Annotated in this window: 37 protein-coding genes, 4 tRNA genes and 1 pseudogene; 23 read left to right on the forward strand and 19 right to left on the reverse strand. The window is 56.2% G+C overall.

Annotated elements, in window-relative coordinates; translation table 11 throughout:
• The first annotated feature begins 176 nt into the window (after positions 1-176).
• On the forward strand, positions 177-1,250 hold the full coding sequence (locus ACMWKA_RS22615; protein WP_038419991.1) for a porin: 1,074 nt from the start codon (positions 177-179) through the stop codon (positions 1,248-1,250).
• A gap of 56 nt (positions 1,251-1,306) precedes the next feature.
• Here ACMWKA_RS22615 and ACMWKA_RS22620 read toward each other — a convergent pair whose 3' ends face one another.
• A complete protein-coding gene (locus ACMWKA_RS22620) occupies positions 1,307-2,170 on the reverse strand; it encodes an N-acetylmuramic acid 6-phosphate etherase (protein ID WP_414760624.1) in 864 nt (287 codons plus the stop codon).
• Positions 2,171-2,334: 164 nt separating this feature from the next.
• Between ACMWKA_RS22620 and ACMWKA_RS22625 the strand changes: the two genes are divergently transcribed.
• Complete coding sequence (locus tag ACMWKA_RS22625) at positions 2,335-3,951, forward strand: sensor histidine kinase (protein ID WP_013097754.1); 1,617 nt, start codon at positions 2,335-2,337, stop codon at positions 3,949-3,951.
• The gene (dcuR, locus tag ACMWKA_RS22630) at positions 3,948-4,667 is read left to right on the forward strand and encodes a two-component system response regulator DcuR (RefSeq protein WP_414760625.1); all 720 of its coding nucleotides are present in this window, start codon (positions 3,948-3,950) and stop codon (positions 4,665-4,667) included. The genes ACMWKA_RS22625 and dcuR overlap by 4 nt, the downstream gene beginning before the upstream one ends.
• On the opposite strand, the gene ACMWKA_RS22635 is transcribed toward dcuR, so the two are convergent.
• A complete protein-coding gene (locus tag ACMWKA_RS22635; protein WP_038979668.1) occupies positions 4,648-5,610 on the reverse strand; it encodes an FAD:protein FMN transferase in 963 nt (320 codons plus the stop codon). The two genes, dcuR and ACMWKA_RS22635, sit on opposite strands and share 20 nt — an antisense overlap.
• Before the next feature lie 94 nt (positions 5,611-5,704).
• Positions 5,705-8,485, reverse strand: a complete 2,781-nt coding sequence (locus ACMWKA_RS22640) for a flavocytochrome c (protein ID WP_414760626.1) — start codon at positions 8,483-8,485, stop codon at positions 5,705-5,707.
• 608 nt (positions 8,486-9,093) lie between these two features.
• Here ACMWKA_RS22640 and ACMWKA_RS22645 point away from each other — a divergent pair.
• Positions 9,094-10,602 (forward strand): anion permease, encoded by a 1,509-nt coding sequence (locus ACMWKA_RS22645; protein WP_013097758.1) that lies wholly within the window; start codon positions 9,094-9,096, stop codon positions 10,600-10,602.
• Positions 10,603-10,654: 52 nt separating this feature from the next.
• Positions 10,655-12,304: a class I fumarate hydratase FumA gene (fumA, locus tag ACMWKA_RS22650; RefSeq protein ID WP_129327994.1), complete on the forward strand. Its 1,650-nt coding sequence runs from the start codon at positions 10,655-10,657 to the stop codon at positions 12,302-12,304.
• Here the strand turns inward: fumA and ACMWKA_RS22655 are convergent.
• Entirely contained in the window at positions 12,293-13,177 is an 885-nt protein-coding gene (locus ACMWKA_RS22655; RefSeq protein WP_308926198.1) for a LysR family transcriptional regulator, read from the reverse strand. The genes fumA and ACMWKA_RS22655 overlap by 12 nt on opposite strands.
• Before the next feature lie 112 nt (positions 13,178-13,289).
• Between ACMWKA_RS22655 and ACMWKA_RS22660 the strand changes: the two genes are divergently transcribed.
• From ACMWKA_RS22660 to ACMWKA_RS22670, 3 genes are all read left to right on the forward strand, one after another.
• Positions 13,290-14,588, forward strand: coding sequence for a serine hydrolase domain-containing protein (locus ACMWKA_RS22660; RefSeq protein ID WP_259387395.1), 1,299 nt, complete (start codon positions 13,290-13,292; stop codon positions 14,586-14,588).
• A gap of 340 nt (positions 14,589-14,928) precedes the next feature.
• Positions 14,929-16,227, forward strand: coding sequence for an MFS transporter (locus ACMWKA_RS22665; protein WP_129327996.1), 1,299 nt, complete (start codon positions 14,929-14,931; stop codon positions 16,225-16,227).
• Position 16,228: 1 nt separating this feature from the next.
• On the forward strand, positions 16,229-17,020 hold the full coding sequence (locus ACMWKA_RS22670; protein ID WP_414760627.1) for a substrate-binding domain-containing protein: 792 nt from the start codon (positions 16,229-16,231) through the stop codon (positions 17,018-17,020).
• On the opposite strand, the gene ACMWKA_RS22675 is transcribed toward ACMWKA_RS22670, so the two are convergent.
• Positions 16,992-17,894, reverse strand: a complete 903-nt coding sequence (locus tag ACMWKA_RS22675) for a LysR family transcriptional regulator (protein ID WP_129327998.1) — start codon at positions 17,892-17,894, stop codon at positions 16,992-16,994. The two genes, ACMWKA_RS22670 and ACMWKA_RS22675, sit on opposite strands and share 29 nt — an antisense overlap.
• 384 nt (positions 17,895-18,278) lie before the next feature.
• Between ACMWKA_RS22675 and mtfA the strand changes: the two genes are divergently transcribed.
• A complete protein-coding gene (mtfA, locus tag ACMWKA_RS22680; RefSeq protein WP_048971594.1) occupies positions 18,279-19,076 on the forward strand; it encodes a DgsA anti-repressor MtfA in 798 nt (265 codons plus the stop codon).
• Here the strand turns inward: mtfA and ACMWKA_RS22685 are convergent.
• A complete protein-coding gene (locus tag ACMWKA_RS22685; RefSeq protein WP_129327999.1) occupies positions 19,073-20,284 on the reverse strand; it encodes an MFS transporter in 1,212 nt (403 codons plus the stop codon). The two genes, mtfA and ACMWKA_RS22685, sit on opposite strands and share 4 nt — an antisense overlap.
• 138 nt (positions 20,285-20,422) lie before the next feature.
• Here ACMWKA_RS22685 and ACMWKA_RS22690 point away from each other — a divergent pair, with 138 nt between their 5' ends.
• From ACMWKA_RS22690 to ACMWKA_RS22715, 6 genes are all read left to right on the forward strand, one after another.
• Positions 20,423-22,165: an IucA/IucC family protein gene (locus tag ACMWKA_RS22690; RefSeq protein ID WP_040019893.1), complete on the forward strand. Its 1,743-nt coding sequence runs from the start codon at positions 20,423-20,425 to the stop codon at positions 22,163-22,165.
• Positions 22,165-23,112, forward strand: a complete 948-nt coding sequence (locus ACMWKA_RS22695; RefSeq protein WP_029881841.1) for a GNAT family N-acetyltransferase — start codon at positions 22,165-22,167, stop codon at positions 23,110-23,112. Before ACMWKA_RS22690 ends, ACMWKA_RS22695 begins: the two co-directional genes overlap by 1 nt.
• A complete protein-coding gene (iucC, locus tag ACMWKA_RS22700) occupies positions 23,109-24,851 on the forward strand; it encodes an aerobactin synthase IucC (RefSeq protein ID WP_310742473.1) in 1,743 nt (580 codons plus the stop codon). Before ACMWKA_RS22695 ends, iucC begins: the two co-directional genes overlap by 4 nt.
• Positions 24,848-26,173, forward strand: a complete 1,326-nt coding sequence (locus ACMWKA_RS22705) for a lysine N(6)-hydroxylase/L-ornithine N(5)-oxygenase family protein (protein ID WP_023620164.1) — start codon at positions 24,848-24,850, stop codon at positions 26,171-26,173. The genes iucC and ACMWKA_RS22705 overlap by 4 nt, the downstream gene beginning before the upstream one ends.
• A gap of 26 nt (positions 26,174-26,199) precedes the next feature.
• Positions 26,200-28,389, forward strand: a complete 2,190-nt coding sequence (locus ACMWKA_RS22710; protein ID WP_013097826.1) for a TonB-dependent siderophore receptor — start codon at positions 26,200-26,202, stop codon at positions 28,387-28,389.
• A gap of 168 nt (positions 28,390-28,557) precedes the next feature.
• Positions 28,558-28,633, forward strand: a tRNA-Asn gene (locus ACMWKA_RS22715).
• A gap of 165 nt (positions 28,634-28,798) precedes the next feature.
• On the opposite strand, the gene ACMWKA_RS22720 is transcribed toward ACMWKA_RS22715, so the two are convergent.
• Complete coding sequence (locus ACMWKA_RS22720) at positions 28,799-29,188, reverse strand: RidA family protein (protein ID WP_095439629.1); 390 nt, start codon at positions 29,186-29,188, stop codon at positions 28,799-28,801.
• A gap of 141 nt (positions 29,189-29,329) precedes the next feature.
• Here ACMWKA_RS22720 and ACMWKA_RS22725 point away from each other — a divergent pair, with 141 nt between their 5' ends.
• Positions 29,330-30,262, forward strand: a complete 933-nt coding sequence (locus ACMWKA_RS22725; RefSeq protein WP_057072399.1) for a LysR family transcriptional regulator — start codon at positions 29,330-29,332, stop codon at positions 30,260-30,262.
• A gap of 47 nt (positions 30,263-30,309) precedes the next feature.
• Here the strand turns inward: ACMWKA_RS22725 and cbl are convergent, their stop codons facing one another.
• Together cbl and nac are read right to left on the reverse strand one after the other, a co-directional pair.
• On the reverse strand, positions 30,310-31,260 hold the full coding sequence (gene cbl / locus ACMWKA_RS22730; protein ID WP_129328158.1) for an HTH-type transcriptional regulator Cbl: 951 nt from the start codon (positions 31,258-31,260) through the stop codon (positions 30,310-30,312).
• A gap of 96 nt (positions 31,261-31,356) precedes the next feature.
• Positions 31,357-32,274, reverse strand: coding sequence for a nitrogen assimilation transcriptional regulator NAC (nac, locus tag ACMWKA_RS22735; protein ID WP_010432103.1), 918 nt, complete (start codon positions 32,272-32,274; stop codon positions 31,357-31,359).
• Positions 32,275-32,594: 320 nt separating this feature from the next.
• Here nac and ACMWKA_RS22740 point away from each other — a divergent pair.
• A tRNA-Asn gene (locus ACMWKA_RS22740) sits at positions 32,595-32,670 on the forward strand.
• Between the two features lie 85 nt (positions 32,671-32,755).
• On the opposite strand, the gene ldtA is transcribed toward ACMWKA_RS22740, so the two are convergent.
• Positions 32,756-33,691, reverse strand: a complete 936-nt coding sequence (gene ldtA, locus ACMWKA_RS22745) for a L,D-transpeptidase (RefSeq protein ID WP_038420074.1) — start codon at positions 33,689-33,691, stop codon at positions 32,756-32,758.
• A gap of 192 nt (positions 33,692-33,883) precedes the next feature.
• Here ldtA and shiA point away from each other — a divergent pair, with 192 nt between their 5' ends.
• The 3 genes from shiA to ACMWKA_RS22760 all read left to right on the forward strand — a co-directional run bounded on the left by shiA (position 33,884) and on the right by ACMWKA_RS22760 (position 38,516).
• The gene (shiA, locus tag ACMWKA_RS22750; protein WP_038420076.1) at positions 33,884-35,197 is read left to right on the forward strand and encodes a shikimate transporter; all 1,314 of its coding nucleotides are present in this window, start codon (positions 33,884-33,886) and stop codon (positions 35,195-35,197) included.
• Positions 35,198-35,270: 73 nt separating this feature from the next.
• Positions 35,271-36,725 carry an AMP nucleosidase gene (locus tag ACMWKA_RS22755; RefSeq protein ID WP_013097832.1) on the forward strand — a complete coding sequence of 485 codons (1,455 nt, stop codon included), beginning with the start codon at positions 35,271-35,273 and terminating at the stop codon, positions 36,723-36,725.
• An 18-nt stretch (positions 36,726-36,743) separates the two neighbouring features.
• Positions 36,744-38,516, forward strand: a complete 1,773-nt coding sequence (locus ACMWKA_RS22760; RefSeq protein WP_343482604.1) for an aminopeptidase P family protein — start codon at positions 36,744-36,746, stop codon at positions 38,514-38,516.
• 136 nt (positions 38,517-38,652) lie between these two features.
• Here ACMWKA_RS22760 and ACMWKA_RS22765 read toward each other — a convergent pair.
• Positions 38,653-38,728, reverse strand: a tRNA-Asn gene (locus ACMWKA_RS22765).
• 103 nt (positions 38,729-38,831) lie between these two features.
• A complete protein-coding gene (gene emmdR, locus ACMWKA_RS22770; RefSeq protein ID WP_129328160.1) occupies positions 38,832-40,286 on the reverse strand; it encodes a multidrug efflux MATE transporter EmmdR in 1,455 nt (484 codons plus the stop codon).
• Positions 40,287-40,447: 161 nt separating this feature from the next.
• On the opposite strand from emmdR, the gene ACMWKA_RS22775 reads away from it, so the two are divergent.
• Both ACMWKA_RS22775 and ACMWKA_RS22780 read left to right on the forward strand, forming a co-directional pair.
• Positions 40,448-40,523: transfer RNA gene (locus ACMWKA_RS22775), tRNA-Asn, on the forward strand.
• A 54-nt stretch (positions 40,524-40,577) separates the two neighbouring features.
• A complete protein-coding gene (locus ACMWKA_RS22780) occupies positions 40,578-40,910 on the forward strand; it encodes a gamma-glutamylcyclotransferase family protein (RefSeq protein WP_029881834.1) in 333 nt (110 codons plus the stop codon).
• A gap of 49 nt (positions 40,911-40,959) precedes the next feature.
• Here the strand turns inward: ACMWKA_RS22780 and ACMWKA_RS22785 are convergent, their stop codons facing one another.
• From ACMWKA_RS22785 to dacD, 4 genes are all read right to left on the reverse strand, one after another.
• Positions 40,960-41,295, reverse strand: coding sequence for a DUF496 family protein (locus ACMWKA_RS22785; RefSeq protein ID WP_010432067.1), 336 nt, complete (start codon positions 41,293-41,295; stop codon positions 40,960-40,962).
• A 168-nt stretch (positions 41,296-41,463) separates the two neighbouring features.
• A complete protein-coding gene (locus tag ACMWKA_RS22790) occupies positions 41,464-42,522 on the reverse strand; it encodes an FUSC family protein (protein ID WP_013097836.1) in 1,059 nt (352 codons plus the stop codon).
• A gap of 92 nt (positions 42,523-42,614) precedes the next feature.
• Positions 42,615-43,088 (reverse strand): DNA gyrase inhibitor SbmC, encoded by a 474-nt coding sequence (gene sbmC, locus ACMWKA_RS22795; protein ID WP_129328161.1) that lies wholly within the window; start codon positions 43,086-43,088, stop codon positions 42,615-42,617.
• A gap of 118 nt (positions 43,089-43,206) precedes the next feature.
• Positions 43,207-44,379, reverse strand: coding sequence for a serine-type D-Ala-D-Ala carboxypeptidase DacD (gene dacD / locus ACMWKA_RS22800; RefSeq protein WP_151347972.1), 1,173 nt, complete (start codon positions 44,377-44,379; stop codon positions 43,207-43,209).
• Positions 44,380-44,571: 192 nt separating this feature from the next.
• On the opposite strand from dacD, the gene sbcB reads away from it, so the two are divergent.
• The gene (sbcB, locus tag ACMWKA_RS22805; protein ID WP_375143726.1) at positions 44,572-46,008 is read left to right on the forward strand and encodes an exodeoxyribonuclease I; all 1,437 of its coding nucleotides are present in this window, start codon (positions 44,572-44,574) and stop codon (positions 46,006-46,008) included.
• 121 nt (positions 46,009-46,129) lie between these two features.
• Here sbcB and ACMWKA_RS22810 read toward each other — a convergent pair whose 3' ends face one another.
• From ACMWKA_RS22810 to ACMWKA_RS22820, 3 genes and pseudogenes are all read right to left on the reverse strand, one after another.
• Entirely contained in the window at positions 46,130-47,488 is a 1,359-nt protein-coding gene (locus ACMWKA_RS22810; protein ID WP_013097840.1) for an APC family permease, read from the reverse strand.
• On the reverse strand, positions 47,478-47,540 hold the full coding sequence (yoeI, locus tag ACMWKA_RS22815) for a membrane protein YoeI (RefSeq protein ID WP_099458931.1): 63 nt from the start codon (positions 47,538-47,540) through the stop codon (positions 47,478-47,480). Before yoeI ends, ACMWKA_RS22810 begins: the two co-directional genes overlap by 11 nt.
• 217 nt (positions 47,541-47,757) lie before the next feature.
• Positions 47,758-48,378: pseudogene (locus tag ACMWKA_RS22820) on the reverse strand (LysR substrate-binding domain-containing protein); the annotation flags it as partial.
• Positions 48,379-48,469 lie beyond the last annotated feature (91 nt).

The following is a 48,469-nucleotide window of genomic DNA, read 5'->3' on the forward strand; positions in this document are numbered from 1 at the left end:
AAATTATAATACACGAGAAAAATAAAGCGACACTTAGAAATATTTAGTAATATTTTTACCCATTTAATTACATTTATTATTGAACTTAAACCCCCTCTCCTGGAATAGTATCGACGCTGTAGTTGCGGAGCGTGATTACATATATTCATATAAATTATCTCTAAAGGGAATATATAATGAAAAGAAAAGTATTGGCCATTCTTGTACCCGCGTTATTAATGGCTGGCGCAGCAAATGCCGCTGAGATTTATAACAAAGACGGTAATAAACTTGATTTCTATGGAAAGATGGTTGGTGAACGCATCTGGTCCAACACTGATGAAAGCAACAGTGAAAATGAAGATACGTCATATGCCCGTTTTGGCGTAAAAGGCGAAACGCAAATTAATAGTCAACTGACCGGTTACGGCCAGTTTGAATACAACATTGAAGCCAGCAAGCCTGAAGGTGAGCAGGACGAAAGTACACGTCTGGCCTTTGCGGGTCTGAAATTCGCAGACTACGGTTCATTCGATTATGGCCGCAATTACGGCGTGGCTTATGACGGCGCGGCGTATACCGATATGCTGGTTGAATGGGGTGGCGACTCATGGGCTGCCACAGATAACTTTATGACTCAGCGTACCAATGGCGTTGCGACCTACCGTAACACCGATTTCTTCGGTATGGTTGAAGGTCTTAACTTTGCTGTTCAGTACCAGGGTAAAAACGATAACCGCAATGAATTCAAAGCAAATGGTGATGGTTACAGCATGTCTGTGAATTATAACCTTGATGGCTTTGGTTTCGTTGGCGTCTACGGTAAATCCGATCGTACCGATGAGCAATCTGCTGACGGTTATGGCGATACGGCGGAAGTTTGGTCTCTGTCTGCTAAATATGATGCAAACAACGTTTATGCTGCGGTGATGTACGGTGAAACCCGTAATATGACTAAAGTTGGATATAACGCCTTCGCCAATAAGACCCAAAACGTTGAAGCCGTTGTTCAGTATCAATTCGACTTTGGTCTGCGTCCATCCCTGGGCTACGTATATTCACAGGGTAAAGATCTGTATGCCCGTAATGGCTATAAAGGCGTTGATGCTGACCGCGTAAATTATATTGAAGTGGGTACCTGGTACTACTTCAATAAAAACATGAACGTTTATACTGCCTATAAATTTAACCTGCTGGACGAAGAAGACGGTGCCATCACTGGCAACGCAACTGACGATCAGTTCGCGATGGGTATTGTTTACCAGTTCTAATCCCCCAAAACACCAAAGGCCGCAATCGCGGCCTTTTTTTATTCCTGCGCGCTCTATTACGGTGCTTCCTGCAACGCCACCCGAATGAACCCGTTGTTCTGCGCAAGCAACTCATGCGCTTTCCATGCATCCAGCCCGGTCAGCACCATCAGCACCGCCGTTTTGCAGTTATGGTTACAGCTCTCCAGCGCGGCTTTTGCTACCGCTCGGGTGCATCCCCCCGCTTCCATCACTATCGCGATTTGCCGTTCAGCCCACTGGATGCTGCTCGCCTCCAGATCCACGCGCAGGTTGCTGTAAACCCGCCCGGTGCGGACGGCCAGCCCGGTGGTCACCATAGAGAGGATCATTTTCTGCGCAATGGCCGCTTTGGTATTCAGATACCCGGCAACCACATCCGGGCCCAGCTCTGGCGCAATCACCATACTTGCCAGCTGCGCCGCTTCGCTTTGCGCATTATCGGTAATCACCGCCACCGGTGAACCGAGCGACCACGCATGCCGCATGGCGCCCCAGACCCACGGCGTTTTTCCGCTTACGGTGACCGCCAGCATCATATCGTGCTCGCCAAAGTTAATCGCCTGCAGGTCGGCAACGCCGCGCTCGTAGCTTGTCGCATCGTCGTCCGCCGTGATGGCCATCACCGGGGTTTTACCCGGGGCATACTCATCCGCCGCCTGTTTCGCCACACAGCCGGACGGCCCCGCGCCAACCATAACCAGACGCCCCCCGTGGCTCAGGGTCGCGGCGGCGTTATCCACCACACGGGCAATAATGGGTAAAAAAGGGGTGATTGCAGCGGAGATAAGTGCATCATTCTGGTGAATGACTTTCAGCATGTCCAGCGTGGACAATCTATCGATATTCATCGTGCTGGCGTGCCGTCTTTCCTTGACCGAACCGGTAAGCATAATGCTCATAAACAGCCTCCTTATTATGAGTACCCACACACTATAAAGTGTTTTATATGGATGACATGCGAGGAGGGTCACGAAAAGCGGAGCAAATGCATGCTTTTACACAGCTTTAAGAAAAGCGCGTCATCGGCGATAATTACCCCTTTCTTCTTCATCGCGGAGTGTTGATGAGCGATTTGCAGCCCTTTCCCCAGACGCGCAAGCGCCCCATGAAACTGAACACGCTGGTCACGTTGATGGTGTGCGCGATCATCGCCTCTGTGCTGCTGCTGGTCTTTGCGCTCTATTCAGTGCAGATCACCCGGGCAACCCGCGATGACGTCAAGGATACGGCGCTGGGCATTGCCCGAACGCTGGCGAACAGCCCGGAGATCCAGCGTGGCCTGATGCAACCGCCGCAGGCCGATATCATCCAGCCCATCGCCCAGGGCGTTACAAAACGCAACGACCTGCTGCTGACCGTGGTCACCGACATGCGCGGTATTCGCTATTCGCACCCGAACGAAGCGCTGATTGGCCTGCATTTTATCGGCGACGATCTGAACCCGGCGCTGGAAGGGAAAGAGAACGTCTCCGTTAACCGGGGCGCGCTCGCGGAAGCCCTTCGCGTATTTACGCCCGTGTATGACAGCCAGCACGAGCAGATCGGCGTGGTGGTGGTCGGCATCTCGCTTAAAAAAGTAGAAGACCAGATCGCCCGCGGGCGACTTAACGCCGTCTGGACTATTTTGTTCAGTATCTTTATGAGCTCCATGGCGATCTGGGGACTGGTTCGCGTTCTGAAACGCATCCTGTTCGGGCTGGAGCCGTATGAAATCTCCGCGCTGTTTGAACAACGTCAGGCGATGCTGCAGTCGCTGCGCGAAGGAGTGTTAGCGGTCGATATTCATGGCCGCGTGACGATGATAAACCACACCGCCAGAGAGATATTGCTCCTGCCCTCCGGCAAGCAGACCGAAAACGCCAGCGCGCCCCTGCTGGCCAGCCTGCGTGAGGTGTCAAAGACAGGCATCGCGCGTCAGGATCAGGAGATCAGCTGCAACGGACGGCTGCTGCTGTGCAACATGGTGCCGGTGAAAAGCCAGGAGCGGGTGATAGGCGCCATCACCACCTTCCGCGACAAAACCGAAATCAGCCAGCTGATGCAGCGCATCGACGGCATGGTGAATTACGTCGACGCCCTGCGCGCCCACACGCACGAGTTTATGAACAAACTGCACGTGATCCTGGGCCTGCTGCATATCAAGCGCTACGACAAACTGGAAGAGTACATCCTGCAGACAGCGCACAATTATCAGACTGACATTGGCACCATCCAGAGCAAGGTGAAATCCCCGGTGATTGCCGGGTTCCTGCTGGGTAAAATCAACCGGGCGAAAGAAGCGGGGATCACCCTCACCCTGGCGGATGAGTGCCAGATACCGGATACCGCCAACGAAGAGCAGGTCGCGGTGCTGGTCACCGTGCTCGGTAATTTGATTGAAAACGCACTGGACGCGATGGAGGGCCAGCCGGAAGGCGAAATCACCCTGCTGCTGCACTATCAGAATGGCTGGCTCAGCTGTGAAGTCAGCGATGACGGCCCGGGAATTGATCCCGCCCAGCTGGAGACTATTTTTACTAAAGGCTTCTCAACAAAAGGTGAAAACCGGGGCGTTGGGCTGTTCCTTGCCCGCCAGCAAATTCAGAACCTGGGCGGTGATATCACCGTCGAATCTGAACCTGGCGTATTTACCCAATTTTTTGTTCACATCCCCTGGGATAGCGAGAGGAATATCGCGTGATAAATGTATTAATTGTCGATGATGACGCCATGGTAGCCGACCTCAACCGTCTGTATGTTAACCGTGTTGAAGGTTTTAGCTGCTGCGGCGTCGCCTCCACGCTGAACCAGGCCGAGGCCGTTATTAACAACCCTGCCCAGCCGGTTGATCTGGTGCTGCTGGATGTCTACATGCAGCAGGATAACGGGCTGGATCTGCTGCCGGTGATCCGCGCCTCCGGTCGCCCAATCGATGTCATTATGATCTCTTCGGCTGCGGACGCCGCGACAATCCAGACCTCTATCCATTACGGCGTGGTGGATTATCTGATTAAACCGTTCCAGTTCCCGCGCTTTGAAGAGGCGCTGAACGGCTGGAAGGCAAAGCACAGCCTGATGGGCTCGCACCAGTATTATGAGCAGGCGGACGTCGACAGGCTGATCCACGGCGGGGCGCCGGAGCTGGCAGACAGCAAAAAGCTGCCAAAAGGGTTAACGCCGCAAACGCTGCGCACCATCTGCCAGTGGATTGACGCTCACCCGGAGACCGAGTTTTCCACCGATGACCTGGCCAGTGCAGTGAATATCTCGCGCGTCTCCTGCCGCAAATATCTGATCTGGCTGGCGCAAATCAATATTCTATTCACCAGCATTCACTACGGCGCTACCGGGCGCCCGGTATATCGTTACCGTCTCCAGCCCGAGCAGACAGGCCTGCTCAAACAGTACTGTCAGTAATGCGGTAACTATTATCCAGTAAAGTAAAGCGGAAGTGGTGCGCTGAAGAGAGCACCACTTCTTTTGTTTTGGTCACAAAGATCGCTTCAATATCAGGACGCGCACGCAGCACCGCGCAGCCCTTCTCCACGCCCATGCCGTACATCAGCGTGGTCCAGATATCCCCGTCGATGGAATCGTTTGAAATGATGGTCACGCTGTCCAGTTCGTTATCCAGAGGATACCCGGTACGCGGGTCCAGGATGTGGTGATAGCGCCTGCCGTTTTGTTCAAAGTAGCGTTCATAGGTTCCCGACGTCACCACGGAGCGATTCTCTACCGTCATCGCGCCGATCAGCTCATCACCCGCAAACGGTTTTTTAAGCCCCACGCTCCAGCCCCCCTCCGGCGAGCCCAGCGTCTGGATATTGCCCCCAAGGTTGATCAGCCCAAGTTCAGCGCCCTCTTTGCGCAGATAATCCCGCACCCTGTCGGCGATATAGCCTTTGGCGATGGCGCCCAGGTCGATCTCCATCCCTTTTTGGGTCAAAAAGACGCTACTGCTGGCCTCGTCCAGCACCACATCCTCAGGACGGGTAATCGCCAGCAAGGCGGCGATGTCTTCGGCGGGCGGCACGCTGTCGCCGCGAAAGCCGATTTTCCACCGTTTCACCAGCGGGCCAATCGCCAGGTTAAACGCGCTGTCCTTGAGCAGGCTCGCCGCTTTTGCGCAGCGGATCAGCTCGAACACCGGACGGCTGACGCTGACGGGCCGCTGCCCCGCCGCATGGTTGATTTCCATAACTTCAGAGTGCGCGCGGTTAACGGTAAGCAGATCTTCGTACTGTTTGATCAGGCGAAACACGCGGGAGGCGAGGGCTTCGTCATGGGAAAAGAGTTTGAGGAGAATGGGCGATCCCATCAGGACGGCGGAATAACTGTAAACGCGATGGTCATCAGGCATAGCATGAGTCCTCAGATGTAGCCCCGGCAAGCACCGCGCCGCCGGGGAAAATGCCGGATAACGCTGCGCGTATCCGGCATACAACACAGGGGTCTTACTGCTTTTTCGAACGCATAGCCGCCTGATGTCCTGCAAGCGTACCAAAAATAATGATATCTGCCACCGCGTTACCGCCGATACGGTTACCGCCGTGGATCCCGCCGACCACTTCACCGGCCGCAAACGCCCCTGGCAGCACGTTGTGGTTGCTGTCCAGCACGCAGGTTTCGGTGTTGATGGTCACGCCGCCCATGGTGTGGTGCACGCCCGGCGCAATCTGAATGGCATAGAACGGCCCTTCGTTGATGGGCGCACGCAGCGCGGTGGTACGGCCAAAATCATCGTCATGCTGTTTTTCAACAAAGCCGTTGTAGCGTTCCAGGGTCGCCAGGAAAGCGTGGTAATCCATTCCCAGCGCCTCGGCCAGGGCTTTTGGCGAGCTGGCGCTGGTCACAAAGCCTTTAGCGATGTACTCATCCGCCGCTTTGTTTTTGGCACGAACGTGCTCGTCAAAGACGATATACGCGTATTTCTCCGGCAGTGCGATGATTGACGCCGAGACTTTATCGCGAGTTTCCATCTCATTGAAGAAACGGTTCCCCTGCTGGTTCACCAGAATCGCTCCGCCGCCGCGAATGGATTCGGAAATCAGGTACGAGGTTTTCTGCTCAACGGTTGGGTGGATCTGAATTTCACCCATATCTACCGTACCGGCACCGATGCGTTCCAGCAGCGCGATACCGCCGCCGGTTGCCCCTTTGTGGTTGGTGGTGACAAAACCTTCCAGGTCAGGGCGGTATTTCACCACCATCTGGCTGTTGGCGCTGAAGCCACCGGTGGCGACAATGACGCTTTTAGTGGTCACGGTAAGGGTTTCGTTCTCTTCTGTGGTCAGACGCACGCCGGTGACTTCGCCGTTTTCGAACAGGATCTCGCTGACAGACGTATCAAGCATTACGTCGATGTTGCGCTTATTGACGTTACGCACCAGGCCGCTGATCAGATAGCCGCCTACCGCAGAGCCGTCTTTTGGACGGTGCGTACGGTCAATGCTCATCCCGCCGGTGGTGGTGATGTCATTCAGCATAATGCCGCGGGTTGCCAGCCATTCAATCGCCTGCGGCGCATTCTCCACGAAGCGGCGCAGCAGTTCCGGGTTGTTCTTGTTACCGCCCCCTTTCAGGCTCTCCTGGTAGAACAGCTCTTTGCTGTCCTGGATCCCTTTCACCCGCTGGAAGCGCGTCTCTGCGGCATTCATCCCGGCAGAAGCTTTGATGGTGTTCCCGCCGATGGTTGGCATCTTCTCAACAATCAGCACGCTCGCGCCTTCATCGTGGGCCTGAATGGCTGCGGCCAGACCGGCACCGCCGCTACCCACTACCACCACATCCACGCTGCGGGTCGCGTTCGGGTCAGCGCCCTCTTCTGCCGCCAGCGCTTTGCTGGATTTCAGCATCGCTTTAGAGACCGCTTTTTTCACCGCTTCACTCTGGCTGGTTGCACCCGTGACGGCATCCACGTGCGGGGTGTTGGCGTCCAGAATGCGGGTGCGGATCTCTTCAAAGCTGGTGACAAACTCAACGTCTTCGCTCGGGCCAGACGCCAGCGCAATATCGGCGATGCGATCGGTTTCCAGACTGACGTTGATTACCAGTTCGTTAACATCGTCCTGCACCTTCTCAGTGAACATGCCTGGCTTGAATTTTGATTCGCCCATGCTCATATCGCGGATCATCGCTTCCACCAGCGAGAAGCGCCACAGTGGTTCAGGAATGCTCAGCTCTTCGCGTTTGGTGCTGTCCATAAACAGCTCCAGACTTTCACCGGCCGCGATCCGGTCAGTCCAGTCCGGGTAAGCGATGGTAGCGCGCCCCACGGCAATCAGGTCGTAACCGCTATCCAGCGCCTCGTTAACGTCTGCGGCATTCACCACGCCGCCGACCCCCATCACCGGAACCTGAGCCAGGGTTTCAGAGCGCATGGCGCAATATTTTTTGATGAGCGGGGTTGGGTCCTGCGTGTCGACAATGGAAGGACGCAGGGTCGCCCCCACGGAGAAGTGCAGATAATCCACACCGCGTGCCGCCAGTTTTTCCAGCAGGTACATGGTGTCTTCAAAGCGGATGCCCGGGACTTCCAGCTCTTCAGGGGAGAAACGGTAGCCAATAATGAACGCATCGTCCGCGTACTGGCGCACCATTTTGTGCGTGATATCCAGCACCGCCAGCGGGAATTTAGCGCGGTTATCGCGGCTGCCGCCCCACTCGTCGTCGCGCTGGTTAGAGTTCGGGGAGTAGAACTGCTGAATCAGGTAGGTATTTGCGCCGTGAATTTCAACCCCGTCGAAACCGGCCTGGATGGCACGGCGAACGGCTTCACCAAACTTGCCGATCATGCCTTCCACTTCTTCACCGGTCAGGGCAACCGGCGTGGCAGCCCCATCACGCGGCGCGGCAACGGCGCTTGGGCCAACCGGCGTGCGGCCACCGATCAGTTTTGGATCGACCATACGGCCGCCGTGGTAGATCTGCAGCAGGGCTTTCGAGCCTTTGGATTTAATGGCGTCCGCGATTTTCGCCAGCCCGGCGATTTTCTCGTCGTTATCGATACCAATCGCGCCGGGGAACGCAAGGCCGAGGTCATCGATAAAGCAGCATTCAACAATAATGGTACCAATGCTGCCGGAACGGGCCCGATAGTACTCCACCAGCTCGCTGGTGACCGTGCCGTCGTAATAGCCGGTACAGGTGGTCATGGGTGCCATTAACAAACGGTTTTTCAGTTCAGTGCCATTCGGTAATGTGAAGGGGCTCAGAATACGTTCGTTAGTGCTCATAATTGAAACTCCAAACTTTAAAAATTAAGAATTCGTTATCGGATTGATTTTTTATTTCGTCGTTATTTGCCGATGTCATGATATTAATATAATGATTTTTTTAGTTTCTAAAGTTATTACGTTAGTTAAAAAACTATTTAATCCCTGCGATAACACAAATAACACATTGGTGTTAGCGATTGTAATTTAGCCATTCACAATAATTTAAAATTCGTTAAATAACCAATGGTAAAACCATTTCTCCAAAAACCAATAAAACCAATACAAATCAATCATATAAAAATTATCAAAATTCGACATTGTTACAGAAATGATAAATTGAGCTCATAATATACGTAATACCCACATACGCCAGAGTGGTTATTAATAAAAGCATAAAAATACCGCTGCAATTCTCTTTTCTTGATCGCGATCAATAGTCATGGCATCCAAAAGCGCAATATAAAAACATCATCAATTTTTAATTTAGCGCAAACCAAAATGCGTTAAATCGCTATTACTGAAAATACAAATCAGCACCTTTAATAACTAAAAAAAGCAAAGAAACTTAAGAAAGCAATTTTGTTTTTCAGTGCGACCGAATTTTTGACAACTTAAGACGTGAAACTATGAATACAAAAACTGCTGTAACGCCCCCTGTGGCGAACCAGGCATCAAATGGGAAAGCAAAACGACTGCTGATGATGGCATTGCCCGTCATCGTCGCCGTCCTGCTGCTGTTTGTTCCGGTACCAGAAGGACTGCCGCCTTATGCGTGGCACTACTTTGCGATCTTTGTCGGCGTGATCGTCGGCTTAATCTTCGAACCGCTGCCGGGCGCGGTGATCGGTCTCACCGGCGTGGTGGCGATTGCGCTGTGCAGCCAGTGGGTGCTGTTCAGCCCTGAACAGCTGGCCGACCCGAAATTCAAGCTGGCGGGTGCCTCCTTTAAGTGGGCGGTCAGCGGGTTTGGTAACTCGACTGTGTGGCTGATCTTCGGTGCCTTCATGTTCGCCGCGGGCTATGATAAAACCCGCTTCGGCCGCCGTCTGGCGCTGATTCTGGTGAAATATCTCGGCCGTCGCAGCCTGACGCTCGGTTATGCCATCACCTTCGCGGACCTGCTGCTGGCACCGTTTACGCCGTCCAACACCGCACGTAGCGGCGGGACCATCTACCCGATCATCGCTAACCTGCCGCCGCTGTATGGCTCAAAACCAAACGACCCAAGCGCGCGTAAAATTGGTTCGTACCTGATGTGGGTGGCGATCACCGCGGCCTGTATCACCAGCTCGATGTTCCTCTCCGCCCTTGCGCCGAACCTGCTGGCACTGGCGCTGGTGAAAAGCACGGTAGGGATTGATATCTCCTGGGGTACCTGGTTCCTCGCCTTCCTGCCGCTGGGCATTCTGCTGATTCTGACCATGCCGCTGCTGGCCTACTGGTTCTACCCACCAGAAGTCAAAGTGAATAATGAAGTACCGCTGTGGGCAACCCGTGAACTGGAAAAACTGGGCAAACTGTCCCGCAATGAAATTCTGCTGCTGGTGTTCGTGTGCTGTGCGCTGCTGATGTGGATCTTCGCCGCCGCGTGGATTGAACCAGCCATGGCTGCCCTGCTGATTGTGGGTCTGATGCTGTGGACCGGCGTGCTGGAGTGGAACGATATCACCGGCAATAAAGCCGCGTGGAACACCTTTGTCTGGTTCGCCACCCTGGTCGCGCTGGCAGATGGCCTCTCCTCTACCGGCTTTATCAGCTGGCTGGGTAAAGAGGGCGGTCTGTTAATGAGCGGTATCTCGCCGGGCGTTGCCACCATCGTGCTGCTGCTGGCGTTCTACCTGCTGCACTACCTGTTTGCCAGCACCACCGCGCACACCACCGCGCTGCTGCCGGCGATGCTGACCATCGCCTCCACCATTCCGGGCATGAATATGGAAGTCTTCGTCCTGCTGATGGTGACCTCGCTGGGTGTGATGGGGATCATCACCCCGTACGGTACCGGCCCAAGCCCGATTTACTACGGTAGTGGCTACCTGCCAACCAAAGACTACTGGCGCCTGGGCACTATCTTCGGTGCCATCTTCCTGGCGGCCCTGCTGCTGATTGGTTATCCGTGGATGTCCATGATGTTCTGATTCCTGACCGCCGGACTTCTCCTCCGGCGGTTTTATTTTTCTGGAGCAAGCTATGTCAAACAAACCGTTTTTTTATCAAAACCCCTTCCCACTCGCGCACGACGACACCGAATACTATCTGCTGACCAAAGAGCACGTCTCCGTTGCCGAGTTCGACGGTCAGGAAGTCCTGAAAGTCGAGCCAGAGGCGCTGACGCTGCTGGCACAGCAGGCGTTCCACGATGCTGCGTTTATGCTGCGTCCTTCCCATCAGAAGCAGGTCGCCGCCATTCTTAACGACCCGGAAGCGAGCCAGAACGATAAGTACGTTGCCCTGCAGTTCCTGCGTAACTCTGAAATCGCCGCTAAAGGCGTGCTGCCAACCTGCCAGGATACCGGTACAGCGATCATCATGGGTAAAAAAGGCCAGCGCGTCTGGACCGGCGGTGGCGATGAAGCCGCGCTGAGTCAGGGGGTGTACAACACCTACATCGAAGACAACCTGCGCTACTCCCAGAACGCGGCGCTGGATATGTATAAAGAGGTGAACACCGGCACCAACCTGCCTGCGCAGATCGACCTCTACAGCGTCGACGGCGACGAGTACAAATTCCTCTGCATGGCGAAAGGCGGCGGTTCAGCCAACAAAACCTACCTCTATCAGGAAACCAAAGCGCTGATCACCCCGGCGAAGCTGAAAAACTATCTGGTGGAGAAAATGCGCACCCTGGGTACCGCGGCCTGTCCGCCATACCATATTGCCTTCGTGATTGGCGGAACCTCCGCGGAAGCGACGCTGAAAACGGTGAAGCTGGCCTCCACCCGCTACTACGACGCGCTGCCTACCGAGGGGAACGAACACGGCCAGGCGTTCCGCGATGTTCAGCTCGAACAGGAACTGCTCCAGGAAGCACAGAACCTGGGTCTGGGTGCGCAGTTTGGTGGTAAATACTTCGCTCACGATATCCGCGTGATCCGCCTGCCGCGCCACGGTGCCTCCTGCCCAATCGGCATGGGTGTCTCCTGCTCCGCAGACCGTAACATCAAAGCGAAAATCAACCGCGACGGGATCTGGATTGAAAAACTGGAACACAACCCGGGTCAGTACCTTCCAGAATCGCTGCGCCAGCAGGGCGAAGGTGACGTGGTCAGCATCAACCTCAACAAGCCGATGAACGAGATCCTGGCGCAGCTTTCCGCGTACCCTGTCTCTACCCGCCTGTCGCTGAACGGCACCATCATCGTGGCGCGAGATATCGCCCACGCGAAGCTGAAAGAGCTGCTCGACAACGGCGAGGAACTGCCGCAGTACGTTAAAGACCATCCGATTTACTACGCGGGCCCGGCCAAAACGCCGGAAGGTTATGCCTCCGGCTCCCTCGGCCCAACCACTGCGGGCCGCATGGACTCGTATGTGGATTTACTGCAGTCCCACGGCGCGAGCATGATCATGCTGGCCAAAGGCAACCGCAGCCAGCAGGTGACGGATGCCTGCCACAAACACGGCGGCTTCTATCTGGGCAGCATCGGCGGCCCGGCGGCGGTACTGGCGCAAAACAGTATCAAGAGCCTGGAGTGCGTGGCGTATCCGGAACTGGGAATGGAAGCCATCTGGAAAATTGAAGTGGAGAACTTCCCGGCGTTTATCCTGGTGGATGACAAAGGTAACGACTTCTTCCAGCAGATCCAGAACAAACAGTGCCAGGGATGTTCACAGCGCTGAGCGTTTCCATAGTGCCGGCAGCCGCGACAACGTTTGATTGATCCGTTCACGCTTGTCGCTGCCCGGCTTCCAGATAGTGACCATCGTCTGACTTATCCCCTGGCTGCCCACTTCGGTGGGCAGCCTTTTTACGTTTTTCCACTGCGTCGCATGAAGATGGGTCGGCAAAAAGCCCCAGCCACAGCCCTGCTCCAGCAGGCCGCGCAGCATCTCAATTTCATTAGTGAAAAGGGTATGCCCGGCAATTTGCAGACGACGGGCAACCGGTTCATCTGACGCGGCATGCATAACCACCTGCGGAACCAGAGAGAGATCGAGCAGCGAAACCGGCGTGGCAACCTTCGCAAAAAGCGCGTCTGCGGCGTAAAAATCCATGTCGATGGCTCCCAGAGCCCGCCACTCCATCTCATTACCCACGCTGCGGTTGCGCGCCTGGCAGATACCTAAATCCGCCTCTCCGCTCGCCAGCAGGGCTTCGGCCTCGTCACGCGACGCGCTGGTCAGGCTCAGGCGTATTTTTTGTGCCGCCATCTCTGCAATCAGCACCTGCAGAAAAGCCCGGGGAGTGAACGGATCGTAAACAAGGGCAATGTCCTGCGTCGCGCTGTCCGGCACCGCTCTGGCAAAGGCCTCAAAGGCTTTCACCTGACGCATCAGCAGGTGCGCCTGTCGCTGAAGCTGTTCCCCTTCAGGCGTTAGTCGCACGCTGCGTCCCTCGCGCAGGAACAGGGCATAACCCAGCCCGTCCTCAAGAAAATCGATCAGATCGCGCAGGGTCGTACGGTCTTTACCGAGCTTAATGGCCGCCTTCATCAGGCTGCCGTGCTCTGCCACCGCGGTAAACGCCTCCAGCTGGGCAAATGAATAGACCATCGCCTCCTCTCCCTTCATTCCGTTTTTCGGGGGAATTTCCCCCATAACCCGTTTTTTATTATAGGGCGCGGCTTCTTAAACTGAAGTCCTTCCTGAACCAAACGAGATAAACATGAAAAACAAAACGTTAAACCGCAGCCTGCTCGCCGCACTGGTGGTCAGCAGCCTCTTATCCCCTGCCGTTATGGCTGCCTGTCACGGCACCGACCTCAACCAGTGCCCTGCACCGTTTGACGCAACCCTTCCCGACACGCACAGCATGCTCACCTGGAGTCAGGCGGATCGCGTGGTGGGCTTTCGTAACGACTACCGCAACTACGCGGGCGATGTTTTCCGCCACGGAAAGGCCACACCGCTGCTGGCAGCGGAGAAACCGCTTACCGACGCCCGCTATCAGGTTAATGGCAAGACTTATACCCTCCAGGATTACGTGAAGCGCCAGAACGTCAGCGGCATGCTGGTGCTGAAGGACGGCAAAATAGCGTGGAAATATCTGGGTGAAGGCAATACCGATTCCACGCTCTGGACATCACGTTCGGTGGGGAAATCCGTGGTCTCTGCGCTGGTCGGGGTCGCCCTTAAAGAGGGCAAAATCCACTCCCTTGACGATCTTATCACCCGCTACGAACCCGATTTAAAAGGCACGGCGTGGGATGGCGTGACGCTGAGACAGCTGATCACTCATACCTCGGGCGTGGCGTGGAACGAAGACTACACCAACCCACAGTCTGATTTCGCGCAGCTTACCGAATGCGAAGCGAAGCCGGGCACCTACAACTGCGTGCGTAAGCTGGTGAAGGGATTACATCGGAAACACCCGGCCGGAGAGAACTGGTCCTATTCATCGGGTGGCGCGTGGCTGCTGGGTGACGTGCTGGAGCGCGCCACCGGTATGACGCTGGCGGCGTACCTGGAGAAAAGCATCTGGCAGCCGTACGGGATGGCGAACGACGGCGTATGGCATGCCTACCGTAAAGGCCAGCACGATGTCGGCGCGCACGGCTTTAACGCCACGCTGGAAGACTGGGGCCGCTTCGGCGAATTTATCCTGCATAACGGTACGCTCCCTTCGGGCAAACAGATCCTGCCTGACGGCTGGGTAAAAGAGTCGTCAGACTGGACCCAGGCGAAAGGCTCCGTCTCAGACGCGCATCCGAAAGGGTTGTACGGCTATCAGTGGTGGAATAACGAGGTGCCCGCCACGGCAACAGACGTTAAGCCCGCGCCAGAGGATTCCCTGAAAGATTCACTCTGGGCGCTGGGAATTTTTGGCCAGATGATTATGGTGAATCAAAAGGAAAACCTGGTAATCGTCCAGTGGTCCACCTGGCCGCAGGCGGAGCCGTCTTTCAGCGCCCAGCCGCTGGAAGCGTCGCTGATGTTTAGCGCGATTGCGCAGGCGCTGCGCTGAATAGAGCGCTCTGCCAGTTTTGCCCGGCGGCGCTACGCTTGCACGGGCCTACAAAATTCACAGGTCGGGTAAGCGAAGCGCCACCCGACAAGAGCAGCGGCTACTCTGCCCTTCTGCGCGATATCACAAAATAGCGATATCAGCCACTTAGCGAATTATGGTGAATGAAAAACCAATGAATTGTTAAGTTATTGTTAGGTATGTAAATCCCGGTCAACGTCCTGTCATTGATGTGCAGTACGCATCAGTCCATGCGTGATTTGCGCTTATTAATTTCCGTTTAATGCGCCAGTTTTCAGAAACAGACGGACAACACGTCAATAAAAAACTGGAGACGACCATGATTTCCTCAACCCCACCTGCAACCGTTCGCGCAAGAGCGGGCGCGATACTTCGCGTCACCTCGGGCAATTTCCTTGAGCAATTCGACTTCTTCCTGTTCGGGTTCTATGCCACCTACATCGCGCATACCTTCTTCCCGGCGAGCAGTGAGTTTGCCTCGCTGATGATGACCTTCGCCGTCTTCGGCGCAGGCTTCTTAATGCGCCCCATTGGCGCGATTGTCCTCGGGGCTTACATCGACAAGGTGGGTCGCCGTAAAGGGTTAATCACCACCCTGTCGATTATGGCGGCCGGCACCTTCCTGATTGTGCTGATCCCCTCTTATGAGAGCATCGGCCTGTGGGCGCCACTGCTGGTGCTGGCTGGACGCTTGCTGCAGGGCTTTTCCGCCGGGGCGGAGCTTGGCGGCGTGTCGGTCTACCTGGCTGAAATTGCCACGCCGGGTCGCAAAGGCTTCTTTACCAGCTGGCAGTCCGGCAGTCAGCAGGTGGCGATTATGGTGGCCGCCGCAATGGGCTTTGCGCTGAACGCGATGCTGGAAGAGAGCGCCATTCGTGAATGGGGCTGGCGGATCCCGTTCCTGTTCGGCTGCCTGATTGTGCCGTTTATCTTCTTCCTGCGCCGCAAGCTGGAAGAGACCGAAGAGTTTCGCACCCGCCGTCACACGCTGGCGATGCGTCAGGTCTTTACCACCCTGCTGGCGAACTGGCCGGTTGTGGTCGCGGGCATGCTGATGGTCGCCATGACCACCACCGCGTTCTACCTGATCACCGTCTATGCGCCTACCTTCGGCAAAAAAGTGTTAATGCTCAGCGCCTCCGACAGCCTGCTGGTGACGCTGCTGGTGGCCATCTCCAACTTTATCTGGCTGCCGGTGGGCGGTGCGCTGTCGGACCGCTTCGGCCGTAAACCGGTGCTGGTTGCCATGACGCTGCTGGCGCTGATCACCAGCTATCCGGCCCTGACGCTGCTGGCGCAGGCACCGAGCTTCTCCATGATGCTGAGCGTATTGCTGTGGCTCTCCTTCCTCTATGGCCTCTATAACGGCGCGATGATCCCGGCGCTGACGGAGATCATGCCGGTTGAAGTGCGTGTTGCCGGTTTCTCACTGGCGTATAGCCTTGCTACCGCGATCTTCGGCGGGTTTACACCGGTCATTTCAACGGCCCTGATTGAGTTCACCGGCGATAAAGCCTCCCCGGGCTACTGGATGAGCTTCGCGGCGATCTGCGCGTTGCTGGCAACGCTTTATCTCTACCGTCGCAGCGCGATGAGTCTGCAAGTACAGAGAGGATAATATGCGCACATTTGTACGTTCAGGCCTGACCGGGCTGGTAATACTGGCGACCAGCGCAGGCGCGCTGGCCCAGGAGGTGACGGTCATGATTTCAGGCGGTTTTAAGGCCGCGCTGGAAAAACTCGCCCCCCAGTATGAAGCCCGGACGGGCGACCATATCGTGCTGATCCCGGAGCCGTCGATGGGACAGACGCCGCAGGCGATCCCCAACCGACTGGCGCGCGGTGAAAAAGCAGACGTGGTGATTATGGTGGGTGATGCGCTGGCGCACCTTGCGAAGGACCGGATGGTCAAAGAAGGTTCGCGCGTTGAGCTGGCGGATTCGCCCATCGGCGTGGTGGTGAAAGCCGGCTCGCCGGTACCGGATATCGCGACCGATAGCGCGCTAAAACAGACCCTGCTTAAGGCCAGCGCCATCGCCTATTCCGACAGCGCCAGCGGCCGGTATGTGCAAACAGAGCTCTTCAAAAAGCTGGGGATTGAAGCACAGGTAGAGGGCAAAGCGCATAAGGTGGAGCGCATCCCGGTCGCCTCTGAGGTGGCAAAAGGGAAATACGCCGTGGGTTTCCAGCAGGTCAGCGAGTTGTTACCCGTGCCCGGCGTAACCTTTGTTGGCAAACTGCCGGATAACCTGCAGTACATCACCCGTTTTGCCGGCGCGGTCACCGCTCACGCGGAGCATCCTTCCGAAGGTAAAGCGCTGCTGGATTACCTCGCATCAGCAAACGCGCAGGAGACCATCACCGCCACCGGGATGATCCCCGTCACTCCGCCGCGCGATAACGCGCAGTAATGAGTGTTTCCAGCTCAGCGGCAATCCACGACTGAATACGCCCGCTGCGCCGGATCAGCCCGACAGTGCGTTTGACCTCGGGCTCGGTCAGCGGAATGTGCGTCAGGAGGGAGTGCTCAGAGTGCGGCATTGACATGGCGGGGACGGCAGCAATACCAATCCCCGCCTCTACCATTCCCAGCATCGTGGTGACGTGGCGCGTCTCGCAGATCCCCGGGCGCTCCGGCTTAATATGGCCGAGCATCTGATCGAGCAGATTCCGGTTCCCCGATGTAATGTCCAGGCTGATGTAATCCTGCTGATAAAACGCCTGCCAGGTCAGACTCTTGCGTCCCGCCAGCGGATGATCGCGACGACACGCGGCGACATAGACATCCTCCACCAGCGGAATAAAGGTGAGATCTGGCTGCAGGCTCCTCGCAAAACAGATGCCAAAATCCGCCTGCCCGCTGGCTACCGCGTCAATGACGTTGCCCGCGCTGCTGTCGATAAGCTTGATGCGCACGCGCGGATAGCGGCGGTGAAACTGGCGGATCACCTCCGGCATAAAATGGCAGGCCGCCGAAGGCACGGTGGCAACGGTAATTAGCCCGGTGCGCTCCTCGCTCACCTTGTCGATATCCGCCAGCATCGTTTCCACGTTTTCCAGAAGCTGCCCGCAGCGGTCGGCAAAGGTCTGCCCGAAGAGCGTCAGCGTCACGCGCCGGGTGGTTCTGTCGAACAGTTTCGCGCCGACGGCGGTCTCCAGCTTTTCAATGCGGCGGCTTAAGGCGGACTGGGAGAGGCAGATAGATTCCGCGGCAATACGGAAGTTACCGTACTCCACCAGCGCTCTGAAGGCATAAAGATCGTTGAGGTCGAAATTGACGGGCATAGATTCTGGCAATCCTTAGCGCTTTCTGGAAACTCGAACATTCATAATAGCGACTTATGAATCAGAGAGGTACTAGCACCGCTTCAGGACAATAAGCCAATATCCGTGGAGAAGGCGCAACTGATCGACGCGCTCGGGGAAATCAAACGTCGATAAACGCTCTGTATCACCCGTTGTGCCATGTTTTCCGCTGGGGATCGTCTCAATGGGATTTTTGTCACTGAAAGGAAACGGGATAAGTGTTTGAATAATGGCAGAGGGCTGGCCTCTCCTGCCATTCCCACATCTCTACGTTTTATAGTTGCCTTCATGCCGGGTTCTTTGGCATGTTAACGGAACCTGACCTTTCAATTTTGTTCACGTGACGAGTTTGCGAGCACAGCGATGATTAAGTGGCCCTGGAAATCAAATGACGCTGGTCAACATGTGGCGCTGCCGTGGGATGACGCGCTGGCGATCCCCGTGCTGGCCAACCTCCAGCCGGATGAACAGTCAAAGCTCATTCAACTGGCGGATCGCTTTTTGCAGCAAAAGCGGCTGGTTCCGCTGCAGGGGTTTGAGCTGGATGCACTTAAAAGCGCGCGTATCGCCCTGCTTTTCTGCCTGCCGGTGCTCGAACTGGGTATCGAGTGGCTGGATGGCTTCCACGAAGTGCTGATCTACCCCGCGCCGTTTATCGTTGATGACGAGTGGGAAGATGATATTGGCCTGGTGCATAACCAGCGCGTGGTGCAGTCCGGGCAAAGCTGGCAGCAAGGCCCCATCATCCTCAACTGGCTGGATATTCAGGACTCGTTCGACGCGTCCGGGTTTAACCTGATTGTTCACGAAGTGGCGCATAAGCTTGATACCCGCAACGGCGATCGCGCCAGCGGTGTTCCGCTGATCCCGCTGCGTGAAGTCGCCGGTTGGGAGCACGACCTGCATGCGGCGATGGAAAATATCCAGGATGAGATTGACCTTGTCGGGGAAAGCGCGGCCAGCATTGATGCCTATGCGGCAACCGATCCGGCCGAGTGTTTTGCGGTGCTGTCAGAGTATTTCTTTAGCGCCCCCGAGCTGTTCGCCCCGCGTTTCCCGGCCCTGTGGCAACGTTTTTGTCATTTTTATCAGCAGGATCCCCTGCAGCGTCTGCGCCAGAGTGAGGGTTCCGGCAGCACAGCCTTCCGACACGTCCACTAGGCCCCTGTTTCTGGGGTACGCTCAACCGACCGTACCCCAAAGCTCAAGGCTAAAAACAGCAGCGCCATTGCCCAGGCGGCCACGATTAAAAACGTTTCACCGAATGCGCGCGTCACCAGCGGCACCAGCAACGCGCTGACGCCGTAGCCCAGCGTATGGCTGGTGGCGATCACCCCCGCCCCTTTGCCTGTCGTTAACCTGTCGTTCAGCAGCAGCTGATAGCCGGGCGTTGCCATCGCCGCTCCCAGCGAGGTAATGACGATCCCCACATAGAACAGCGCCATATCCGCGAGACACATCACCCCAAGCCCGACCACCATCAACACCGCTGCCAGGCAAAGTAACGTCATCGGGCGAAAGTGCTGCGGACGCACCACCAGAAACTGGGCAGCGAGCGTTGCCAGCGCGGCCAGGCTCAGCAGCAGCGCAACGTGATGGCTGATTTGCGCCGCATTGCCGTCCAGCAACGGACTGAGATGGGGTGACAGACCAAGCTGCATCAGGCTCACCAGCGCGGCAAGCAACAGCGCCAGCATAAGGTAAGGCAGCATTGATGGCAGCAGCCGCGTCGCCTGTTGCGCCACTGGCGGTAAAGGCGGATCGGCCACTTCACGCAGCACCATCAGCAGGGCGATAAACGGAGCCATAGCCATCAGCCACAGCGGTGCCACCGGGTTAACGCTGAGCATCAGCGCTGCCAGCGGCGGCCCCAGCAGACGCCCGCAGCTGAGGCCCGAGCTTATCGTCGCCAGCGCGGCCATTCTTTTCTCCAGACCCGCACGCTGAATGGCCCATGTCTGGGCCGCCGGCACCAGACCAGAGACCGTCAGGCCGTACAGGGTGCGCGAGAGGATAAGCCCTGCCAGCCCCCAGGCGGCATTGAGCATCCCGTTCGCCATTGCCCAGACCACCAGCGCCATGACGAAGAAACTTGCCAGATAGCCGCTCAGCGAGGCCAGCATCACGCTTTTACAGCCGTGCCGCTCGCTCTGGCGTCCCCACCAGGGCGAAGCCGGTAAAAAGAGCATCGAACCGAACATCAACAGACCCGCCCAAACGGAGAGCGATAGCCCGGTCATCGTGACCAGCTGCGGCAGCATGACCAGCAAACCGTTTTGCCCGATCCCCAGTAAACCGGCACACAATGCCAGGGGCCAGTTCGCTTTCGGGGCGAGATTGTCGGTCAGAGTGTCGGAAAGTGAGCGCATAGAATTGTGAACATAGTGTCAATAAATGTGTGGAAATCATGAAGTTTATGAAAACAAATATTGCAAAAATAGTTGCGACTGTAAACAGAATGAATATCATAACGAGAATTATTATCAGTCATGGAATGAGGTACATCTATGCGTACTCTGCCCCGCTCTGCCGGTACAGACGTTGCGGCCCAGTGTTTTTTAAACGCCCTGTTGCGCGAAACGAAGGACTGGCGCTATCTCCCCGCTACCGCTGCGGATGAGCTATCGCAGATCCATATCCCGCTCTCGCAAACCCAGGCCATCCGGGTTTCAGTACACTATTTCTCCCCAACCCAGCATCATCAGTATCGCTTCCCGGCAACACTCATCCAGACCGACAGCGACCGTAGTGACGCCGTCACTTTCCCTCAACTGGTTGATTTAATTCTTGAAAAACCCGCTGTAAAAGGCTCACTGGATGCCGATACGCTGGCGCGTTTTAAGCAGCGCGCCCTCGAAAGCCATGCCCATACCTGGCAGGCGATCAACTTGCGTCACCGCTGGGCAAACCTGCGCGATGCGCCGCTGACGTTCGCCGAGGCGGAACAGGCGCTGCTGGTCGGCCACGCATTCCATCCGGCCCCGAAGTCACACGAGCCGTTTAACGAAACCGAAGCCCGCCGCTATTTGCCCGATTTCGCCTCCCGCTTTCCGCTGCGCTGGTTTGCCGTTGAGAGTGAACTGATCGCTGGCGAGAGTCTGAACGTCTCCCTGCGCGAACGTCTGCTGCGCTTCGCAGCTCAGAGCGCCCCTGAACTGCTCGGTCATTTCACCGACACCCGCTGGCTGCTGCCGATGCACCCGTGGCAGGCGGAGTACCTGCTCGGTCAGGACTGGTGCCAGCGACTGGTGGCGAAGGGAGCCTTGCAGGATCTGGGCGAAGCGGGCGCGCAGTGGCTGCCCACCAGCTCCTCCCGCTCGCTGTACTGCGAAACCAACAGCGACATGATTAAGTTTTCCCTGAGCGTGCGCCTGACCAACTCGGTACGCACGCTGTCGGTGAAAGAGGTTAAGCGCGGGATGCGTCTGGCACGTCTGGCGAAAACGGCGCGCTGGCAGGAGCTCCAGGCGCGCTACCCCACCATGCGCGTGATGCAGGAAGACGGCTGGGCGGGTCTGCGTGACGAAAGCGGCGTCATTCAGGAAGAGAGCCTGATGGCGCTGCGCGTGAACCTGCTGTTTGATACGCCGGATACGCAAACCAACGTGCTGGTGAGCCTGACGCAGGCCGCGCCGGACGGCGGTGACAGCCTGCTGGCGGCTGCGGTCCGCCGTCTCAGCCAGCGTCTGGATCTCCCCCTCGCCCAGGCCGCGCGCTGCTGGCTGGACGCCTATTGCGACCGCGTTCTCCTTCCGCTGTTCAGCGCCGAAGCCGATTACGGTCTGGTCCTGCTGGCACATCAGCAAAACATTCTTGTGGAGATGCAGCAGGACTTCCCGGTCGGGCTTATCTACCGTGACTGCCAGGGCAGCGCCTGGACCGAAGGGGCCGACGCGTGGCTGAAAGAGGCAGGTGAAAGCGAGGTGGAAAACCGCTTCGGCGAAAGCCAGCTGCTGCGCTACTTCCCCTATTACCTGCTGCTGAACTCCACACTCGCCGTCACCGCCGCCCTCGCTGCCGCAGGTTTCGACAGCGAAGAGAGCCTGATGTCACGGGTGCGTGACGCGCTGGCCAGTCTGCGCCAGACCGCGAAGCAGACCCGCTGTCTCGACTACGTGCTGGACAGCCCGACCTGGAACTGCAAAGGCAACTTTTTCTGCTACCTGCACGATCGCAACGAAAACACGATTGCCGATCCGGCAGTGATCTATTTCGACTTTAGCAACCCGTTTTACAAGGAGAAGGCGTGATGGCTAACGCGAATATCGTCCATTCCGGCTACGGCTTTCGTTGCACCGCAACGGACACGTCCTTGCCGCTAACCTTAGGCCTCGACGGCAGCGCGGTGCTGGAGCGCCTGCGCGATATCCCGGACGGCTGGCTGGTCGAGGCGCTGGATCAGCTGTTTGTCGCCGCACCGGCACTGACCGGCATCACGTTGCCGTGGGCAGCCTGGCAGGATGAACCGCAGGCGCAGGCGTTATTCGCGCTTGCCAGTGGCGATTATCTGGCCCGTGAGACCTTCTGGCAGCTGCCGCTGTGGCTGCAGGGGGAGCGTCCGCAGGCCAGCGGTGGCATGCAGTTCGATGAGAGCCGTCAGCTTTACTTCCCGCTGCGCCCTCACCGTCCGCAAGGGGAAGTCTATCGCCGTTACGATGCACAAATTAAACGCACCCTGAGCTTTCGCGTGGCCGACGTGGCGCTGGACGGTGAGCGTTTTACCCAGTGGATGAACAACCCGCGCGTCAACGCGTTCTGGGAGATGGCCGGTCCTCAGGAAGAGCAGGAAAACTACCTGCGCCGTCAGCTCGACTCGACGTACTGCTACCCGGTTATCGGCTGCTTTGACGATCAGCCGTTCGGCTATTTTGAACTCTACTGGGCCGCAGAAGACCGTATCGGACGCCACTATCGCTGGCAGCCGTTTGACCGTGGGCTGCATATGCTGGTCGGCGAAGAGAACTGGCGCGGCGCGCAGTATATCCGTAGCTGGCTGCGCGGTCTGAGCCACTATCTGTGGCTGGATGAACCGCGCACGACGCGCATTGTCGCTGAGCCACGTTTCGACAATCAGCGCCTGTTCCGCCATCTGGCGTCTGCCGGTTTTGACACCGTTAAAGAGTTCGACTTCCCGCATAAACGTTCGCGCCTCATCATGAGCGAGCGTCACCGCTTCTTCAGCGAGGTGGGACTGTGAACGCACTCTGGCAAAAAGTGAACCGCGAGATGGTGGCGAAGACCCTCGCCGAGCTGGAATACGAACGCACCCTGAGCGCCGAGCCGCTGGCCGCTGACCGCTGGCAAATCACCATGGGCAGCGAAACATGGCAGTTTCGCGCCACGCGCGGCATCTGGGGCTGGTTACATATCGATCCCGCCAGTCTGACCACCGCCAGCGGAGCCGCCGTGGAAGCGGAAAGCGCGTTTCTGCAGCTGGCGACGGTGCTGGAGATGAGCGACGCACAAACGGCAGAGCATCTGGAAGATCTTTACGCCACGCTGCGGGGCGACATGCAGTTGCTGCAGGCGCGAGAGACGCTGGATGCCGACGCGCTTATTCATCTCGACCCGGACGAACTCCAGTGTCTGATGAGCGGCCATCCCAAGTTCATTTTTAACAAGGGACGCCGCGGCTGGGGGCTGGATGCGCTGCGCCAGTACGCGCCGGAATACCGTGGACGTTTTCGCCTGCACTGGGTTGCCGTGCAGCGCGAGCATCTGGTCTGGAGCAGCGATGTCGATTGCGATATCAACACCCTGCTCGCCAGCACCATGGACAGTGCCGAGCGCGCGCGCTTTGACGCCCGCTGGCATGCGCTGAAGCTTGACGACAGCTGGCTGCCGGTGCCGCTGCACCCGTGGCAGTGGCAGCAAAAAATTGCCGTCCATTTCCTGGCCCAGCTCGCGCGCGGTGAGATGGTAGAGCTGGGGGAATTTGGCGATGAGTATCTGGCCCAACAGTCCCTGCGCACGCTGACCAACGCCAGCCGCCGCGCGCCGTATGACATCAAGCTGCCGCTGACCATCTACAACACCTCCTGCTATCGCGGCATTCCGGGCAAGTACATTGCCGCCGGTCCGCTGGCTTCGCGTTGGTTACAGCAGCAGTTTGCCAGCGACGCCACTCTCACCCGCTCTGGCGCGCAGGTGCTTGGCGAACCCGCCGCCGGATATCTGGCGCATACCGGTTACGCCGCACTACCGAAAGCGCCCTATCGCTATCAGGAGATGCTGGGTGTGATCTGGCGCGAAAACCCGTCCTGCTATCTGCAGGACGGCGAGCAGGCGGTACTGATGGCGGCGCTAATGGAGACCGACAACGCCGGACGCCCGCTGATTGACGCGTGGATTGCCCATTCCGGATTAACTGCCGAAGCCTGGCTGGCAAAACTGTTCGATGCCACGGTGATCCCGTTCTATCACCTGCTCTGCCGCTACGGCGTGGCGCTCATCGCCCATGGCCAGAACGTAACCCTGGTGATGAAAGACTACGTGCCACAGCGCATTCTGCTGAAGGATTTCCAGGGTGATATGCGGCTGGTCGATGAAGATTTCCCGCAGGCGGAAAGCCTGCCGCAACAGGTGAAAGCCGTCACGGCGCGCCTGAGCGCGGAGTACATCATCCATGATCTGCAAACCGGCAACTTCGTGACGGTGCTGCGTTTTATCTCGCGTCTCACGCAGCAAAGCGGCGTCAGCGAAACCCGCTTCTACCAGATCCTGGCGCAGGTTTTGCGCCGTTATATGGCCGCACATCCGGATCTTGCAGAACGTTTCGCGAAGTTCGACCTGTTTAAGCCGCAGATCATTCGCGTGATCCTCAACCCGGTCAAACTCACCTTCTCCGAACACGACGGTGGCAGCCGCATGCTGCCTAACTACGTCTGCGATCTCGATAACCCCCTTTTTCTGGTCTCCCAGGAGTCAGCGCAATGAAAACGTATGATTTCATCGGCATTGGTATTGGCCCGTTTAACCTCAGCATCGCTGCCCTCGCAGAGGGACTGGACGGATTCAGTTCACTGTTTCTTGAACGTAAGCCGCATTTCTCCTGGCACCCGGGGATGATGGTGCCGGACTGCCACATGCAAACCAGCTTCCTGAAGGATCTGGTCAGCGCCGTGGAGCCGACCAACCGCCATAGCTTTCTGAACTACCTGGTACAGCGTAAAAAGTTCTACCGTTTTCTGACCACCGAGCAGCGCACTGTCTCCCGCGAGGAGTTTGCTGATTACCTGAGCTGGGCGGCGGAAAACCTCACCAACCTCGCCTTCAGCCAGCAGGTACAGCAGGTGAGTTTTGATGAGAAAAAGGGCCTGTTTGAGGTAGTAACCCAGCGCGATCGCTTCCTGGCACGCCACGTCTGCGTGGGGATTGGTAAACAGATCAACCTCCCCGACTGTGTGACTGCGCAGGATGACAGCTGCTTCCACGCCAGCGAGATGATGCTGCGCACGCCAGATTTGGCGGGCAAACGGGTGACCGTCGTTGGCGGCGGCCAGAGCGGTGCCGATCTGTTTTTGAATATCTTCCGCGGGGAGTGGGGTCAGCCGCTGAGCCTGAACTGGGTGTCGCGCCGCAACAACTACAACGCCCTGGATGAGGCCGCATTTGCCAACGAGTATTTCACGCCGGAGTACGTGGACAGCTTTTCCACACTTGGTGAAGAGGCCCGTCGTCAGATGCTGCACGAGCAGAAGATGACCTCTGACGGTATCACCACCGAGTCTCTGCTGGCAATTTACCGCGCCATGTACCACCGCTTTGAAGTGCTGCGTGAAAAACCCTGGGCGCACCTGATGCCGTCCCGCTCGGTAACCGCACTCACGCGGCTGCAAAACGGGCAACGCCTGACGCTACAGCATCACCTCGACGGTGGCCGTGAACAGCTGGAGAGCGACGTAGTGATCTTTGCCACGGGCTACCGCGCCGCGCAGCCTGCGTTTCTGGCGCCACTCTCCCATCGTCTGCACCTGGATGCCGACGAAGCTTTTCACATCAACAACGATTTCACCCTTGAATGGGACGGCCCGCAGAGCAACCGCCTGTTTGCCGTGAATGCCGGGATGCACCGTCTCGGTATTGCCGAACCCCAGCTCAGCCTGATGGCCTGGCGCGCTGCGCGAATTCTCAATCGCGCGCACGACGACGAGCCGTTTGAGCTGGCTACTACCCCCGGCGTGATCCACTGGCGTAGCACCACCAGCACGGATAACAGCCAGGTTTTTAAATCATTAGCACAGACCACCGAGTACTGACACACACAATCAGGATCAATATAACAATGAAACGTTCTCATCTTTGGGTTTTAAATCCGTGCTTGCTTGCCATGCTTTCGACCTCTGCGTGGGCAGAAGAACAAAAGGAAGAAAATATTGTTGTCTCCGCCAGCCGCGCACACCGCAGCGTGGCGGAGATGGCGCAGACCACCTGGGTTATCGAGCGTGCGGAAATTGAGCAGCAGGTTCAGGGCGGGAAAGAGATTAAAGACGTGCTGGCGCAGCTGATCCCGGGCATGGACGTCAGCAGCCAGGGGCGCACCAACTACGGTATGAACCTGCGCGGCCGTTCAATGATGGTGATGGTGGACGGCGTGCGTCTGAACTCCTCCCGCAGCGACAGCCGTCAGCTTGACTCTATCGATCCGTTCAACATCGACCGAATTGAAGTAATTTCTGGCGCTACCTCACTGTACGGCGGCGGCAGTACCGGCGGCCTGGTGAACATCGTCACCAAAAAAGGTCAGCCAGAGACGGAAGTCGAATTCCAGACCGGGGCAAAAAGCGGGTTTAACAGCCACAACGACCACGATGAGAACGTGTCGGCGGCGGTCAGCGGCGGCAATGATAATGCGTCTGGTCGCCTGTCCGTTTCTTATCAGCGTTACGGCGGCTGGTATGACGGCAACGGCGACGAGGTGATTATCGATAACACCCAGACCGGCTTACAGTATTCGGACCGTATTGATGTGATGGGCACTGGCACCATCAATATTGACGATCATCAGCAGTTGCAGTTAACCACCCAGTACTACAAGAGCGAATCCGATGGCAAACACGGCCTGTACCTCGGGAAGAACTTCTCGGCAGTAACGGGTGATGCCACCGCGTATAACAAAAACAACCTGGATTCTGACCGTATTCCCGGTACCGAGCGCCATCTGATTAACCTGCAGTACTCTAATACCGATTTCTGGGGTCAGGACCTGGTCGCGCAGATCTACTATCGTGACGAGAGCCTGACCTACTACCCGTTCCCGACCCTGAGCAAAGGGACGGTGACCAGCATCGGTGCCTCCCAGCAGAAAACCGATTTTTACGGCGGCAAGCTGACGCTGAACAGCAAGCCGGTGGATGATTTGACGCTCACCTGGGGTGTGGACGCCGACCATGAAACCTTCGATGCCAACCAGCAGTTCTTCGACCTGAGTAAAGCGGCAGCGAGCGGCGGCATGAAGCTGGACAATGCGTACAACGTGGGGCGTTATCCGGGTTACAGCATTACCAACCTCGCCCCGTTCCTGCAGGCGAGCTACGACATTGACGCCATCACCCTGAGCGGCGGCGTGCGTTACCAGTACACTGAAAACAAGGTGGATGATTTTGTTGGCTACGCCCAGCAGCAGGCCATCGCCACCGGGAAAGCCACCTCAGCAGACGCGGTGCCGGGCGGGAAGACCGATTACAACAACTTCCTGTTTAACGCCGGGATCCTTGGGCGCCTGACCGAACAGCAGCAGCTGTGGTTTAACTTCTCTCAGGGCTTTGAAATTCCGGACCTGGCGAAGTACTACGGCTCCGGCACCTATCAGCTTGTCGACGGGCACTATCGCCTGCTGAATAGCGTGAACGTTAACGACTCGACGCTGGACGGCATTAAAGTTAACGCTTACGAGCTGGGCTGGCGCTACACCGGCGATAACCTGCGCACGCAGGTTGCGGCGTACTACTCGCTCTCGGATAAAACCATCACCATCAACAAAACCGATATGACCATCAACCTTGAAGACGACAAGCGTCGTATCTACGGGGTGGAAGGTCAGGTGGACTATTTCTTCACCGACAGCGACTGGAGCACCGGCGCGAACTTTAACGCCATTAAGTCTGAAACCCGTGAAAACGGTAAATGGGAGAAGCTGACGGTAGACAGCGCCAGCCCGTCGAAAGCCAGCGCCTGGGTCAACTGGGCGCCGGGCGACTGGACCCTGCGCGTGCAGAGTACCCAGACCTTTGACGTCTCTGATGCCGACGGTAAGAAGATCGATGGCTATAACACGGTAGATTTCCTGGGCAGCTACGCCCTGCCGGTGGGTAAAGTGAGCTTCAGCGTGGAAAACGTGCTGGACAAAGACTACACCACCGCCTGGGGACAGCGCGCACCGGGGCTGTATAGCCCAACGTATGGCGCTCCGGGTCTGTATACCTATAAAGGCCGTGGCCGCACGTTTGGTCTGAACTACTCCGTGCTGTTCTAAACAACTGCGCCGCCTGCCCGCGGGCGGCGCATCCTGCTGTGTAATTTCGCCGCAAATTTGCTATAAAATCAGCGATTTGCTGAAATTGTCGGCAAACGATCAAAAAGGGTGTTTTCACCCTTTGACAAGGCGAACCGAGGTCGCTACTATGCGCCTCGTTCACACGATTCCTCTGTAGTTCAGTCGGTAGAACGGCGGACTGTTAATCCGTATGTCACTGGTTCGAGTCCAGTCAGAGGAGCCAAATTTGAAAAGCCTGCTTTTAAAGCAGGCTTTTTGCTTTTGTGCGTTCTGGAAAACTGCCGGGTGGCGGCTTCGCCTTACCCGGCTTACGCCATCGGGCAATAATCCGCTGCTTTCATCATTTTTCCTCTGTCTTGACTTTCGACTGGCGGAAAGCCCCTAACGGTCAGGGCAGCCTGGCAATCACCTTAATCTCAAACTGGAATCCGTACAGCCACGTAACGCCGATCCCGGTCAACGTTGGGTAAGGCGCTTCTCCCCAATATTCTGGCAGGATACTCCAGATAGCGTCGAGGTTTGACTCGGGATCGACGACAAAAAGGGTAACGTCAACCACGTCATCGAACGTGCAGCCCGCAGCCACGAGGACAGCATTAAGATTATTGAATGCCAGCCTGACCTGCGCTTTTAGATCGGGCTCAGGCGAGCCATCCTCACGGCTACCAACCTGCCCCGAAACGAACAGGAAACCGTTAGATTTGATGGCCGGTGAATAGCGATTGCGCTCATAGAGCGCCTGGCGTCCTGAGGGAAAAACTGCTTCGCGTGCTGTCATACTTACACCTTTGCAATGAGGCGAAATCCGCCCAATGAACTTAAAGACACTTTACAGGTGCAGAATCGGGCGGATAAACAAGCGACTTTGTCCATCATTGTTTGTAATATCCAAACAATTGGTGAAAAGAGAGGATAAGGAATGGATCGTTTCGATGCGATGCGCGCCTTTGCTCGCGTGGTAGAGGCAGGTAGCTTCACAAAGGCTTCCCAAACGCTTCATATGAGCAAAACCACGGTGACGCAGCTTATTCAGCAGCTGGAAGCGCGCCTGCGCGTCAGATTGCTCCATCGCACCACCCGCAAGCTCAGCGTCACTCCCGATGGCGCGGTCTACTACGAACGCGTCATCCGCCTGCTGGCGGACATGGAAGATGCTGAAAACAGTCTGTCCAGTGCGGCAATTACGCCCAGGGGACGGCTACGGGTGGATGTGCCCAGTCCGCTGGCCCGCCTCATCCTGGTGCCGGCGCTACCGGCTTTCCACGCACGCTACCCTGACATTCAGTTCGACATGGGCGTGAGCGACCGGGTGGTGGACCTGATTGGCGACAACGTGGATTGCGTGCTACGCGGCGGCGAGATCACCGATCAGTCCCTGATTGCACGCCATGTCGGAGATTTGCAAATCGGCGTCTACGCCGCCCCCAGTTATCTGGAACGCCTTGGCCCCCCTTCGCACCCGCGAGAGCTGGAAAACACCGACCATCGCAGAGTAGGGTTCTTGTCCTCACGCACCGGTAAGATTGATCCTCTGGTACTACGCAGTGAGAGTGAACGTATTGAAATCACGGGCAGCTATGTACTCGCTGTGGATGATGGCAATGCTTACCTCGAAGCCGGGTTAGCGGGATTAGGCGTGATCGCGCTGCCAGTCTATATGGCGGCAGCGCATCAGGCTCGCGGTGCCTTGATTCCGCTATTTGAACACTGGCGTATTGCTCCAATGCCCCTGTACCTGGCGTTTCCGCCGAACCGCCATGTCAATGCCAGACTGCGCGTTTTTATTGACTGGATCGTTGAATTGATGCAGCAGCATGTCACCAACACCAACCGAAAGGGAATTCTGATTTAGCTTGTTTATTCGCTAGTTACTGGCTAAGGCGATCCCAGCCAGAGGAACTAAATCTGATAATCAATCGCCACTTCTTCCGGCTCCATCACCTGGCGTTTGATTTCGTCAACGGACAGCCCGGCGTTGCAGAGTTCGATAAAGCGCCACACATAGTTGCGCTGGAGCTGTCCTCGCTTCAGGCCGAGCCATACGGTATTGGCATCGAACAAATGACGAGTATCCAGACGCACCAGGTTCCCGGTATCGCCCTCGCCGCCGGACTGTTCCGCCACCAGGCCAATGCCCAGCCCCAGCTCAACGTAGGTTTTGATCACATCGGAATCCTGCGCGCTCAGCACCACATCCGGCGCTAACCCTTTGCGGTTGAAGGCCTCGTCGATGCGCGAACGCCCGGTAATACCCTGGCGATACGTAATCAGCGGCCATTTCGCGATCGCTTCCAGCGTTAGCGGTGAAACCTGATTCAACGGATGATCGAGCGGAAGCAACAGGCTGTGGTACCAGCGGAACCAGGGGAAGGCCACCAGCAGCGGGTCGTTGCTCAGGCGTTCGCTGGCGATACCAATATCCGCCCCACCGTTTTGCAGCAGCATTTCAATTTCCTGCGGCGTGCCCTGAATAAGCTCCAGGCGAACGTCCGGGAAAATTTCACGAAACGCTTTTATCACTGGCGGCAGGCTGTACCGAGCCTGAGTATGGGTAGTGGCGATGGTGAGCACGCCGGAGGCGTCATTGATAAAGAGATCCGCCAGGCGACGGACATTGCTGGCCTCGTTGAGGATCCGCTCAGCGATGGTCAGCAACGCTTTACCTGGCTCCGTCATGCCAAGCAGGCGCTTGCCGCGACGGATAAAAATCTCAATACCAAGCTCTTCTTCCAGCTCGCGAATATGGCGGCTGACGCCCGACTGGGAGGTGTAGAGCATATTGGCGACTTCGGTCAGGTTATAGTCCCGCCTGGCCGCCTCACGGATAATTTTAAGTTGCTGGAAATTCACGATTCACTCCGGCGCATCTGACATAGCTCTATTGTTAGAGTCAGCTGAGCTGCAGAACAAATAATAAAAACCAGCATCTTATGCTTTTCTGGAATATTAACTCACGAGCTGCAGTTCACGATTCTCCAGCGATGGCTTACTCACCAGCGACATTAAAATTTCTTTCACCGCCTGCGCCTGTGGCGACAGCGAGCCGCGGGCGGACATGTTCAGCGACAGCGGTAAACTCATTGATGGCGTGGTGATGCGCGCCATCCAGCCATTTGCTGCGCTGCACAGCGAGCGGGCGGCGGATTCTGGCAGCACCGTGACGCCCATCCCACTGGCAATCGCCGCAGTCAGCGTGGAGATGGAGTCAATTTCACCGATGATTTTCGCCGTCAGGCGGCGCAGGGAGAACGCTTCGTCCACGCGTACGCGCACGGCGCTGTAATCACGCGGCAGGAAAAGATTCATCTCTGCAACCGCAGTGAGGTCAACGCTCTGCCCCGGACAATCGCGGGTGCCCACGAGATACAGATCTTCTTTCAGCAGCGGCTGGCTGGTGATCCCCGCAACCGGGGAGCGATCGTAAAGCACCGCCATATCCAGCTGGCCATTGAGCAGCTTGTCATTCAGGACAGAGCCGCTGTTCTCGTGCAGATAGACCAGCACTTCCGGCAGTTCAGCGCGCACCGCCTGCAGCAGTGGCATGGTGATGGAAGACGCAGCGGTCCCCGGTGCCAGCCCGATGGAAACGTGTCCGCTCAGCGTCTGGCCAACATTATTTACCGCCAGCTGTGCCTGTTCGCACTGACGAAGAATGGTGCGCGCGTGGGTATACAGGATCTTGCCTGCTTCCGTTGGGGTCACGCCGCGTTTGGTGCGGATCAACAGCTGCTGATCCATTTCGCCTTCCAGAGTAGCCACCTGCTGGCTCAGCGCAGGCTGCGCGATATGCAGCACTTCCGCCGCTTGAGTCAGGCTGCCGATATCGACGATTTTTACGAAGTATTTCAGTCGTCTTAAGTTCATTTTGCCCCCTGTTCGAAATGCTGTGCCGGTACTGGCTGTTGTTGTTGAACAGGTTTTGCAATATGAATGCCAGTTTTACCAGCAGGTCAGATTTGTTCGCTAAGCGCCTGAAAATAAGGAAACCTAATCATAGACGCCGGATTTATTACTGAAACAGCGGTTTATGATCTGCCCCATAAGAGGTATATCCGCACCACAACGGTGCATTACGTTGGCAAAATCGCCACTTTGCTGAAATTGTCAGCAAACAGACGCAAAGCGTGGTTTCACCCTTTGACAAGGCGTACGCAGGTCGTTACTATGCGCCCCGTTCACACGATTCCTCTGTAGTTCAGTCGGTAGAACGGCGGACTGTTAATCCGTATGTCACTGGTTCGAGTCCAGTCAGAGGAGCCAAATTTGAAAAGCCTGCTTTTAAAGCAGGCTTTTTGCTTTTGTGCGTTCGGAAAATTTGCCGGGTGGCGGCTTCGCCTTACCCGGCCTACGGGACTGTAGGCCCGGTAAGCGCAGCGCCACCGGGCAAAGCAAGCTTAACCGGCATCCCGGATCGACGTTCCAGCTCAGCGCCCGCCCCCTCGTTTATTAGCTGTGCCCGCAACGCGGGGGTAATCGGCAGCGGCACTTTATTGGTTGATTCAAATTCTGCGCGGTTACGCGACAGCGGTTCGTGCACTTCCACCCAGCGGCTGCCGTCTGGCTCCGTCGTCACTTTTACAGGCTGATCGATAAGCTGCACGCGCGTGCCTGGCGACACATTGTCGAAAAGGTATTTGATATCGTTATTACGCAGACGAATGCAGCCCTGACTGACGCGCAGGCCGATGCCGAAATTCGAGTTGGTACCGTGAATGGCATAAAGCCTGCCAATATAGAGCGCATACAACCCCATCGGGTTATCCGGCCCGGCGGGCACGAATGCGGGCAACGTTTTCCCCTCTTTTGCATATTCACGCCGGGTGTTTGGCGTGGGCGACCAGGTTGGTCCTTCCTGCTTGCGCTCGACGGCTGTCACCCAGTTGCGTGGCGTTTCGCGCCCGGCCTGGCCAATACCAATGGGAAACACCTCAACGGTATTGCTGCCTGGCGGATAATAGTAAAGGCGCATTTCCGCCACGTTCACCACGATGCCTTTGCGAACCGTATCGGGAAGAATGAGCTGCTGAGGTACCACCAGTCGGGTACCGGATTGCGGTAAAAACGGATCAACACCGGGGTTTGCCTCCAGCATGTTGCTCAGCCCCTGCCCGTGCTGCGCGGCAAACGCTTCAAGCGGCAAGGTATTGTGGTCCGGTACGGTAATAACCTGCGCGCTGCCCACCAGCCGACTCCCGGCGGGCGGTAAAGGATAACTCACCGCCTGGACACTCTGGCTTATGAGCAAGGCAGCCAGACAGCCCAGCACATTTCTACGACGCATATTCCCTTCCTTAGTCGCTTCACTATTTGCTAAGCATAGCGTAGCCGCTTTGCATTACCCATCAGGAAATAAAATCAGTTTCCTCGTGCCGCCCGTCGCGGTAGTCTCATAGATCGCGTCGCTATGACGATGGCTTTGTGAGTAACCTTTTCTTATACCAATAAATAAAAAATCAGTGCAGACAGGACAACTATGGACTCCACCCTCATCTCCACACGTCCCGGCGAGGGGACGCCTTGCCTTAACCGTGCCCGCCGCGCCGCCTTTGGCAGCTTCGCGGGGGCCGTCGTGGACTGGTATGATTTTTTGCTCTACGGCATCACCGCCGCTCTGGTCTTTAATCGCGAATTCTTTCCGCAAATTAGCCCCGCCATGGGCACGCTCGCCGCGTTTGCCACCTTTGGCGTCGGCTTCCTGTTCCGCCCGCTGGGCGGGGTGATCTTCGGCCACTTTGGCGACCGCCTTGGCCGCAAACGCATGCTGATGCTCACCGTCTGGATGATGGGGATCGCCACTGCGCTCATCGGTATTTTGCCGTCGTTTGCCACGATTGGCTGGTGGGCTCCGGTACTGCTGGTCACCCTGCGCGCCATTCAGGGTTTTGCGGTGGGCGGCGAATGGGGCGGCGCGGCGCTGTTATCGGTCGAAAGCGCACCGAAAAATAAAAAGGCGTTCTACAGCAGCGGTGTTCAGGTTGGGTACGGCGTGGGTCTGTTGCTCTCCACCGGGCTGGTGTCGCTTATCAGCCACTTCACGACCGATGAGCAGTTTCTGAGCTGGGGCTGGCGCATTCCCTTCATCTTCAGCATCGTGCTGGTTATCGCCGCGCTATGGATCCGTAACGGAATGGAAGAGTCCGCCGAGTTTGAACAGCAGCGGGAAAACCCCGTTGCCAGAAAACGGCTGCCGGTGATGGAGGCGCTCATTCGTCATCCTGGCGCTTTTCTGAAAATTATCGCCCTGCGCCTGTGCGAGCTGCTGACGATGTATATCGTCACCGCGTTTGCCCTCAACTATTCCACGCAGAACCTCGGCCTCCCCCGTGAGCTGTTCCTGAATATCGGTCTGCTGGTGGGCGGGATCAGCTGTCTGACAATCCCCTGCTTCGCCTGGCTTGCGGATCGGTTTGGCCGCCGCCGCGTCTATATTACCGGTGCGCTGATTGGCTCCCTGAGCGCCTGGCCGTTCTTTATGGCGCTGGAGGCACAGTCGGTCTTCTGGATAGTCTTCTTTGCCATTATGCTCGCCAACATTGCCCATGACATGGTGGTCTGCGTGCAGCAACCGATGTTTACCGAACTGTTCGGCGCAAGCTACCGCTACAGCGGGGCGGGCGTAGGATACCAGGTGGCGAGCGTCGTGGGCGGCGGATTTACGCCGTTTATTGCCGCCGCGCTGGTGACGTTCTCCGGCGGAAACTGGCACAGCGTGGCAGGCTACCTGCTGGTAGGCTGCCTGCTGTCGGCCGCCACGGCGCTGGTGATGAAAGAGACACACCATTCCTGATCTCCCTTTTGTTTCACAGGCGTGTGACATACTATCGGGTATAGCAGCACACCTGTGGAACAAGGAGAAAGACATGAATAATAAGGGCTCCAGCCTGACCCCGGCTCAGGCACTGGAAAAACTCGACGCGCTGTACGAACAGTCCGTCAATGCGCTGCGCAGCGCCATCAGTGAGTACATCGAAACAGGGAAACTTCCCGACGAAAAGGCCAGAACCCAGGGCCTTTTTGTTTATCCATCGCTCTCTGTCACCTGGGACGGCAGCGCCAGTACCACGCCAAAGACCCGTGCCTACGCGCGTTTTACCCACTCCGGCTGCTACAGCACCACAGTGACCCGCCCTGCGTTGTTCCGTCCTTATCTTGAGGAGCAACTCACTCTGCTCTATCAGGATTACGGCGCGCACATTGCCGTTGAGCCATCACAGCATGAGATCCCCTATCCGTACGTGATTGACGGTTCGGCGTTAACGCTCGATCGCTCCATGAGCGCAGGACTGACGCGCCATTTCCCGACGACCGAGCTGTCGCAGATTGGCGATGAGACCGCCGACGGCATTTATCACCCGGCAGAGTTTTCCCCCTTGTCGCATTTTGACGCCCGCCGGGTGGATTTCTCCCTGGCGCGCCTGCGCCACTACACCGGGACGCCAGCCGAGCATTTCCAGCCATTCGTGCTGTTTACCAACTACACCCGCTATGTCGACGAATTTGTCCGCTGGGGCTGTAGCCAGATCCTTGACCCGGAGAGCCCTTATATCGCCCTCTCCTGCGCCGGCGGGATCTGGATCACCGCTGAAACCGAAGCGCCTGAGCAGGCTATCTCCGATCTGGCGTGGAAGAAGCACCAAATGCCAGCCTGGCACCTGATCACCGCCGACGGCCAGGGCATTACGCTTATCAACATCGGTGTGGGGCCGTCAAACGCCAAGACCATCTGCGACCATCTGGCGGTGCTGCGCCCGGACGTCTGGCTGATGATTGGTCATTGCGGTGGGCTGCGTGAAAGCCAGCTGATTGGCGACTACGTGCTGGCCCACGCCTACCTGCGTGATGACCACGTGCTTGACGCCGTGCTCCCGCCGGACATCCCGATCCCAAGCATTGCCGAAGTGCAGCGCGCGCTGTATGACGCCACCAAAGAGGTGAGCGGCATGCCGGGTGAAGAGGTTAAACAGCGTCTGCGTACCGGCACGGTAGTCACGACAGATGACCGTAACTGGGAGCTGCGTTACTCCGCCTCTGCCCTGCGCTTCAATCTGAGCCGCGCGGTGGCGATTGATATGGAAAGCGCCACCATTGCCGCTCAGGGTTATCGCTTCCGTGTGCCTTACGGCACGCTGCTGTGCGTTTCCGATAAACCGCTGCACGGTGAAATCAAGCTACCGGGACAGGCAAACCGGTTCTACGAAGGGGCTATCTCCGAACACCTGCAAATTGGCATTCGCGCCATTGATTTGCTGCGGGCAGAAGGTGACCGGCTGCACTCACGCAAGCTGCGTACCTTTAACGAACCGCCATTCCGCTGATAACAATAAGGAAAAATAATGCACACCCCATCACCGTTATCGGCCCTGCGTCAGTGGTTACAGGAAAATAAGCTCGACGGGATGATCGTCCCACGCGCGGATGCCTGGCAGAGCGAATACTGCGCGCCGTATGATGAAAAACTGGCCTGGCTGACTGGCTTCGATGGCTCGGCGGGGCTGGCTCTGGTGCTAAAAGACAAAGCCCTGCTCTTTGTCGATGGCCGCTATCAGGTTCAGGCCCGCGTACAGGTCAACATGGATGAAGTAGAGATCCACCATCTGCACAATGAGCCGCTGGCACAATGGCTAACGGCCAACGTTGAGGCTGGCACGCGTATTGGTTTTGAAGCGCTGCAGATGACCAATGCCGATTATGAGACGCTATCTGCGACACCGTGTGAAATGGTGCCGCTTAACCAGTCACCGTTTGATACGTTATGGACCGATCGCCCTGCCGCTCCGGCGGGGCTTATCCGCGAGATGCCCGTTGAAATCAGTGGTGAAAGCAGCGCAGATAAACGTCAGCGCGTCGCCGCCGTGCTGGCCGCCAACAATGCCGATTATCTGGCCGTGACCCTGCCGGATAACATCGCCTGGCTGCTTAACGTGCGCGGTTCAGATATTCCCACCAGCACGGTTCCGCTCTCTTTTGCCCTGCTCAGTCGGGACGGTAGCGTTGAGTGGTTCGTTAACGACAATAAGTTAAGCAACCTGCCTGATAGCGTGCGAAACGCTTTCACCATTGCGCCGCAGGATGCCTTTATTGAACGCTGCCAGCGCCTTTCTCACGGTAAACGGGTGATGGTAGATGCCGATTCAGCGCCGGTGGCTCTGCGTTTTGCCATTGAGCCACACGGTGACATTCTCTGGCGCACCGACCCCATCACGCTGATGAAGGCCAATAAAAATCCGGTAGAACTGGCGGGTTACCGGGAGTGCCATCATCAGGACGGTGCCGCGTGGGTCAATTTCCTTGCCTGGCTGAGCCGTGAAGTGCCCGCACGTGCGGCAGCAGGCCAGCCGCTGACCGAGCTGGAGGCCCAGGCACAGCAACTCGTGTTTCGCGAGTTGCAGCCAGGCTTTATTGAGCAAAGTTTTGCGACCATTTCGGCCTCATCCAGCAATGCGGCGATGTGCCACTACCACTCAAGCGAAGCCAGCAACAAACCCATCGGCCATGACCACTTTTATCTGAATGATTCTGGTGGTCAGTACCATAACGGTACCACTGACGCCACGCGTACCCTGGCGTGGGGCAAGGTCAGCCCGCAGCAGCGATTACACTACACCGCCGTGCTGAAAGGTTTTCTGTCGCTGATTACCCTGCAGTTCCCGTCCGGCACCCAGGGGCATCAGTTGGATGCCTTCGCGCGTCGGCCGCTGTGGGAGATGGGGCTGGATTTCGATCACGGAACGGGCCATGGCGTGGGTCATCAGTTGCTTATCCATGAGAACCCGCATCGCATCGCTAAAAAGGTCAACCCATGGCCGCTGGTGGCGGGCAATATTATGACTATCGAGCCGGGATACTATCTGGCGGATAGCCATGGGATCCGCATTGAAAATCAGGTGGAGATTGTGGAAAGCTCTCCAGGATTCTGCAAATTTGCCTCGTTGACGCTGATCCCAATCGACCTCAGTCAGGTCGAACTCAATCTGTTAAACGAGCAGGAAAAGCAGTGGCTGGATGAGTATCATCAGCAGGTGCGCGAAGCGCTGTCACCGCTGGTGGAGAGCGACGCGCGTCCGTGGCTGGTGGAGGCGACGGCGCCGATTCGTGTTAACCGGTAGTGCGGTTTATTGCCGGGTGGCGGCTTCGCCTTACCCGGCCTACTCGTCCGTAGGCCCGGTAAGCGCAGCGCCACCAGGCAAATTTTCCGAACGCACAAAAGCAAAAAGCCTGCTTTAAAAGCAGGCTTTTCAAATTTGGCTCCTCTGACTGGACTCGAACCAGTGACATACGGATTAACAGTCCGCCGTTCTACCGACTGAACTACAGAGGAATCGTGTGAACGGGGCGCATATTATCGATGCTACCCGGTGTTGTCAAAGGCAGAATGCAGATTTCCGATCGTTTGCCGATTTATTCAACATTTCGCACATTTGTCAGGCATTGTGCCGCGGATATTTCCAGAGCCAGCGCCCACTTGCCATACGCCAGTAGAACAATGCCCCACGCACGGCCCAGTCAAGGAACATCCCCAGCCAGACTCCGACGACCCCCATACCGAGCATGACACCCAGCGTATAACCCGCTACCACGCGGCAACCCCACATGCCGAGCATAGAGACCCACATCGCAAAGCGGGCATCGCGTGCCCCTTTTAACCCGGCAGGCAGTACCCAGGACGCCGCCCAGATCGGCATAAATGCCGCGTTGAGCCAAATCAGGATCTTAACGACCTCTTTAACATCATCTTCGTGGGTATAGAACGAGGCCATCAACCCGGCAAAGGGCGCGCTCCCCCACGCAATTATCGTCAGACCAATGGTCGACAGCCAGAAGACATGGCGCAGTTGGCGCTCCGCCTGCCCTATCTGTCCTTTGCCGAGCCGTTTACCGGTGATGATGGTGGAGGCCGACCCGAGGGCGTTACCCGGCAGGTTAATCAGCGAGGCGATGGAGAAGGCAATAAAGTTACCGGCAATCACATCTGTCCCCATACCGGCAACAAACATCTGGGTAAGCAGTTTACCGCCGTTGAACAGTACCGACTCGATACTGGCAGGAATACCAATCCCCATCACTTCCCAGATAATGGCGAAGTTAAAGGGTCGGAAGTAGCTTTTTAACGTGAGGCGCAGCGATGGCGTGATCCCCGCCATCAACACCCCGAGGATGGCTGCCGCACCAATGTAGCGGGAGATAGTCAGCCCCAGCCCTGCACCAACAAACCCCATCCCCTCCCAGGAGAAAACACCGTAGATCAGGACGCTACTGATCATGATATTCAGGATGTTCATTCCGCCGTTGATCAGCAGCGGAATTTTTGTGTTGCCCGCCCCGCGCAGCGCGCCGCTACCGATCAGCGCGATAGCCGCGGCAGGATAGCTTAAGACCGTCATTTCCAGATAGGTCAGCGCCAGATCCTTAACTTCATTCGTCGCTTCACCCGCGACAAAGTCGATAATCTCTTTGCCGAAATAGTGGATCACCGCCGCCAGGATGATCGAAAAGAGGGTCATGATCATCAGCGACTGCCGGGCGGCTTCGCGGGCACGCTTCGGATCCAGCTTGCCCAGGCTAAAGGCCACCACCACCGTGGTCCCAAGATCGATAGCGGCAAAGAAAGACATCACCACCATGTTAAAACTGTCCGCCAGCCCGACCCCGGCCATCGCCTCTTTACCCAGCCAGCTCACCAGGAAGGTGCTTAACACCCCCATCAGCAGAACGCAGGTATTCTCCAGAAAAATAGGTACGGCAAGCGGGGTGATTTCACGCCAGAACAGAACACGATAACTTTTACGTTTTGCATACCATGGCGTGCGCATAATCGCCTGGCGGAGAGTGGCAGTAACGTTCAAAATGGACCTTAGCGAGAAAAGTTGAAACTCCATTTCAAATGATGGGGGAGAAAAGCTCATCCTGCAAAGTATTTTCCATAAAAAGATGTCTGGATTTGCAACAAACTGATGACAGAATCGGCAATCGATCGCTAATCACTAAGATCAGGTTTGACAAAAGTTTTTTCGCCGCTAAGATAAGCCTCCACAACGATTCCTCTGTAGTTCAGTCGGTAGAACGGCGGACTGTTAATCCGTATGTCACTGGTTCGAGTCCAGTCAGAGGAGCCACATTCTGAAAAGCCCGCTTTTAAAGCGGGCTTTTTGCTTTTCTGGTGAGGAAAAATGGACTCTTTGTTTGTCTACGGTACGTTACGCCCGGGCCATTCAAATGCACATATTCTCGAAAGCATCGGCGGTGAATGGCAGGCCGGTTTTGTCACCGGGACATTTTATGCGCGTGGCTGGGGCGCTGCGGCAGATTTTCCGGGTATCGTGCTGCACGCCGATGGCCCACGCGTTGAGGGTTATCTGTTTATCTCCAGTAACCTTGAGGCACACTGGCCGATGCTGGACGAATTTGAAGACGGCTACGATCGGGTCGAGGTCATGGTGACCACCGCCGAAGGTGACCAGGTTAAGGCCTGGATCTATCAGCTTCAGCCGCGCTCTGCGTAATAAAAAAGGCTCTCTGTCACCAGAGAGCCTTTTTTGCAATCAGCAGCGATTATTCGCTTTTGGCTTCAGCGTTTTTGATTTCGCCCATCACTTTCAGCTTTTTGGAGATGTCACGACGCTCTTTAGACAGCTCAGCGTTTTTGATGATGTAGTCATCAACGCGGTCTTCGTAGTCGCTCTTCATGCTGGCGATAATGCCCTGAATAGCTTCAACGCTCATACCTGGCTTAATGTAGTCGCTCAGGTTATCCAGCAGCAGAACACGTTTCTGGTTGTCACGGATCTTCTTCTCAACGTCCTGGATTTCACGCTGCAGTTTGTTTTTGCGGCGGAACAGGCGGACGAATTCCAGAACATCCTGGAACGAAGGCTTGGTAGTTTCCATTTTTACACCCCTGATAATGTGAGATTCGGATTCGTTAAAGCAACCGTTGTAACAGTAACCTTACTGACAGCGGCTGCGAATGACAATGAGTATATCGTTTAAAACTATCATAACCCCAATTGATGCTGAATCGAAGCAGCAGCCGTCACATATGGCGATAGCTGCTCTTTATTTGCGCAGTGCGCGGCAAATGAGATGCGACAGCAACTCAAGCTGACGCGCCAGCTCCATGCTCAGCCAGACGTAACCATGGATTGGGGTTTCCGCTACGTTATCGCCCTGTCGCTCGTTGATCAGCTGTTTCAGTTCGGCAACGATCTCATTCAGACGCTCGCTGTTTGCGAGGATGGGCTGCGGGTTACCTTCATAAAGGGCATGAGCGATGGTCAGCAGAGTTTGCTGCGTCATCTGCTGCGTCTCCTTCAGCGTCTGCGCGTTCAGCATTAACAGATGGCTGGGGCGCGAGGCCCAGTGCGCGTTGATTTGCAATTCAAGCATGCAGACCAGATTACGGCTCACGGTCTGGATAGCTTCGAAAATCGATTTCTGAATATGGGTCTCTTTACTGGCAGGGGTAATCAGACCGCGCATTTTGACCACGTCATTAAGGATCTGCTGAAGGTGCTTCTCCAGCCGGGGACGTTCGACAAGATTAGGTGAAAAACCGGCCTGGTAGACGCGGTTAAAAGCGGTGACGTAATTTGCCATCTGAATGCGCCAGTGCAGGAAAGCGCGCTGCGGCCAGATACCGGTGAAAAGCATTGCCAGCAGTGAACCAAGGATAACATCCCCGCTTCGCCACAGTGCCGTGGTCATATCACCCGCTGGCGCGCCGACCACCACCGCGAGGGTGATACCAATCAGCAGTGCCTGATAGGGCTTTTTACCCAGCGCCAGCCAGCCGCAGAGGAACATGGCGACACCGCACCAGGCCAGCATCACCGGAAATGAAATAAGCTCCAGCTTCAGGGCAATCAACCCAAGGGCTGAGCCAAAAACCGTACCGCCAATGCGCTCGAAAGCACGCGGGACAACGTTCCCCCAGAACGAGATAGGCCCCATGACGACCACCAGCGTGATCAGCGGCCACGTTCCTTCAGGAACATCCAGTAAACGGACCAGCACAAACGTCAGAACGAATGCCAGCGCGATACGGCACCCATGAACCACGCGGTAGTGTTTATACAACCGAATTTCAAAAGACGTTAATGATTTGTCGGGACGCACACCCGCTCTCCAGCTACACGGCAAATCACAATTGTACTGTGTTTTCAGCCGGGCGGATCACACCCGGCTGAAAAACCCTGTATTTAACAGGACTACCCCGCTTTATGCTCTACAGCGATAAACATTTCGATGTCCCAGTACCCGTCGGCGTTGCCATCATTGAGATAGCGCTCGAAGCACGGTTTCAGAGCCATCTGGAATTTGTTGTCCTGCAAAAGGGAGTTAAAGAACTGGTACCACGGCGTGGCGAAGTCGTAGTTTTCAACACGTGCTTTCGCGAAGGCGTAATCTCCGGCCGCAATTTCCGTCATCATCACCCCTTCGCTGTTTTCCGGGATAACGAAATCATCCGGTACCGTAACGGCCGTATCGCAGCGCAATTTTTCTGCCGGGACTTCGTCCGGGTTATCGTAATAAACCGCAACCCACTCCAGCGGCTGGATGTGTCGGCCATCGACCCACATGACCAGCTGTTCAAAGCCCTGTTTTACCGTGTGTTCCCATGGCCCGACCAGGTGAAAACCGGCAATCTTACGTTTCTTTTCCTGCCTGATGCTGTAGTCCATACTGCCTCCGTTTATCACTGTATATTTATACACTATAAAGCAGAATTTCTATAATCGGCAATCAAGGAGTGTTTATTATGTGAGCAGACTCGCAACCCTGCCAGTCTGCCCAGAAAGGTTAGATTTTGTGGTGCAGATAATCACTCAGACGGGAGAAAAGGCCACCTTTATCAACACGCTCCAGCGTCACCAGCGGCCAGTGAGCGACCACTTTATCGCGGTCGTATAACTGGATCTCGCCTACCCGCTGATGGGCGGCTATCGGCGCTTCCAGCTCTTTTGTATCCAGCACGTATTTTGCCTTGATGTTCGGTACTTCTGCTTTCGGTAATGCCAGCCAGAAATCCTGGTCGGTGCCCAGGTTCACCTGTTCCTTATCGCCGTACCAGATCCGCTCGGTACCCACTTTTTTACCGTTATGCAGGATCTGCACGGTATCAAAATTCTGTTGTCCCCAGTGCAGCAGTTTACGGGCCTGCTCCTCACGCCCTTTCGGACTGTCTGCCCCCATCACTACAGCGATCAAGCGACGCTGGCCGTCAACGGCGGAAGCAATCAGGTTAAATCCGGCCCCTGACGTGTGCCCCGTTTTCAGACCATCCACGTTCATGGTCTTATCCCAGAGAAGACCGTTACGGTTTTGCTGCGTGATCCCGTTCCAGGTCAGGCTCTTTTCACTGTACATATGGTAAAACTCAGGCTCGCCGTGGATGATGGCTCTGGACAGCACGGCCAGGTCATACGCGGAGCTGTGCTGGCCTGGGGCATCCAGACCATGAACGGTTTCGAAGTGCGTATCGCGCAGATTCAGCTTTTGCACATAGTCGTTCATCATATTCACGAACTGCGGCTGGCCACCGGCCACGTGATCCGCCAGCGCCACACAGGCGTCGTTACCAGAATCAACAATCAGACCGCGGCTGAGGTCGCGCACAGAAACGCGGTCACCCTCTTTCAGGAACATCAGTGACGAACCGTCAAATACCGGGTTACCTTTTGCCCACGCGTCGCGCCCGACGGTGACAATGTCATCCGGGGAAATGCGGTGGCTATCAATAGCGCGGTCAACAACGTAGCCGGTCATCAGCTTGGTGAGACTCGCCGGATTGCGTTGTTGATGTTCGTTGCCCGCCGTTAAGATTTGACCCGTAGTGTAATCCATCAGTACCCAGGAGCCGGCCTGAATGGCCGGAGGCTGCGGCGAAAAATCCAGCGGATCGGCCGCAAAAGCAGATGAGACACTCGAAGCGAGTAAAGAAACAGCAATAAACAGACGGCGTTTCAACGGTATATCCTCAGGTCATTAAAAATCGATGACCTTTTTACGGGAGTTCTGGTGTCGTTACCTGGCTTAATTGCAAAAAAATGTGACAGGAAGCATGTTTTTCCCGGAACCACGCTCGCAAATTTGCGGCATGACGGCGCTTTTTATTCGGTCTGTCCCTCACGATCGTTTACCATAGTGACGTCACTTTTTAACAGGATGGTATTACTGGTGTCTGACTCTGCCGCACGCCCGACTTTTTTATTCCACGACTACGAAACCTTTGGCACCCACCCGGCGCTGGACCGACCGGCGCAGTTTGCCGCCATCCGCACTGATGACGAATTCAATATTATTGGTGAGCCAGAGGTCTTTTACTGCAAACCTGCCGATGACTACCTGCCGCAGCCCGGCGCTGTCATGGTCACGGGGATAACGCCCCAGGAAGCGCGGGAAAAAGGCGTTAACGAGGCAGAGTTCGCCTGCCGTATCCACGATCTGTTCACCGTTCCCCATACCTGCGTGGTCGGGTATAACAATATCCGTTTCGATGATGAAGTGACGCGCAACATCTTCTACCGCAACTTCTACGATCCCTACGCCTGGAGCTGGCAGAACCGCAATTCGCGCTGGGATTTGCTGGATATCATGCGCGCCTGTTATGCGCTGCGCCCGGAGGGGATTAACTGGCCGGAAAACGAAGACGGATTGCCAAGCTTCCGGCTGGAGCACCTGACGCGCGCCAACGGCATTGAGCACAGTAATGCCCACGACGCGATGGCCGACGTCTACGCCACCATTGCCATGGCGAAGCTCGTCAAAACCGCACAACCACGCCTGTTTGAGTATCTGTTGAGTCATCGCAGTAAGCAGAAACTGATGACGCTGATTGATGTGCCGCAGATGAAACCGCTGGTGCATATCTCCGGCATGTTTGGTGCCTGGCGCGGCAACACCAGCTGGGTGGCACCGCTGGCCTGGCATCCGGATAACCGTAACGCGGTCATCATGGTGGATTTAGCCGGGGATATCTCCCCGCTGCTGGAGCTCGACAGCGATACCTTGCGTGAGCGCCTCTATACCCCTAAAGATGCGCTGGGAGACCTGCCCGCGGTGCCGGTCAAACTGGTGCATATCAATAAATGTCCCGTACTGGCGCAGGCCAATACGCTGCGCCCGGAAGATGCTGACAGGCTCGGGATCAACCGCCAGCACTGCCTGGATAACCTTAAAATACTGCGCGAAAATCCGCAGGTGCGCGAGAAAGTCGTCGCCATATTTGCCGAAGCCGAGCCATTCGTGCCGTCCGAAAACGTGGATGCGCAGCTGTATAACGGCTTCTTCAGCGATGCCGACCGTGCTGCGATGAACATCGTCCTGCAAACCGAACCGCGTAACCTGCCCGCGCTGGACATCACCTTTGCGGATAAACGAATTGAGAAGCTGATGTTTAACTACCGCGCGCGTAACTATCCCGGCACGCTGGATGAAGCTGAGCAGGAACGCTGGCTGCAGCATCGTCGTAATGTGTTTACGCCTGAATATCTGCACGGCTATGCGCAGGAGCTGGAGATGCTTTACGGCCAATACGAAGGCAATGAAGAGAAGCAGGCGCTGCTGAAAGCACTGTTCAAGTACGTACAAGAGATAGTCTGAAATTCAACGATAAAAAAACCGGAGGCGATGGTCTCCGGTTTTTTTTGCCCGATGGTGCTGCACTTACGCGGGCCTACGGGTTTTGTCGGTCGGGTAAGCGTAGCCGCCACCCGACACGGTATTACGCAACGTCTTCGTACTGAGGAACCGGGTTACGGAAGCTCTTCGTCACGCAGGCCAGGTAAACCAGACCAATACCACCCCAGATCAGCCCCAGAATCATAGAGCTCTCTTCCAGGTTAATCCACAATGCACCGACCGTCAGCGCACCGCACATTGGCAGAACCAGGTAATTGAAGTGGTCTTTCAGCGTTTTGTTGCGCTTCTCACGGATCCAGAACTGCGAGATCACGGAGAGGTTAACAAAGGTAAAGGCCACCAGCGCACCAAAGTTAATCAGTGCCGTTGCCGTCACCAGGTCAAATTTAATAGCCATCAGGGCGATTGCGCCAACCAACAATACGTTCCACGCCGGTGTACGCCATTTCGGATGAACGTAGCCAAAGAAACGGGTTGGGAACACACCGTCACGACCCATTACATACATCAGGCGAGAAACCCCAGCATGCGCAGCCATACCAGAAGCCAGAACGGTAACGCTGGAGAAGATCAGTACGCCCCACTGGAAGGTTTTCCCTGCTACATACAGCATGATTTCAGGCTGTGAAGCATCCGGCTCTTTGAAACGAGAGATATCCGGGAAGTAGAGCTGCAGGAAGTAGGAGGCACCAATGAAGATCATGCCACCAATCAACGCAGTCAGGAAAATGGCTCGTGGGATCACGCGTTCTGCATCTTTGGTCTCTTCAGACAGAGAAGAGATACCGTCGAAGCCCAGGAATGAGAAGCACAGAATAGTCGCACCGGTGATCATCGGCACCACATGTGCCCCTTCAGACCAGAACGGACGAGAGCTAACCAGCGTGCCCGCGCCTTCACCGTGAGAAACACCGTAAATGATCAAACCCACAATAACCGCAACAATACCCATTTGCAGAATAACAATCAGGGTGTTGAAGTTCGCCACGGTCTTAATGCTGCGCAGGTTAGAGATGGTCATAAAGGCCACTAACGCAACAACAAAGAGCCACGACGGTACGGAAGGTACCAGCGCTTCGAAGTAAATTTTTGCCAGCAGAATGTTGATCATCGGCATGAACAGGTAGTCCAGCAGCGATGACCAGCCCACCATAAAGCCAACCGCCGGGCTAATGGATTTCTGGGCATAGGTGTAGGCAGAGCCTGCAGACGGGAAACGGCGAACCAGTTTACCGTAGCTCAGCGCTGTAAAGAGAATAGCGACCAGTGCAAAGGCATACGCCGTTGCCACGTGACCGTCAGTAAGGCCTGATACGATACCGAATGTATCGAACAGCGTCATTGGTTGCATATAGGCAAGGCCCATCATAACAACCGGAATCAACGTAAGTGTTTTACGTAATTCCACGCGAGAGGTGTTTGGAGTTGCGTTATGCGACATAGTTATTCTCCTTTACGGTGATAACCGCCACGTAAGCGAAAAATTGCCCCATTTCTTTCTTCCTCAGCGACAACAACTGTCGGATTTTAGTAAATATCTATCCGGTACGAAGCCCGGCCTCTTGGTTTTTAGTTTCGTTTCATACATGCAAAAAAAAATAACCGACGCCTTTTATATCGTCGATTATTCCTTTGGTTGCTGCGGCGCATTTTGCCCCACATCAGATACAAAACGCAATACTTTACAAAGGCATTGTAAATATTCCTGCGCTAACTGGCTGATTTGTGGACGCTGCTCTGCGTATAGACAGCGGCGATAGCACTATTTGCTAAAATTTCGTCCCGCCACCAGGCGCTGGCTAACCCCGCCGTTTGTTCATTCCAGCCAACCCAGACCGATTCATTACTGCTTTGAGCCAGAACCTGTTTTTCAATCAGCGCGCCGCTATCAAGAAATCGCTGCGCCAGATAGCGAGGTAAATAGCCGCAACCCAGCCCACTGATTTGCAATTCCAGCTTGGTTTTAAAATCAAAAACGGTGATGGCCTCCTGCTCATCAAGCAGCTGCGACGATACTGCACATTCCGGCCGTGAGCTGTCGCCCACCACAATGGCACGGTAACCTTTAATAACGCGCCGGTTAATGGGCTCGGGCTCCCGGGCCAGCGGATGATGCGGAGCAACCGCAAAAACTTGCTCAAGTATCCCGAGGCGGGCAAACCCAAAATCGCTCAGTTGAGGAGGTTCATGTAATGCGCCGACGATGATATCCGCCCTACCCTGAACCAAGGCCTCCCAGGAGCCGCCCAGTACACCATTAATAAAAATCAGCCGGGTCACGCTGTGGCGCTGATAAAACGCTTCAATTAGCGGCGTCAGCAGGGAAAACGGAATCTATGGTCACTCCCGTTTTTGCAACACCGATTTTGACGACAAGTTGGCTTGCTTGAATCTATCCGGCGTCTGAATGGGATTTTATTCC

The sequence above is a fragment of the Enterobacter sp. 03-F-07-AD-ECC genome (assembly GCF_047530935.1).
Taxonomy (GTDB): Bacteria; Pseudomonadota; Gammaproteobacteria; order Enterobacterales; family Enterobacteriaceae; genus Enterobacter; species Enterobacter cloacae.

Bases quoted from the DNA above. Each gene is read 5' to 3' on its own strand.
- ACMWKA_RS22670 (WP_414760627.1), top strand. From the start codon at position 16,229: ATGCGCACATTTGTACGTTCAGGCCTGACCGGGCTGGTAATACTGGCG.
- emmdR (WP_129328160.1), bottom strand. From the start codon at position 40,286: ATGGAGTTTCAACTTTTCTCGCTAAGGTCCATTTTGAACGTTACTGCC.
- sbmC (WP_129328161.1), bottom strand. From the start codon at position 43,088: ATGGACTACAGCATCAGGCAGGAAAAGAAACGTAAGATTGCCGGTTTT.
- shiA (WP_038420076.1), top strand. From the start codon at position 33,884: ATGGACTCCACCCTCATCTCCACACGTCCCGGCGAGGGGACGCCTTGC.
- sbcB (WP_375143726.1), top strand. From the start codon at position 44,572: ATGGTATTACTGGTGTCTGACTCTGCCGCACGCCCGACTTTTTTATTC.
- ACMWKA_RS22640 (WP_414760626.1), bottom strand. From the start codon at position 8,485: ATGAGCACTAACGAACGTATTCTGAGCCCCTTCACATTACCGAATGGC.
- ACMWKA_RS22660 (WP_259387395.1), top strand. From the start codon at position 13,290: ATGAAAAACAAAACGTTAAACCGCAGCCTGCTCGCCGCACTGGTGGTC.
- ACMWKA_RS22625 (WP_013097754.1), top strand. From the start codon at position 2,335: ATGAGCGATTTGCAGCCCTTTCCCCAGACGCGCAAGCGCCCCATGAAA.
- ACMWKA_RS22620 (WP_414760624.1), bottom strand. From the start codon at position 2,170: ATGAGCATTATGCTTACCGGTTCGGTCAAGGAAAGACGGCACGCCAGC.
- ACMWKA_RS22785 (WP_010432067.1), bottom strand. From the start codon at position 41,295: ATGGAAACTACCAAGCCTTCGTTCCAGGATGTTCTGGAATTCGTCCGC.
- ACMWKA_RS22705 (WP_023620164.1), top strand. From the start codon at position 24,848: ATGAAAACGTATGATTTCATCGGCATTGGTATTGGCCCGTTTAACCTC.
- ACMWKA_RS22780 (WP_029881834.1), top strand. From the start codon at position 40,578: ATGGACTCTTTGTTTGTCTACGGTACGTTACGCCCGGGCCATTCAAAT.
- ACMWKA_RS22710 (WP_013097826.1), top strand. From the start codon at position 26,200: ATGAAACGTTCTCATCTTTGGGTTTTAAATCCGTGCTTGCTTGCCATG.
- ACMWKA_RS22685 (WP_129327999.1), bottom strand. From the start codon at position 20,284: ATGCGCTCACTTTCCGACACTCTGACCGACAATCTCGCCCCGAAAGCG.
- fumA (WP_129327994.1), top strand. From the start codon at position 10,655: ATGTCAAACAAACCGTTTTTTTATCAAAACCCCTTCCCACTCGCGCAC.
- ACMWKA_RS22760 (WP_343482604.1), top strand. From the start codon at position 36,744: ATGCACACCCCATCACCGTTATCGGCCCTGCGTCAGTGGTTACAGGAA.
- ACMWKA_RS22615 (WP_038419991.1), top strand. From the start codon at position 177: ATGAAAAGAAAAGTATTGGCCATTCTTGTACCCGCGTTATTAATGGCT.
- ACMWKA_RS22655 (WP_308926198.1), bottom strand. From the start codon at position 13,177: ATGGTCTATTCATTTGCCCAGCTGGAGGCGTTTACCGCGGTGGCAGAG.
- ACMWKA_RS22720 (WP_095439629.1), bottom strand. From the start codon at position 29,188: ATGACAGCACGCGAAGCAGTTTTTCCCTCAGGACGCCAGGCGCTCTAT.
- ACMWKA_RS22725 (WP_057072399.1), top strand. From the start codon at position 29,330: ATGGATCGTTTCGATGCGATGCGCGCCTTTGCTCGCGTGGTAGAGGCA.
- ACMWKA_RS22690 (WP_040019893.1), top strand. From the start codon at position 20,423: ATGCGTACTCTGCCCCGCTCTGCCGGTACAGACGTTGCGGCCCAGTGT.
- ACMWKA_RS22675 (WP_129327998.1), bottom strand. From the start codon at position 17,894: ATGCCCGTCAATTTCGACCTCAACGATCTTTATGCCTTCAGAGCGCTG.
- ACMWKA_RS22645 (WP_013097758.1), top strand. From the start codon at position 9,094: ATGAATACAAAAACTGCTGTAACGCCCCCTGTGGCGAACCAGGCATCA.
- ACMWKA_RS22695 (WP_029881841.1), top strand. From the start codon at position 22,165: ATGGCTAACGCGAATATCGTCCATTCCGGCTACGGCTTTCGTTGCACC.
- mtfA (WP_048971594.1), top strand. From the start codon at position 18,279: ATGATTAAGTGGCCCTGGAAATCAAATGACGCTGGTCAACATGTGGCG.
- ACMWKA_RS22635 (WP_038979668.1), bottom strand. From the start codon at position 5,610: ATGCCTGATGACCATCGCGTTTACAGTTATTCCGCCGTCCTGATGGGA.
- ACMWKA_RS22755 (WP_013097832.1), top strand. From the start codon at position 35,271: ATGAATAATAAGGGCTCCAGCCTGACCCCGGCTCAGGCACTGGAAAAA.
- ACMWKA_RS22665 (WP_129327996.1), top strand. From the start codon at position 14,929: ATGATTTCCTCAACCCCACCTGCAACCGTTCGCGCAAGAGCGGGCGCG.
- ldtA (WP_038420074.1), bottom strand. From the start codon at position 33,691: ATGCGTCGTAGAAATGTGCTGGGCTGTCTGGCTGCCTTGCTCATAAGC.
- nac (WP_010432103.1), bottom strand. From the start codon at position 32,274: ATGAACTTAAGACGACTGAAATACTTCGTAAAAATCGTCGATATCGGC.
- ACMWKA_RS22810 (WP_013097840.1), bottom strand. From the start codon at position 47,488: ATGTCGCATAACGCAACTCCAAACACCTCTCGCGTGGAATTACGTAAA.